This is a genomic window from Phaeovibrio sulfidiphilus (assembly GCF_014861485.1).
Lineage (GTDB): Bacteria > Pseudomonadota > Alphaproteobacteria > Rhodospirillales > Rhodospirillaceae > Phaeovibrio > Phaeovibrio sulfidiphilus.
This window is the reverse complement of record NZ_JACZHT010000005.1, coordinates 1-57519: the sequence shown is the minus strand read 5'-3', so window position 1 is coordinate 57519 and position 57519 is coordinate 1. Positions and strand designations below refer to the sequence as shown.

Below are 57519 nucleotides of genomic sequence, written 5' to 3'. Positions count from 1 at the left end.
CCGACGGGGAGGACAGGCCATCCCCCGCGCGGGAACGACGTCCCAGAAGCACGCTCGTCTCCGGCGACACCACCAGCTTCAGGGGGGTGGTCTCGTCCACGTGTCCGCCCGAGTTCCGGGCAATGCGCGAGAACAGGGTGGTCAGATCCTCGTAGATCGCCTGGGCATCCTTCCCGTTCCAGCGGGTGACCGGGGTCGCGGACCCGGGAGGGGTCCAGGGGCGCGGGGACACCGAGGGCGCATGGTCCGGGTGGTTCAAGATCCCGTAGACCGGCATCCCGTCCACACCGAACAGGTAGAAACGGTTCTCGTCGTGGGACAGGATCTCGGCCGCCGCCCGTTGCTTGTCGGAGGCGAGGTCGACCCCCGCCTGAAGGCTCATGGCCCGCTCGCGCTCGCCGAAGGCGATGAACGTCTGGTAGACGTAGTTCGCCACCGGCATCCAGGTGTAGTTCACCGACGAGGGCGCCGTGTCGGAGCGGTCGTCATAGGGCTCGGACGTCCCCACCAGCTCCCGCACCGGGTTCAGGGCCCGGGTGAGGCTCCAGTCCCCCAGGCGGCGCTCGGGAAACAGCTCCCGGGCCTTTCGGGGGGCGGTGCGGATCTCGATCACCTCCGGATCCACAAGGGTGAACAGGGACGCGGGGAAGCCCCCTCCCGCACCGGACACAGGAGCCCCGTCAAGGGCCAGCGGCCGGCGGGTGTCCCGGGCAAGACGCCGTGCCGTGGCGCCGTGGTCCCGGCGGTCGATCCAGTGGCGGGCCCCCGCAAAGGTGAAGCCCCAGGGCCGGATCTGGTTGAATGACGGAGTTCGCATGGTTACACCCACCCCCAGTTGCTGATCACAATGACATCACCGGCGTTGCCCCCCACGGACACCCGCCATCCGGTTTCAACGGCCCCCTCGACTGGGGTTCCCGGATCCGCCGTGGACAGGCCGGAGCCGTCCGTGTGGGCAAACACCGCCTGGGACACCGTCGCCGCCGTCTGGGACAGGGCGAACACGTCCCCGTTCACAAGGACGCGGACCGATGTTCCCTCGGGGACGCACAGGGCGGCCTCCGGGTCCGAGGTCATGGCGAGGTCGTCCGCCGGATGAGTCAGGGAGCGGGACACGATCCCCAGGGGAACTCCGCCGGAGCGGCCGGCGGTCGCCCCCACCAGGGGTGCCCCGGATCCCGCCGTTCCCCGGAGCCACACAAACCGGCCCACGGTGACCGGACCGCCCCAGGCGACCGGATTTCCCACCGCGTAAACCTCGGGATTGCGGCTTGCGCTGTCTCCCGGAATGCCCCGGGCGGGGGCCGTGCTGACAAAAGACTGACGTATGGTCATCTCGTTTCCTTTTTGGTCCTCGAGGGTCGGAGCGCCTCAGCGGCGGATGTTGCCAAGGTGGGCGAAGGGGCCCTCGAAGCTGGAGGGATCCGGCGCCGGCGTGAACACGTCCGACAGGCTCCGCCCCGCCCCCGCACTGAGAAGGACATCCACCATGCCCGCATACGCGGTCCGGGGATGGGCCCGGGGATCGATGCCCGAAGCCTCGAGGGCGCGCCGGTAAAGGGTGCTGGCATCGTCCAGGGCCAGAGGGTTCTCGATGTCCCCCAGGATGGGGCGGACCTTGCGGGCCGCCTCGATCAGACGGGCCGCGTGGCGAAGGGTGGCCCGGCGCAGGCGGCGGGCGTCCTGGGCCAGGGACGGCACCCCCGCAGGCGCGAGGTCCGGCCCCGCCCCCGCAGTGCCCGCCGCGGCCGCGCCCGTGTCCGGATCCGCCTCGCCCAGCAGAATTCTCAGGCAGTCGTGCAGGGCGTCGGCCATCTCGGGATCGCTCTCCTCGAGAGCCTCCAGAAGAAGCGCGAGCTTCTCCCGGGCCTCGGCCCGGTCGGGCCCGTCGGGCGGGGAAAGGGAGGCGGAGTCCGGATCCGTTTCCGGAACCGCTGCGCCGGGATCAGGGATGTGCGGCTCGTCTGAAAGAGCCCGGGTGGGAAAGGTCGTCACGTGGGAGCCTCCGGAAGCTGGAGAAGAGGAAGGCGCGCACGACCGGGGTGCGCACCGGTTCACGACAGAAAACGGCGATCCGTCACGGACATGGACATCCGGACCCGCACGCCCCTCGGCGACGAGGGCCACGTGATTGCCCCGGATGTTGGTCATGACGATCTCGTAGGGCTCCCCCCGGAAGGTGCCTCCGCGCAGGACCGGATCGAAGGCGTAGGCGCAGGAAAGCTCCCGTGCCGCGCCGGTTTCGATGGCCCGGATGGCGGTGGCATCCGTCACGATCAGGGTCGCCAGAAGGTAGGGGGCCCGAAAGCGCACCGATCCGGACACGGAGCCGATGCGGTGCTCCTTCTGCGGATGGCGGGCACTGTCCGGGTGGTGGTCCAGAAGAAGGGGCAGTCCCTCGAACGAGGCCGCCGCCGCCGCCAGTTCCCGGCCCGGGCGGTAGACCCGGTACACCCGGCCCGGATCCAGTCCGAGATCCTCCCAACCCGGGATTTCCTCCCCCAGGTAGGGATTGACGGCCTCCTTGCTGATGGGACAGTCCCGGATCCGCAGAAAACCGTTTTCATCAATGCTCCGTGCCGTGTGTGCACCACCGGACCCGGACCGGGCGCCGCCAGAGGCGGGGACGGCCCTGTCCAGTGCCAGGGAAAAACGCTCCATGGGCGGTCTCCATACCAGTGCCGCGCCCCCACCCCGACCCGGGGAGGAGTGCAGCCTTTTGAACGAAAAGGAGGGAGCGGCGTGCGGGCACCCGGGTGCGCCCGAGCGTCCCGCAGATACGGGGCCGGGGTCAGGCCGGGCGAAAGGCAACCCGGCGGAACGGGCGCCGGCGGAGGGGGCCCCGACGAAAGACGCCCCGAACCACGACCCGGGCAGACGCCCGGGTGCGCCCGGCAGGCGACCGTGAGCGGGCCGCCGAACGTCCCGGCCAGACGCGGGCCGCCTAGAGGGCGCTGTCCAGCCGCAGGGACGGCATTTTCATCAGGGCCGCGCGCATTTCCTGGGCCGTAATCGCCCCGGCCTCGACGCCCAGCGCCAGGGTCCGGGCCGCGAGCTCGTCAATGCGGGCCAGCTCTGCCTCGTTCTGCTCCTCGAGAGGGCGCCACTCAAAGGTCAGGGCCGGATCGATTTCCCCGAACAGATGAAGCTGAAGGACATCCAGCGCCTTTTCCAGGGGCGCATTCAGCTGCTTTTCCTGAAGATGCCCCACGTTCTCGTGAAAGTTCCTCAGGTCCGCATCCCCGGTGGCGTTCAGCCCGGAGGGGGAAATACCCAGCAGTTTCATCACCGGAACCCGGAAGATGGCGGCCACCATCTCCAGGCTCTGGCGGACGATCTCGGTCACGCCCCCGAGAGTGCTCTCGACCTTGATGACGTCCTCATCCTCCTTGTCGATGATGAAAAGGTCGTCGTTGGTCCAGTGGTCGATGGCGTACTGGATCCGGCGCTCCATGTCCGTGCCCAGACCGCCCGAGAGAACATCGTTCATGTTGGTCTTGAAGATCAGGCGCGAGAACTTGGTCAGAAGACGGGCCGCCGCCGCCCGGGTCTCGGTGAAATGGGCCACATAGTCCAGGGCCACCTCCGCCATGGGCACCCCGAAGAAGTTGTACGAGGGGCGGATCCGGGCCGGCAGATCCCCGGCACTGAAATACAGAAAGCGCGAGCGGTGAACCTCCAGCGTTCCGGCAATCTTCCAGGTCACGGGACGATAGTAATCCTCGGACAGGGGGTTGCGGGTGTCGCAGACCCCGGGGCTGACGGTTCCGGGCTCGATCAGGGTGAAGCGCTGCAAAGCCCCCTTCGGAAAGCTGAGGGGATGGTGGTCAAGGGGAAGCCTGAGCACATCCGGATCGCTGGTCCCCGTATCGATGAACACGAGGCAGCCGCCGAAATAGCCGATCATGCGGGCGGCCTCGGCGAAAACGTCCTGGAGCCCGAACGCACCCAGGGCGGTTTCCAGGGACGCGAGCTTGGCCCTCTGGGTCTCGTCCGGGTGACCGCCCAGGCATGTGAGCCGGATCCACTCGCTGGTCATGGCGTGAGCCACCGTGTCGATGCCCGCCCGGATCAGGCCATTGCGGCAGAGCCCGGCCAGAAGGGGGTAGTTCACGCTGCCTCCGATCCCCTCGACGAGGGACTCGGTTGCCGCGCAGGACAGACCGGCAGCACCGGAGCGGGCGTCGCCCAGAAGCGCCCGGTCCTCGGCCAGGCGGCGGATCAGGGCCGGCGAGACGCTCAACGGGCGCCGCTCCGGACAGTCACAGGCGGAAGGGGGCGAGGTCATGGGCAACACTCTCCTGACGGTAGGAAACACCGGACGGCGGGAACACAGCCCACCGAACGAGGGGGCGCTCGGGGACGAAGGGGCGGCGGCGCGAACAGGGCCCCGGACGGAAACGCATCCCGGGATGCAGCCGGGCCCCGGAGGCGCGCGCTCGCCGGGAGCGGACACGCCTAGCGCCGGCCATCAGACCGGGCGGCGGGCCGCGGGCCCGACACCAGCGCGGGATTGATCCGGATGGCCGTCCGGTTCCGGATGGTCTCGTCCAGGGCGTAGCGCAGGGCATCAATACAGTGGTCGTTCTGGTCGGCCAGGACCGGCAGAACGGCGCCGCTGACCCGGTCCACCTTGTAGGAATAAAGGCGCATCTCATCCGCCGTGTGAACGCACCGGGGATGGACAACGACCGTCTCGAACCCCCTGAGCACGGCCAGCCCGTCCTCCACCGAGCCGGGCCACTTTTTGGCCGGGGAAATATTGAAGCCCCGCCGCTTCATGTGGGCGATGGTCTCCGGACGCGCACTGTCCGCCCGGATCGGCCAGTGGCGGGCGGTGTCGATGGTGTCGAACAGGTCCGGCAGGCGATCAAGCTCAACGCCGATCCCCCAGGCCTCCCGGTCCACGTACAGGCGTTTCTCGTGGGTGAAGGCCCGCACCAGAACCGTGGGATCCCGGGCAAAGCCCCAGTCGGCGCCGTGAAGGAAACGGGCCACGGGCGGGGTCTCGAAGGCCTCGACGACGTACCGGTCCCGAAAGACCTGGGCGTCGGAAATCCGCTTGGGCTCCCCCTCCCAGATGTGGGCAAACGCGTCCGGATCCGTGCGGCGGCAGGTCTCCATCTCCGCCCTGAGGGTCTCGGGAAACCAGGGATTGTCCCGCCAGGTGACCTTGACGACGATGGCGTTTTCCGGCGGATGGCGGACAAAACGGCGGTAGGTGTCGTCATCCGGGTTTTCCGGATTGAACGAGACCCAGATCTCCGAGCCCTCCTTGCGGATGGTCGGCACAAGAAGATCCCAGCTGTTTTTTGACACGCTCTGGGCCTCCTCGACCCAGCAGATGTCCACGCCCTCCAGAGACTTGATTTCCGAGGCGTTGTGCCGCAGCCCCTTGAAGATGAACTCCCCCCCGGCGCGGGAGCGGATCTCGGACTTCTTGCGCTCAAAAAGCTCCCCGTAGCCGAGTTCGTCAATCTGGTCGCACAAGAGCCGGTGGACCGATTCCCGAATGGACACCTGAAGCTCGCGCGCGCACAGGACGCGGCACGGCGTGCGGGCGCTCAGGGCCACAAGGGCCCGGGCGAACGCCCAGGACTTGGCCGCCCCCCGACCGCCGTAGAACACCTTGTAACGGGCGGGGCGAAACAGGGGACGGAACGCCGGCGGAACAGGCGGGTCCTGGACGGGAGCCGAACTCGCGGCCTCCAAACGGGCACCGGATGCAACCGCGTCCCGGATCCGGTCTGTATCGGGAGGGACATGTTTTTCCATTATCCTTCCTTAACGGGCGGCCCGACGCTCACCGGACCGAAGGACGGAGCGCAAAGCCCCGCCTCTGGCCGACACGCCGACACGCTGGCAGATCGGCAGGTCAACTGGTCGTCAGGCCCGGATCCTCGGAACCGGTGCGCATCCGGCCAGCGCCGGAGCGAACCCGGCCTTCCCGGGAGACACGGCCTGCCGCGGTCAGCCGCGGTCAGCCGCGGTCAGCCCCCGGTCAGAAACCCGGCCGGACCCCGAACCCGGGAGGAACCGCCAGAGGACCGAACCGTGACCCCGGACGAGAGCACGGACCCGGCACAAAAAAAGGCCCCGGCCCGAAGGGCACAGAGACCTGCGCAGGGGGATCGGGGCCCGACGCCCTTTTCCAGCGATAGAAAAAGGATAGCCTGTTTTCCGTACCACCACAAGAGAAAAATGTACAAATTAGGAACAAAATAAAAACCAAGCACGCCGGGGCGCCGCCAGGACGAAACGCAGGGGCGCCGTTTCAGCGGACATCCCGAAGCAAACGTGGCCCTCCACCGGGCACACGAAGCCGGCGGGGCATCCGGACACCGGGCGCCGTCGCCCGGTCACCCCTCTCCCGGAATCAAACATCCGACACCCGCCATGCAGCACGGATCACCGGTCTGGGCACCCGCCTCCGCACCCTTCTGCCAAAGTGCAACAGGGCCCCCTTTCCGCCCGAACCCGCCCACGCCGAAGCAGGCACGCGCGCCCGGTTCACAGAAACGAAGACCCGAAGCAACGCGCAAAAAAAGAGCGCCCCCGTGTGGACGCTCTCCGGGCGGATCATGACCGGACCGCCCCACACTGACCGGGCGAAAAAGGGAGCAGAAAAAGACCGCTCAAAACGTGTGAAGGATTAAATTATCGCCTCCGACAATGAAAATGAGTTGCACGGTCGGGCTGTCTATAATATCACCAAACCACTCTTTATTGTCGACTATCGCGGTTTCCAGCCATGGATGCGTCTTTCGGCAGGTGCCAGGACACGGACGAAACGGAGCGGAGCACGCGTGAGTGTCTCTCAAAAATGCCAATACGCCCTGAGGGCCGTCTTTGAACTCGGGCAACGCTGGGGACAGGGCCTGGTCCCGGTATCCGAGATTGCCAGAGCCCAGGCCATACCGCCCCGCTTCCTTGAGAACATTCTGAACCAGATGCGCCAGGCGGGGTATGTGGACTCCCGACGGGGCAAGGGCGGTGGCGTCCAGCTGCGGCGCCCGCCGTCGGATATCACCGTGGCGGACGTGATCCGGACCATCGATGGCGAAATCTACTCCATCAGCTGTTCGGGGACGCCGCCCGTCCAGCCGTGCAGCATCAGGGGGACGTGCGTTTTCCTGCCCATCTGGGTCGAGGCCCGGAGTGCCCTGGAAGACGTCTACAGCAGCCGGACCATTCAGGATCTGATCGAGGAGCACGCACCGCTCCTGGAGCCCGAATACCACATCTGACCCCAAGCCTCCGGGCGTGCTGCCCCCGGAGTCAGAGGACTGAGCCCCGCTCGCGTCCCGTCTCCACACCAGCCAGGCGCCCCCAGGGCGGCCCAAGGCCCCTCCAACGCCATTCACACCCAAGTCCCCGGCGAGCAGGGAGCCGACACCCGCAGGCGTCCTGTCCTCCTCGATCCGCGTGCGCCTCCGTCCGCCCCGACACGCCCCACCGGCCCGCCTGGCTTCCGCCCGGCCGGACACGCACCACCTGCCCGCCTGGCTTCCGCCCGGCCGGACACGCCCCACGCCCCCGCAGCCACGGCGCGCGCCCACGGAAACGGCCTTGGTCCCAACCGGATCCGTCCCTCCCCGCACGCGGGGCTCAGGCCCCGTAGCGCTCCAGCGTCCGCTCGATGGACCCCACATACCGGCCGCCATACAGGCAGGCGTGCACCAGAAGCGGATACAGGTTGTAGAGATCCTTGCGTTCCTCGAAGAACCCGGGCTGGATGGGCATGAAGGTCTCGTAGGACTGGAAAAAGGCATCACCGAGAGTGCTGAACAGTGTCCCGAATGCCAGTTCGATCTCCGGGTGACCGTAGGACACCGCCGGATCGATCAGGGCCGCGACCCGCCCGTCCCGGACCAGGATGTTGCCGCCCCAGAGATCCCCGTGAAGCAGCGCCGGAAAGGCGGGCTCCAGAAGCCAGCGGTCCAGCCGGGACGCCAGCTTCTCGACCCGGGCCACCATCCGCCCCCCCAACTGCCCGGCTGTGTGGGCCAGAGCCGCCATATGCACCAGGCGGTGCTCGGCGAAGAACGGCAGCCAGCGGTCGGCGGGAACATTGGACTGGGGAAGACCGGCAATGGGCGTGGTCTCCTCGTAGCCGAAATACGGCCGGGGAACACAGTGGAGCTGACCGATCACGCGCCCCAGATCCTCCTGGGCCTGGGGACACAGCCGGGACACCCCGTCGATATGAGCCATGGCGAGGCAGGTCTCTGTGGCCAGATGAACGTCAGGAACCGGAGCCCCCTCGGCGCGCAGCCTCCGGAGCATGCGAGCCTCGACCGCCAGCTGGTGCCGGGGCTCGCCCTCCTTCATGACCAGACGACGGCCATCCTCCAGCGTCACGTCCAGGACCCTCAGCCCGTCACGCCCCCCAAGGGATGCGCACGCGGTGATCCTGCTTCCGCAGAGATGGTCTCTGCCCGTCATCGGTTCTGCCTCCAGCATGTCTCGTCCAGTTGGTGAGAAAAACAGTGGAACAAGCCCGGGCGTTTCCGGGATCTCCGCGAAGTCACGTGCCGGACCACTCGTCCGACCGACGTCGCAAAGGGGGCCCGAAGCCCTCCGCCGGATAAACAGCCGCCGCTGCCAAAGGATTGCACGCTGTCCAGTATACCACAAGCGGCCGTGGGCAGACACTCCCCATTTCCCGAAGGCCCGGGAGTCCGGGATGCGCCGCCAAAACCCGGCGCGCCTCTCGAGCGCGAAACGGATCACGGACCGCGACAGCCGCCCCCCCCTTCCGCACGAGCGGACGCCAGGAGAGCGGATCCCCGTCGGCCAGGAAACACCACGCCCGGCACCGGCGTCGGGCGTCGGGGGGCACGCATCGGCTCAGGACTGCCGGTGGGGCGGCGGGACGGCTAGTCGTCCTTGACGACGATGGAGTCCACCCGCGTGCCCCCGCGAACGTCGTCAATTCCCAGAGCCATCAGACGGTCGCGCTGACGGTCCATCAGGATCGGCAGAACCTCCAGCTGGGCCGGGGTCAGGGGCGAGCTTGTGTCCCCCCTGGCACGCAGGGACTCCCTGCGAACATCACAGACGGATCCGGGGCGCACCTTGTGCAGAACGGTCGCCTCGGGGATCCGCTCCCACAGGAAAACCCCCTGAACCATCTCGCAATAGAAGCTGCTCTCCAGACGGAGTACTCGCAGTTCCGGATCCTCGGGGAACCCGCCCACCGCATCATGGCACTCCCGGCGGATGGCGGTGTTAAACACCACACGCTCGGTCACCTGGGCCAGCCAGGTCAGGTCCACGTCCGCCGCCGTCGCAATGCCGGTCTTGACCAGGCCGAACTCGGGCTTGTCCGAAAGAACGTCGAGGCAGCGGTCCACGTGGGGCGGGAAAAACGCATCGCCCACATCCAGGAAAAAGAGGATCTCCCCGCTCGAGGCCTGAATGGCCGTGTTGCGGGCGGCTCCGGCCCCCCGGTTCACCGGATGGGCAACAACCCGGACCTGCGGATCGTCCCGGACGGCCTCCTTGATCTGCTGGAGGGAGCCGTCGGTGGAGGCGTCGTCACACAGGATGATCTCGAAGGCCTCGGGCGGCACATCCGGACGCCGCCCGGCGGCATGGGCAATGGCCTCCCTTGCCGACTGGAGGCTCGGAAGCAGGAACCCGGCCCCATTGAAAACCGGGATGATCACCGAGACGAGTTTCTCGAAGGGGGCACCGCTCATGGACTGACTCTCGAAAAAAAACAAGAAAGGCCCCCGCCCGAACAAGGGGCGAGGGCCTGTACGCGTGTGGTCAAACCGTGCAGGACTTAGGCCGCGGCCGCGTCCTGTGCACCGATGCCAATCTCTTTCCAGACATCGACCAGAGACGAGATCAGGTGATCCATGTGCTCGTCGGTGTGGAGCGGCGTCGCGGTGAGACGCAGGCGGGCAAGCCCCCGGCCAACCGTGGGGTACACGATGGGCTGGACATAGATGTTGTGCTTGCGCAGAAGCAGATCGGAAGCCTGCTTGCACTGGACCTCGTCGCCCACCAGCACCGGAACGATGTGGCTGACGGAGGGCATCGGCGGGATGCCGACCTCGCGCAGGCGACGCTTCAGGGTGTCGGCCCGCTCCGCATGACGCTGACGGAGCTCGTTGTGCTCGCGCAGGTAACGGATGCTCTCCAGCGCACCGGCGGCCACCGCCGGCGGCAGCGAGGTGGTGAAGATGAAGCCCGCGCCGAAGCTGCGGATGAAGTCCACGAGATTGTGGGAGCCCACAATGTAGCCGCCGACCACGCCGACAGCCTTGCCCAGGGTCGCCTGGATCAGGGTCAGGCGCTCGCGCACACCGTCGCGTTCCGCCACGCCGGAGCCACCCTCGCCATACATGCCCACCGCATGGACCTCGTCCAGGTAGGTCATGGCGTTGTACTTTTCGGCGAGGTCGCAAATCTCAGCAATCGGAGCGATGTCGCCATCCATGGAATAAACAGATTCGAATGCAATAAGCTTGGGGTGTTCTTTCGGATATTTCGCCAGGAGTTCTTCCAGGTGATCCAGATCGTTGTGGCGGAAGACCTCACGGTGAGCCCGGGAGTGACGGATGCCCTCGATCATGGAGTTGTGGTTCTCGGAATCCGAGAAAATAACCAGATCCGGGATGCGCGCCCCAAGGGTCATCAGCGTCGTCATGTTGGCGACGTAGCCGCTGGTAAACAGGAGGGCCGCGTCCTTGTTGTGCCAGGAGCAGAGCTCCTGCTCAAGAAGGACGTGGTAGTGGTGGGTTCCGCTGATATTGCGGGTTCCGCCAGCACCGGCACCGTTGTTACGGATCGCGCCAGACATGGCGTCCAGGACAACGGGATGCATGCCCATGCCCAGATAGTCGTTGGAACACCAGATCGTGATGTCATGGGACTCCCCGTCGCGAAAATTTTTCGCAGCCGGGAACTGGCCAACATGGCGTTCGAGATCGGCGAAGACGCGATAGCATCCTTCGTTCCTCAGATCGGACAGCTTGTCGGCGAAAAAGCCTTCGTAATCCATTGCCGAAATTCTCCTGATCTCAATCCTGATAAGCGTCGTGGCGGCCTTCCGCCTGACGCTCGCCTGGACCGGAACGGCGGGTGCCGCATATGCCGGACAGGCAAGTTGGGAATGGTTCGGTTGAGCGACGTCGTCCACCAGTTTGGGTTTTTTCAGCTGTCCCGGACTGTCCGGAGCACCCCTTTCCCGCCCTGAAAACCGCAGACTCCCTCGGCACGGAAGGAAAGGATAAACCGGAAAACGCCATTGTCCAGCGCAATGCGCCTTTTTTTCCCCGCTTTATTTTCGCCACAATTCAGCCCATTAAACACCCTAAAAAAAGCGAAAAAAAGACCCCGCACATGAGTCCCAACTCTATGTTTTAAAAAGATAAATAGAGGAAATTTCATCATTCTGCCATTACAACCTTATATTCCCGACTATTCTTCTACGGTATATCAACAGTAGCGACTCGAAACAAAAGCGGGCACAGCAAACGCCGATTCTTTCCTCCGTGATTCGTTTTGAGCCGCAACAAATGACTGGTTTTCAGGCAAAAAAAGAGGGGGCGGATCCCGATCCGCCCCCGTCGTTCCCATGCCGGGAGATCATATAAACTTATACCTCAGACGTACATCCGGGCCGCCCTCAGGCTGACGTCCGCCCCAGAAGGGCCCGCACCCGAGATGCCACATTCTCCGCCGTAAAGCCAAAATGGCGGAACAGCTCACCGGCCGGCGCAGACTCACCAAAGGTTGTCATGCCGATCACGTCGCCCTCAAGCCCGACGACCTTCCACCAGGGGTCGGGATGGAGCGCCTCGACCGCCAGACGGGGCAGGCCCGCAGGCAGGACGTCCGCACGCCAGGCCGCATCCTGGGACAGGAAAAGCTCCAGGTTCGGCATGGAGACAACGCGCACGGCGATGCCCTCCGTCGCCAGAAGCGCCTGGGCCTCCATCACAAGGGCGACCTCCGAACCGGAGGCAATCAGGACCGCGCGGGCGCGCGGCGCGTCACAGAGCACATAGCCACCGCGGAACGCCGCGGTCTTGCGTGCCGCGTCACGGGGCTGGGCCGGAAGGTTCTGCCGCGACAGCAGCAGGGCGCTGGGCCCGGTCTCCTTGCGCAGCGCCGAGGTCCAGGCCACCGCCGTCTCGAAACCGTCCGCCGGACGCCAGACCGACAGGTTCGGGATCAGCCGCAGGGAGGCCGCGTGCTCCACCGGCTGGTGGGTGGGGCCGTCCTCGCCAAGCCCGATGGAGTCATGGGTCAGGACGTGGATGACGCGGCGGTTCATCAGGGCGGCCATGCGGATGGCACTGCGCTCATAGTCCGAGAACATGAGGAAGGTGCCGGCAAACGGAATGAAGCCACCGTGCAGGGCCACACCGTTGAAAATGGCGGCGAGACCGAACTCGCGCACACCGGCGGACAGGTAGCGTCCGTCCGGGCCGTCATTGATGCGGGCCGCGCCCTTCCAGTCCGTCAGGTTCGAGCCGGTCAGGTCGGCGGAACCGCCCAGCATCTCGGGCAGGCTCAGGGCGAACTGCTCCAGAGCGAGTTGGCTGGCCTTGCGGGTCGCCACGGTGCCCGCGGCCTCGACCGCGTCCAGGGTCCGGGCCGCGAGGGCCTCGAAGTCCTCCGGAAGCGCGCCGGACATGCGGCGCTCGAACTCGGCGGCCAGGTCCGGGTAGGCCTTGCGGTAGGCGTCAAGACGGGCGTTCCAGGCCGTCTCGCAGGCGGCGCCGGCCTTGCGGGCATCGAACACGGCCCGGGCCGCGTCCGGAACCTCGAACGGACCCCAGGACCAGCCCAGGGCCTCGCGCATGGCGGCAATCTCGTCGGGCCCCAGGGGCGCGCCGTGGATGCCGGCGGTGCCCGCCTTCGAGGGCGAACCCTGGCCGATCACCGTGCGGGCACAGATCAGGGACGGCCGGTCCGTGACCGCCTGGGCCTGCTCCAGCGCCCGGGACAGGGCCTCGACATCGTGGCCGTCCACGTTCTCGACCACATGCCAGCCGTAGGCCCGGAAGCGCGCGGGCACGTCCTCGCCCAGCCAGCCGCTGACCTCGCCGTCAATGGAAATGCCGTTGTCGTCATAAAGGGCCGTCAGCTTGCCCAGCTTCAGCAGACCCGCAAGGGAGGCGGCCTCGTGACTGATGCCCTCCATGATGCAGCCGTCGCCCAGAAGGACAAACGTGTTGTGGTCCACAACCGGGTGGCCCGGGCGGTTGAAGTGCTCGGCCAGGAGCTTTTCCGCAAGGGCCATACCGACCGCGTTGGCAAAGCCCTGCCCCAGCGGTCCGGTCGTGGTCTCCACACCGGGGGTGATGTCCACCTCCGGGTGGCCCGGCGTGCGCGAGCCGTACTGACGGAAGCGGGAGAGCTCCTCCGCCGGAAGATCATAGCCGGCCAGGTGCAGCACAGAGTAGAGAAGCATGGAGCCGTGCCCGTTGGACACGACCACACGGTCGCGATTCGGCCAGCGGGGGTTGGCCGGATTGTGGCGGACAAAGCCATTGTCAACGCCCCAGAGAGCAACCGCGATTTCCGCCATACCCATGGGCATGCCCGGATGGCCGGAGGCGGCCTTTTGCACCGCATCGGCCGAGAGGAACCGAATGGCGTGTGCCGCCAGCTGCCGTGCGCTATTATCGACAGTCATGAGGGAGTCCTTTGCTCGCAGACAGACTACAACCGATATCTGAAAAACCGATCTGCGTGAGATACACCAAAGCGCCCGGGCAGGAAAGAGGAAACCCCGAATCGCGGGCACGAAAAAGGGGGGCCGGATTTGCCCCCCCTGGACTGGTGCCGCCGGCGCGGGCCTATTCGGCGGCGAAGGCCGCGAGGCGCCGGGGAATAAATTTTTTCGATTCCTGACGGATCAGGGCCCGGAGATGCTCGGCCCCCGCACAGTCGGGAACCGAGGCGGCCGCCTCCTCCACCAGGGACTGGAGACGGCGCACCGCCCCCTCGACCCCGAACTGGGCCACCGCGTTGGGGCGGTTGTTCGCCGCGTCCTGCCCCACGGGCTTGCCCAGGGTCTCGGCGTCCTCGGCCACGTCCCGAAGATCGTCCGCCACCTGATAGGCCTCGCCGATCCGGGCGCCGGGGGTCCACCAGGCGCTCACATCCTCCACACCGGCCGCCGCCGCACCGGCCATGGTGGCCGCCGCGAACAGGGATCCGGTCTTGGCCGCCTGATAGCCGTTGATCTCGATTTCCGGCTCGCTCTCCCAGGCCTGGCCCGCGGTGATGCCGTTGGGCACACCGACCGCGTCCGACACAATCCGGACCAGCGGAGCCAGGCGCTGCGGCACCGTGACCGAGGCCACGTCACACAGGACCTGGAAGGACAGAACAATAAGGCCGTCCCCGGACAGAACCGCCAGAGGCTCACCATACACCTTGTGAACACTCGGCTGGCCGCGGCGCAGGTCCGCATCGTCAAAACAGGGAAGGTCATCGTGGACCAGGGAGGCGCAGTGCATCATCTCGATGGCACAGGCCGCAGCGTCCGTCAGTGCGGGAGCGTCCTCCCGGCAGGCCATGGCCACCCCGACCGTCAGGCGCGGGCGGAACCGGCCTCCCCCGGGGAACACCGCGTGGTGCATGGCCTTGGCAAGAAGCGGAGGCGAGCCCAGTGCGTGCGTGCGTTCAAGGGCTTTTTCCAAAGCCAGGTCAATGCGGGCGCGAGGATCCATAAAAACCTCCGTTTGAGAGATATCAGGCACTGGAGGCGCCTTCTATAGTCGATTTCGACGACCGAGCCTAGGATGAAAGCGCGCAAGACACCAGAAGGGAATTGGCCGGTTCCCATTCCCGGACAGGGCCTTATAATACCGCCGTCGCGCCTGGCCCTCGGGCCCGCCCTGGTTCCGGGAACCGGGCAAACAGGCTTTCCTGCAACGTTTTCCTGATTTTCCTGGAGCTAGACCCTCATGACCTCGCACCCTCCCCCGTTGAAATCCGGCGGAGAGGCCGCGTCCACATCCGGGCGGCCGGACACGCACATGATGCCTCTTTTTTGCCCCGAAGCGACCACTTTTACCGACTCGGCGCCGGATTTCACCCTGCCGGTCCCCCCGGAGGGGTATGCCTGGTGGTACATGGATGCCGTTTCGGACGACGGGCGCCATGCCCTGACCGTCATTGCCTTCGTGGGCAGCGTGTTTTCCCCCTATTACGCGGTCACGGGGCGGCGGAACCCGGCAAACCACTGCGCCATGAACGTGGCCCTTTACGGGGACCACTCGGGCTGGGCCATGACCGAGCGCGGCAGCCGGGAGCTCGAGCGCTCGCCGGAGCGCATCGTCATCGGCCCCAGTTCCATGACCCTGGACGCCACGGGCCTGACCATCCACCTCGATGAGCGCACCTTCCCGCTTCCGGGGCGCATCCGCGGGCGCATCCGTCTGGAGGCCACCCACATCAGCCCGAACGCCTACCCCATCGACGAGGCGGGCCGGCACATCTGGCGCCCGGTCATTCTGAACGGCCGGGTCTCGGTCGAGCTGGACCACCCCAGACCCATCCGCTGGGAGGGAACGGGCTATATGGACTCCAACCGCGGGGACGAGCCCCTGTTCCGGGCCTTCCGGCGCTGGGACTGGTACCGGGCGGACCTGCCGGACGGCTCGGTGGGCCTGGTCTACGACGTGGAAGCCCGGGAAGGCCGGGGCAAGGATATCCTGCTGGCCCTGAAGGCGCCTCCGGGCGGCGGGCTGGAGAACGCGTGCGTGTCTGAGCGCATCCCCCTGAAAAACGGGCGCCACTGGCGGATCCGCCGGGCAATCCGGACCGACGGGGGCGCGGTGCCGTCCGTGGACCGCTTCCTCGAGGACACGCCGTTCTACACCCGGTCAGAGGTTCACGCCCCCCTGTTCGGGCAGGAGGCCCGCATCGTGCACGAAAGCATGGACCTGGACCGCCTGGCCTCCCGGTGGGTTCCGTTCCTGCTGCCCTTCCGCATGCCCCGGCGCCCCTGATCCGGCGCCCCTGAGCCTGCCCCTGATCCCGGGCCAACGCCGGCCAGGGAGCCGACCGAACACAGCCCCCGTCACGGCCCATCCGCCGTGGCGGGTGCGGGCCTCTGGCATTGATCGGGCCGCGTCCCTGCGGGGGCCCGGGAGAAACCCAAAGCGGACCCCGCGCCCCCGGGCAGACGGCCCCCCCCCCGCACCGGACACCGGCGCGCGGCCCCAAAAAGCGCACCGCTCTCCGACTGGGGCAGCCCGGCACGCCGGGTGCCGGACACCACAAAAACCGGCACAGAACAAAGGGTTCGCGGCCACGCATGCGCGGCGACGCCCGGAAACCGCAGACACGACAGGGGCACCCCCGTCCCGACAGGGACAGGGCCGGACAGGCGGCAGAGGCAGGGGAGGATGTGGTAGGCCCGGCAGGACTTGAACCTGCAACCGGACGGTTATGAGCCGTCTGCTCTAACCAGTTGAGCTACAGGCCCCCGACGCCCCTTCGTACCCGAAGGCGGGGGGCGACGCAAGAGCCTGGACAGGAATCCGTCTATGGAATCAGAGCCTGTAACCCCGTTTTTTGTCTTAACAATTGCTCATGTCAACGGTGATGGATTGCCGGGAAGGGCGCGGGCGTGTAACTTCCTTTCGTGAACGGCCCCGACGGCCGTTCTTTTTTCGTCCCTCCATGGAACCTCCCCCTATGACGAGCCAGCGCGTCAAACTTGACAGCATTGACCGAAAAATACTTGCAGACCTTCAGGACGACGGCCGAATTACAAACGTTGAGCTGGCCCGGCGGGCCGGGATCTCCGCCCCACCCTGTCTGCGGCGGGTGCGTGCGCTGGAAGAGGCGGGCTTCATCCGGGGCTATCACGCCGAACTGGACGGCGTCTCTCTTGGCTTTCATGTGACGGTCTTCGCCCAGGTCGGCCTGACCTCCCAGGCGGACGCCGATCTCAGGGGGTTCGAGTCCCTTGTGGCCACCTGGCCCGAGGTCCGGGAGTGCCACATGCTCGCCGGTGAAACGGACTTCCTCCTGAAGATCGTCGCCGAGGACTGGGACTCCTACCAGAAATTCCTGACCTCCCGGCTGACCCCGGCTCCGAACGTGGCCCAGATCAAGTCGGCCCTTGCGATCCGGACCGCGAAGCTCTGCCCCGGCGTGCCGATCCTGCCACCGGACGACGAGGAACTGGCCCGGGATCTGGAAGCCTCCGGCAGCTGAGGGCTGTTCAGGCGGCGCCGGGCGGAACCGCGGGCCGAAACGGGGCGGATCCCGTCCGGGCTCCCTGTGTGGCCCCGCCCCTGCGCACCACGAGCCCGCGCCCCCGGGCATGCGGGCGCAACACGGCCCCGGAGCCGACCGAAACCAGAGCCGCCCGAACCGGGCGCCTTGAGTGAAACACCTGCCCGGCCCCTGCCTCCGCGGAGAGCCCCTTGACGACTGTCACCCGTTTTGCCCCCAGCCCCACGGGCCTGCTTCACCTGGGGCACGCCTACAGCGCCCTTCTGGCCCAGGACGAGGCCCGCCGGACCGGGGGCCGGTTCCTGCTGCGCATTGAGGATATCGACCCGACCCGCTGCCGACCCGAGTTCGAGACCGCTCTTTACGAGGATCTGGCCTGGCTTGGGCTCAACTGGGAGACCCCCGTGCGCCGGCAGTCGGAGCATCTGGCGTTCTACCGGGAGGCCCTGTCCGGACTGGCGGCCCGGGGGCTGCTCTATCCCTGCTTCTGCACCCGCCGGGATATCGAGGCGGCCGCCGGCCCCGACGGGCCCCGGGGACCGGACGGGCTCCTCTACCCCGGCACCTGCCGAAGCGAAAGCCAGGCCCGCACACAGGCCCGGATCGCGGCTGGAGAGCCGTTTGCCCTCCGGCTGGATTTGCGCAGGGCTCTGGCCTGCGTGGACACCCCGCTTCTGTGGACGGACCTCGACGCGGGCGAACAGCAGGCCCGCCCGGAACAATTCGGCGATGTGATCCTGGCGCGCAAGGAAACCCCCACCAGCTATCACCTGTCGGTCACTCTGGATGATGCTCTCCAGGGAGTCACCCGGGTGGTCCGGGGGCAGGATCTCTTCGAGGCCACCCACGTGCACCGGCTGCTCCAGGCGCTTCTGGGCCTGCCGACACCCCTCTACCGGCACCACCGCCTTCTTGCGGGGCCCGACGGACGCCGGTACGCGAAAAGCGCCGGCTCCCTGTCTCTGCGGGCCCTGCGCGAGGCGGGAGAAACACCGGACTCCATCCGTGCCCGGATCGGCCTTCCGCCGGAGAGGGTGTAGGCCCGGAGCGCACGGAGGCACCCCGCCTCCTTACGGCCTGCGGCGATGGTTCCTGCGCCGTCCCGCCCCCACGGCCCGCGGCAGCGGTTGCCACGCCTTGGCTCCTCCCCTGGCGAACGGACTCCACCGGACACACGGACCCACGCAGGCGGAGCGGCACCGCCCCACGTGCCCAGTCGCACTCGGTGAGCCCTCAGGGCTGGAAGGGGAACACGACCGGCACCAGGAATACGGTCAGGACCATCACGGCCACGGTAAAGGGCACCCCGATCTTCACGAAGTCCATGAAGGTGTACTGCCCGGGACCGGCCACAAGGGTGTTCACCGGCGAGGACACAGGCGTCATGAAAGCCGCCGAGGCCGCCAGCGCCACCGCCATGCAGTACGGCAGGGGCGAGACCCCCATTTCCGTCGCCACCGCAATGGCAATGGGCGCCATGAGCACCGCCGTGGCCGTATTGGATATAAAGAGGCCGAACACCGCCGTGACCACAAACAGGGCCGCCACCATCACCTGGGGTCCGGCGTCCCCCACCGCCGTCCGCATGGCGTTGGCCGCAAGGTCGATCCCCCCGGTTTTCTGGAGCGCCAGGGAAAAGGGCAGCATGCCCACAATCAGGACCAGGCTCTGCCAGTGAATGGAGCGGTAGGCACTGGCCATGTCCACACACCGGAACAGGCCCAGAAGCAGGCAGCCGATCAGGGCCGCATGAACGTTGGGCACAACCCCGGTGACCATCATCGCCACCACCAGCCCCAGGACCACAAGCGCATACGGCGCCCGCGAGGGGGCGGGAACCAGGTCGTCCATCTCGGCGGGCATGTTGAGGACGATCAGCTCCTGCCGGTCCCCCTGGGAGATCTTCCGGATCGCGGACCAGGGCCCCACCACCAGAAGCGTGTCACCGATGTTCAGCTTCTCGGTGGCAACCATGCGCTCCATGGGCTTCTTGCCCCGCTTGATGCCCAGCACAATCAGCCCCCAGGTGGAGCGGAACGCCGCGTCCACCACGGTTTTCCCCACCAGATCGGAGTCCGCGGGGATCATCAGCTCGGCCATCCCGATCAGCTTGGACTGGTCGGTGAAAATCGTTCCCGTCAGGGGCATGCGCCGCAGACCGTGGCGACGGCAGAAGTCATCGATATCGAAATCCTTGGTGCCCACGTCCATGAACAGGACGTCGCCGGCCTGGATCTCGGTCTCCGGGTGGGGCTTGATGATCTCGGTGGTGAAGCGCTTCTTGCGCTCGATCGAGATGATGTTCACCCCCGAGCGGCTGCGCAGGTCCAGCATGCTGATCTTGCGCCCGGCAAACAGGGACGACGAGCTCACGGCCAGGCGGTACTCCCTCCCCAGAAGGTCATACTCCTTGGCCCAGGTGGCGAACCGGGGGCGCGAGGCCCGGGCCCGGGTCCGCTCGTCCCGCGAGACCAGCCAGCGCCGCGCGAACAGCATGTAGAGGATGGCCATGATCAGGATCGGCACGCCGAACGGGGTGAAGTCGAAAAAGCTGAACCCCTCGAACCCCCGGCGGTGAAGCTCGGAGTTGACCACAAGGTTCGGAGGCGTCGCCACCAGCGTCATCATGCCACTGATCAGAGCGGCAACAGACAGGGGCATCATCAGGCGCCCCACCGCCAGCCCCAGGTTTCCGGCAATGCGCAAAACGACTGGGATGAAGATGGCCACAACGCCGGTGGAGCTCATGAAGGCGCCCACACCGCCCACAATGGACATGAGAAGAACCGTCAGGCGGGTCTCGCTGCCTCCGGCCCGGCGGGCCAGAAGATCGCCCATGCGCTGGGCAACACCCGTGCGCACCAGCCCCTCGCCCACAACAAACATGGCCGCAATCAGAATAACGCTGGGGTCGGAGAAACCGGCCAGGGCCTCGTTGATGGAAATGATGCCTGTAAAGGGAAGCACCGTCATCATGATCAGTGCGACCGCGTCCATGCGGGGCTTGTTCAGGGCAAACATGATAATGGTCGCTCCCAGAAGCGAGAGAACCCAAATCAGCTCCATACTCATGTGTTCCCGGACCCTCCGTGCAATGGACGGGGCATTCTACATCAGAGCCCCTTCAATGTCCCCCTGACTTGCCGGAGGATTGATGAAAATCCGGAAAGCATCTGGAAAGGGCATCCGGGCCGGGGCGGTGATTTCCGGCCGCGTCCGGACGAAGCCGGGAAGCGGCGAAAAAGGCGGTCAGGAGGGGAAAACGGGCGCCGGGGCTCAGATCGCGGTGAGATCAAGCCGGGCCAGAAACTCGGGAACAACCCGGGTCGCCGGACCGTAGAACGCCTCGTCAAAGAGGGACGCGCCGTTGCCGGGCTCGAGGTTGATCTCCACCGTCCGGGCCCCCGCCTGCCCCGCGGTCCAGACAAAGCCCGCCGCCGGATAGACGGTGCCCGACGTGCCGATGGACACGAACAGGCGGCAGTGCTCCAGAGCCGTCTGGATCCGGTCCATCTCGAGGGGCACCTCCCCGAACCACACGATGTGGGGGCGCAACTGGCCAAGCCGCCGGCAGCGGTCACACGGGCTGTCGGGCGTCAGGTCTCCGGGCCAGGACAGGACCGCGCCGCAGTTCAGGCAGCGGGCCTTTTTCAGCTCGCCGTGCATGTGGATCAGCGCCCGGGAGCCCGCCCGCTCGTGCAGATCGTCCACGTTCTGGGTCACCAGGAGAACCTCACCCGGGAAACGGCGCTCGAGTTCCGCAAGAGCGATGTGCGCGGCGTTGGGGTGAACATCCGCAAGCTGGGCGCGCCGGGCGTTGTAGAAGCTCTGGACCATGAGGGGATCGGTCTCGAAGGCCTCCGGCGTGGCGACGTCCTCGATGCGAACCCGGTTCCAGGTGCCGTCCGCGTCCCGGAAGGTGGCCAGCCCGCTTTCCTTTGAAATCCCGGCGCCCGTAAGAACCACAATGGCCGGCCGCTCGGGAAGGATACCCGGCCCGCCGGTCGACCCCACAGGGCTTTGGGCATTGGATTTTACGGGCATCGGCGGTATCCTCCGGACAACAGAAAACAGGCGCCGCAGCATAGCATAAACGCCCGAAGGAGAGAGACCGTGAAACGCATCTTGTTCGTCTGCACTGGCAACATCTGCCGCTCTCCCACGGCCGAGGCGGTCTTCCGGAAAATGGCGGACGCCGCCGGCCTGGCTGTGGAGGCGGACAGCGCCGGCCTTGCGGACTACCACGTGGGGCACCCGCCGGATCCGCGCTCGCGCGAGGCCGCCCGGGAGCGGGGCTACGACCTGAGCAGCCTCAGGGCCCGGACGGTCAGCCTCCGGGACTTCACTGACTTTGACCTGATCGTGGCCATGGACCGGGGGCACTTCAACACCCTCATGCACCTGGCTCCGGATGACGCGTCGGAGCGCATCTGCATGATGACGGACTACGCGTCCCGGCCTCCGAAAAGCGAGGACGTGCCCGACCCGTATTACGGCGGCGCCCAGGGCTTCGAGGATGTGCTGGACCTGCTGGAGGACAGCTGCGCCGGCCTGGTCGCCTCGCTGAAGGCCGCTGTACCGGAGCCCCGCTGACCCCCAACGCCCCCCGCGGATCCCTTGCGGACCCACACACGTCCCGCAGACACCACGCGCCCCGCAGACCCCACGCGCGGCCCTGCGCCGCCCCTCTCGGAGCCAACGCCATGTCCCAGCGCGCGCCCTCCCGCCCCGGAATGCTGCTGCGTCTCGGGCTTGTGCTGGCCGCCGTGGCCGGGGCCGGATACGGCGTCCTGACCTACAGCAACGTGAACCCCTCACACAAGCGGGGGGAGGAGATCGACCGCCTGAACGGCGTCGCGGTCCACTACAACGGAGGGATCAACCAGGCCTCCGGACGGAACCTGTCCCCCGACGGCTACAACTACGGTCTGCGCTGGCAGTGCACCGAATTTGTCAGGCGCTATTACGACCAGGCCCTGGGACACCGGATGCCCGACACCTGGGGCGACGCCCGGAGCCTCTTCGACCCGGCCCTGGAGAGCGGGGCCCTGAATCCGGCCCGGGGCCTGATCCAGTACACCAATGGCACAAGCGGCCCGCCGGCCGTAAACGACCTTGTGATCTTCGCCCCCCGCCTTCTCAGGCCCTGGGGTCACGCAGCCATTGTGAGCGCGGCAGCGGGAGACGCGGTGGAAATCGTCCAGCAGAACCCGGGGCCCTTCTCCCCCTCCCGGGAGGTGCTTGCGCTTGACTGCACCGCGGGCGCCTGCGCCCTGCCGGACGGCATCCTGGGCTGGCTGCGCCTGCCGCCAACACCACCGGAGACCGACGCCGCAAGATAAGGATCGCTGATTCTTTCCGGCTTATTTCTGGACACTGGATTATTTTTGGTGATAGCGTGGTTCAAAAGGCCGGACCAACCGGCCTGCAGTCAAGGGAGACCGACCATGCTGGACGCTGAGTTCCCGCCACCCGTTTATCCCCATGCTGTCCCGCGAACCAGCGGGCGGGCTCTTCAGGCCCGGCTGAGTGCGTGCCGGAAACCGGACCCCGCCCGAGGGCTCCGGCCTTGCGTGAGCACCTCGCGCTCCCCCCGGCGGAACGGGCTTTCCCCTCGATAGCACGCCCCGAATGCACCCCGGCCCGGGCCCCGCCCGGCGCGGGCCCACTGTGCGTTCACCCCGCCCACCCGCGGGGCCCCGACACCGACCCCGCCCCCACCACGCAAGACCCGACACACGGGACGGCCCCTGTCGCCGCCCCCTGACGGCTCCGAAACATCCCTCGTGCCCGCATGCGAAACGGCCCGGACCTCCCGGGCGCCGCTTCACCCTGTTGTATCCACTCTGTTTCCTGGGAGTAACACCATGCATTCCCCCCCGGATCACACCTTGCAGGACACGATTGTACCGGCCCCCGGTGAACCCTCCATTGTCACGACCCCCCTGGGCAGGCCCCTTCCGGACGTCACCGTCACCGAGTTTATGGAAGCGGCCGTCAGGGGCTTCGAGGACCGGCCCGCCATGGATTTTCTGGGACGCAAGACCAGCTACGGCGAGTTGCTGTCCCAGATTGACCGGGCGTGCCGGGGCCTCCAGGACCTGGGGGTTGGGCCGGGGAGCCAGGTGGGGCTCTGCCTGCCCAACTGCCCCTATTATGTGGTCGCGTACTACGCGGCCCTGAAGGCGGGAGCGACGGTGGTCAACTTCAACCCCCTCTACGTGGAGCGGGAGATGCTGGCCCTGGCCCAGGACTCGGGCATCAGCATCATGATCACCCTGGACAACGCGGAGATCTTCGCAAAGGTCTCCACGCTCCCCGGCCGGACGGCCCTCGAGAAGGTGATCGTCTGCCCCCTGTCCGGCGCGCTGCCGATGATCAAGGGCTTTCTCCACGACATCCTGAAGTCCTCGAACGTTGCCAGGGTTCCGGACAGCCCCGTCTACATGACCTGGCAGTGCCTTCTGGAGAACGATGGCGCCCCGGACCCGGTCAAGCTGGATCCGAAAACCGCCGTTGCCGTGTTCCAGTACACGGGCGGAACCACCGGACTGCCCAAGGCCGCCATGCTGAGCCACTTCAACCTGGTCTCCAACGTGATCCAGTCCCAGGACTGGTTCCCGGAGATCCGGCGGGGGGAGGAGCGCATGCTGGCGGTCATCCCCTTCTTCCACGTGTTTGCCATGACGTCGGCCATGAACTACGGCGTGTCCATCGGGGCCGAGCTGGTCCTTGTGCCCCGCTTCGACGCGGAGCTTGTGGTGCGCACCATCATCCGCACGCGCCCCACCCTGTTTCCGGCGGTTCCCACGGTCTACTCGGCCATCCTGGATGTCCACGAACGGCTGAAGGGGGACATGTCCTCGCTGCGCTTTGGCATGTCGGGGGGCGCGCCGCTCCCGGTGGAGCTGAAAGAGACCTTCGAGCAGAAAACCGGCTGCCGGCTGATGGAGGGCTACGGACTGTCGGAAACCTCGCCCGTGGCCTGCTGCAACCCCTTCGACGGACGTCCGGTCAAGGCCGGATCCGTGGGGCTGCCTGTCCCCGGAACCACGATCGAGGTGCGCTCGCCCCACGACCCGGAGGTCATCATGCCGGCGGGCGAGAAAGGAGAGATCTGCATCCGGGGCCCCCAGGTCATGTCCGGCTACTGGAACCGGCCGGAGGAAACCCATGACAGCTTCGTCCAGGGAGCCCTGCGCACCGGCGACGTGGGCTACATCGACTCCGAGGGCTACCTGTTCCTGGTGGACCGGATCAAGGATGTGATCCTGTGCGGGGGCTACAACGTCTACCCGCGGGTGATCGAGGAGGCTCTCTACCGGCACCCGGCGGTGGCGGAGGCCATCGTCATCGGCCTGCCGGACGACTACCGCGGCGAGGCCCCCAAGGCCTTCGTGCGCCTTCTGCCGGGGACCGAGGCCTCGGGCGAGGACATCCTCGAGTTCCTGAAGGACCATCTGAACCGGATCGAGATCCCCCGGGAGGTGGAGATCCGCGACGACCTTCCCCGTACCGCCGTGGGAAAGCTCTCGAAACGGGCCCTGCGCGAGGAGGAGGCCGCCCTGGCCCGGGAGGAGGAGCGGCGCCGGCAGAAAAACGCGTAGGCATCTGCGGGGAAATCCGGACTTGACGGGTCTTTTGTCTTCGTGTTTACGTATACGTCATGCCGTTACCGGTCACGTCAATCCGATAGCGGAATCCTTTTTCCAGAAAGCCCGGAACCCCGCACATGTCTGAGGAGACCCTCTACACTGTCAGCCAGCTGGCCGCCCTTCTCGGGATCACGGCCAGAACGCTCCGTTTCTACGAGGACAAAAGCCTGATCTCGCCCCGGCGGGTCGGCAACGCGCGGGTCTACACGGACAAGGACCGGGCCCGCATGATCCTGATCCTGAGGGGAAAACAGCTGGGGTTTTCCCTTCGGGACATTCGGGAGTACCTGGACCTCTACCGGGCGGACCCGTCCCAGAGAGCCCAGACCCAGCTTCTCCTGGATCGCGCCCGGGAGCGGATCCAGACTCTGGAGGCCCAGAAACTGGCTCTGGAGACAACGCTCCGGGAACTCCGGGACATGGAAACCCAGTGCCTCGAGGTGCTGGAGGGGAAAAAGAGGAGGGTTGAAGCCCGCACCGCCTGACTCCCCGGACGGCGCCCCACCGGGCGCACGATCCGAACGCCTGCCAACAAAAAAACAAAACCGTCGAACAGGGAACTCAAACCATGACCGATGTTGTCATCGCCGGCTATGCCCGCTCAGCCTTCACCCCCGCCCACCGGGGCGCGTTCGCCAAAGTCCGTCCGGACGATATCGCGGCGAGCGTTGTGCGCTCCCTGGTGAAACGCTCGGGCATCGACCCGACCACCCTCGAGGATCTGATCATGGGATGCGCCTTCCCCGAAGGCGAGCAGGGAAACAACGTGGCCCGGCTGGTGGTCCTCCAGGCCGGACTGCCCCTCTCGGTGGGCGGCGTGACCGTCAACCGTTTCTGCGGCTCGTCCATGCAGGCGGTCCACATGGCGGCCGGAGCCATCCGGATGGGGGCCGGAGACGCCTTCATCTGCGCGGGCATGGAAAGCATGAGCCGCGTCCCCATGGGGGGCTTCAACCCCATGCCGAACCCCACGCTCCGCGAAAACCTGCCCGGAGCCTACATGGGCATGGGGCTGACCGCGGAAAACGTGGCGGAGCGCTGGTCCATCGACCGCCCCACGCAGGAGGCCTTCGCCCTTGAGTCCCAGAGGAAGGCCGCACAGGCCATGGCCGAGGGGCGCCTGAGTGACGAGATCGTCCCGGTGACCGATCCGAAAACCGGCGCCGTGGTGGACACGGACGGCTGCCCCAGACCCGACAGCACCGCCGAGGGACTGGCCGCGCTGAAGCCCGCGTTCCTGGAAACCGGAACGGTCACGGCGGGAACGTCCTCGCCCCTGACGGACGGCGTGGCGGCGGTTCTGGTCTGCTCGGCGACCTACGCCCGGGACCACGGCCTGACGCCCATGGCCGTTGTCCGCAGTTTTGCCATCAGCGGGTGTGACCCGGAGATCATGGGCATCGGGCCGGTCGAGTCCAGCCGCAAGGCCCTGAAGCGCGCCGGGCTGAACACGGGCGACATCGATATCGTGGAACTGAACGAGGCCTTCGCGTCCCAGTCCCTGGCCTGTATCCGGGATCTTGGGCTGGATCCGGCCCGCATCAACCTGGACGGCGGCGCCATTGCCCTTGGGCACCCCCTGGGCGCGACAGGCGCCCGCATTGTGGGCAAGGCGGCCTCGCTTCTGGTCCGCGAGGGCCGGCGTTACGCGCTTGCGACCCAGTGCATCGGCGGCGGTCAGGGCATCGCCACCGTCCTCGAACGCGCCTGACAGGGAGCCGGATCATGACCGATATCAAAAAGGCCGCGGTGATCGGCGCCGGGGTCATGGGGGCTGGCATTGCCGCCCACATGGCCAACGCCGGGATCCCCGTTCTCCTGCTCGACATCGTTCCCGAGAACGCCACCGACCGGAGCGTTATCGCCCGGGAGGCCATCGAGCGCCTGAAGAAGACCCGCCCCGCCCCGCTGATGAGCGCCGCGGGTGCCCGGCTGATGACCCCGGGGAACATCGAGGACGACCTGAACCAGCTCGCCGACTGCGACTGGATCGTGGAGGCCATCTCCGAGCACCCCGGGCGCAAGCAGGCCCTGTACGAGAAAATCGAGGCGGTGCGCCGGGATGGCTCCATCGTGTCCTCGAACACGTCCACCATTCCCCTGTCCGTGCTGACCGCCGGCCTCGGGGAGCGCTTCCGGCGTGACTTCCTGATCACCCACTTCTTCAACCCGCCGCGCTACATGCGCCTGCTGGAACTGGTCACCGGACCGGACACGAACCCCGCAAAGGTCGAGGTGGTCCGCGCCTTCTGTGACCGCTTCCTGGGCAAGGGCGTGGTGGACTGCCGGGACCGCCCGGGCTTTCTGGCCAACCGGCTGGGCGCGTTCTGGATGCAGGTCGCCGTGGTGGAGGCTCTGGAGCGGGGCATCGACGTGGAAACCGCCGACGCCGTTCTGGGCCGCCCGTTCGGCGTGCCCAAAACCGCCGTGTTCGGCCTTCTGGACCTTGTGGGCCTGGACCTGATCCCTGCGGTCAACGCCAGCCTGGCCGGCGCCCTGGAGCCGGACGACCCCTTCCGGGCCTACGCACGGCCCATCCCCCTGATCGAGACCCTGATCGCCCAGGGCTTCACGGGGCGCAAGGGGCGCGGCGGCTTCTACCGGCTGGAGCGCGACGGCGCGACCCGGACCCGTCTGGTCCTGAACCTGAAAACCGGAGACTGGGAGGCCGAGCGCAAGCCCCGCCCCGCCGTCCTGAAACAGGCCGGGAAAGACCTGCGCGTCCTTCTGGAGTCCCCGACCCCGGAAGGGGAGTACGCCCGGGCGGTCATGGCCCGCACCCTGGCCTATGCGGCCCATATGGTGGGGGACGCGACCGACGATCCCCACGCCATCGACCTGGCCATGACCCTGGGCTACGGCTGGAAGCACGGCCCCTTCGAGCTTCTGGACCGGATCGGGCCGTCCCTCGTGATTGGCCTTCTGGAACAGCTGGGCGAGGCAATCCCGCCGTTCCTGAAGACCCTGAACGGCCGCACGGTGTACACGGTCCAGGACGGCCGGCGCCAGGTGCTCCAGGGCACAGGGGCGGACGTGCCCGTCTCCCGTGCCGCGGGCGTGCTTCGCCTGTCGGATATCAAGCTGGCCGGAAAGCCCGTGTTCCGGGGTCCGGGCGGGAGCCTCTGGGATCTGGGCGACGGAGTGGCCTGCTTCGAGCTGACCTCAAAAATGGGCACCTTCGATGCCGGCGTCCTGAAGAGCCTGGCCACCTCCCTCGAGCGGGTGGGGCAGAGCTTCGGAGCCCTGGTGCTCTACAATGACAACGAGCGGGCCTTCTCCGCCGGAGCCAACCTGGGCATGGCCCTGTTTGCCGCCAACATGGCGGCCTGGCCCATGATCGCAAACCTGGTCGAGGCCGGACAGAAAACCTTCATGGCCATGCGCTCGGCACCGTTCCCCGTGGTGGGCGCCCCCTCGGGCCTGGCCCTGGGCGGGGGCTGCGAGATCCTCCTGCACTGCGACGCCGTCCAGGCCCACGCGGAAACCTACATGGGTCTGGTGGAAACCGGGGTCGGCTTTGTCCCGGCCTGGGGAGGGTGCGCGGAAATGCTCCACCGCTGGCAGACGGCTCCGGGCTACCCCAAAGGCCCCATGCCCGCCGTCGCCCGGACGTTCGAGATCCTGTCCATGGCCACAGTTTCGGAATCCGCACAGCACGCCAAGGAGCTTCTGTACCTCCGGAAAACGGACGGCATCACCATGAACCGGGACCGGCTTCTTGCGGACGCGAAAGCCCGGGCCCTGTCCATGATCGAGGGCTACGAGCCCACCGGACCCCGGGAGTATGTCCTGCCCGGTCCGGCCGGACGCACAGCCCTGGACCTGGCGGTATCCGCCTTCCTCAAGCAGGGCCGGGCCACCCCCCATGACGTGGTGGTTGCCGGAGCCCTGGCGGACGTGCTGACCGGCGGGCCGGAGGCCGACCCGAAAACGCCGCTGCCCGAGTCCGCTCTTCTGGAGCTGGAGGGCGAGGCCTTCCTGCGCCTCGCACGGACCCCGGCCACGCTGGCCCGGGTGGAGCACATGCTGGCTACCGGCAAGCCGCTTCGGAACTGATGTCTCACTCCGGGGCCGGAACGCCGGACCCCGGAGCCCTTCTCAAACACGAAAAACCACAACCCGGATTCCCGAACCGGGACTTCACCAGGAAGGAACAGGAAATGGCTGCGTACAAGGCCCCGCTGCGCGACATGCGCTATCTTCTTCACGACGTCTTCCAGGGGGCGAACCTTGCATCCCTGCCCGGGTTCGAGGAGTTCACCCCGGACCTTCTGGACGCGGTTCTGGACGAGGCGGCGAAGATCACCGAAAACGTTCTGCACCCCCTGAACCGCTCGGGGGACGAGGAAGGCTGCCGCATCGAGAACGGCCAGGTCCGGACGCCGAAAGGCTTCCCCGAGGCCTACCAGGCCTTCCGCGAGGGGGGCTGGACCTCCGTGTCCTCGGATCCGGCCTGGGGCGGACAGGGGCTGCCCCGCGCCCTCAACACCCTGATCGAGGAAATGATCTGCTCCGCGAACGTGTCGTTCAGCCTGTACCCGGGCCTGACCCACGGCGCGTGCATCACCCTGGGGCGCTACGCCTCGCCCGAGCTCCAGGAAACCTACCTGCCGAAGATGGTCGAGGGCGTCTGGTCCGGCACCATGTGCCTGACCGAACCCCACGCGGGAACGGACCTGGGCCTGCTGCGCACCACGGCCCGCCCGCTCCCGGACGGCTCGTACTCGGTGACCGGCACCAAGATCTTCATCACCGCCGGTGACCACGACCTGACCGAGAACATCATCCACCTGGTCCTGGCCCGCCTTCCGGACGCGCCGAAAGGCGTGGGGGGCATCAGCCTTTTCCTGGTGCCGAAGTATGTCCCCGACGCCAGCGGCAAGCCGGGAGAGCCGAACAACGTGGTCGCCAGCGCGCTTGAGCACAAGATGGGCATCAAGGCCTCCGCCACCTGCGTCATGAACTTCGATGACTCCCGGGGCTGGATGGTGGGCGAGCCCAACAAGGGCCTGCGGGCGCTGTTCACCATGATGAACACCGAGCGCCTTGGGGTGGGTCTTCAGGGCCTGGCCCTGGCCGAGGCCTCGTACCAGGGGGCGGCGACCTACGCTCTCGAGCGCCTCCAGGGCCGCTCGGTGGCCGGCCCCCGCTTCCCGGACCTGCCCGCCGACCCCATCATCGTGCATCCGGACGTGCGCCGCATGCTCCTGACCCAGCGCGCCTACGCCGAGGGCTGCCGCGCCCTGGCGGTCTGGGTGGCCATGGCCCTCGACAATGAGAGCCGCAACCCGGATCCCGAGGAGCGGGCCGCGGCCTCCGACCTGGTGGCCCTGATGACCCCCGTGGTCAAGGCCCTGCTGACGGACCTGGGCAGTGAGGCCGCCAACCTGGGCATGCAGGTTCTGGGCGGGCACGGCTACATCCGGGAGCACGGCATGGAGCAATACGTGCGCGACTGCCGCATCGCCCAGATCTACGAGGGCACCAACGGCATCCAGGCCCTGGACCTGGTGGGGCGCAAGCTCCCCGAGGGTCAGGGGCGCCTGCTGCGCCAGTTCTTCCATCCGGTGGAGGCCTTCATCGCTGAGCACTCCGGCAACGAGGCCCTGGCGCCGTTCATCGGTCCCCTCCAGAAGGTGTTCGGACGCCTCCAGCAGGCCACCGGCTTCATCGCCGAGCGGGGCATGGCCGATCCCGAGGAGGCCGGCGCCGCCTCAAGCGACTACCTGCGCCTGTTCGGCTTCACCGCCCTCGCCTGGCTGTGGGCCCGCATGGTGGTGGTCTCGATGCCGAAGGTCGGAACCCACGAAGACCCCACCGGCTTCCACGTGGCCAAGATCGCAACAGCCCGGTTCTTCATGGAGCGCGTCCTGCCCCAGACCTCGGGCCTGTTCGCCGCCATCATGGCCGGCGGCGGCTCCATGAGCACCTTCCCGGACGAGGCCTTCGGCGACCGGAACTGACCGGAGCCGAAGCCGGCCCGCCCGGCCTGACCACCCCCTGCGGGCGCCCGTTCCCGGTCCATCCGGCGCGGACGCCCGCAGCGCCGTTTCATCCGCATGGGAGGCCCCGGCCCGCCGCCGCCCTGTCCCATGCCCAGTTTCGGGGAGACCCCCATGAATCTTCTGTTTCGCCTGATGCGGGTTTTTCTCGTGTCGCGCTTTGTCCGAAAGCGAACCTTTCTCGAGACCGCCATCCTGTCCTTCCGGGTCTGGCCAACGGATCTGGACATCAACGCCCACATGACCAACTCGCGCTACTACTCCTTCATGGACCTGGGGCGGATTGATCATGTCCTGCGCACACAGGTGGGGGACTACGTCCTGAAACACCGCCTGAACTTCATTGTCGGCGGCGGCATGACCCGGCACCGCCACGCCATGAACCCGTTCCAGAAGTTCACCCTCCACAGCCAGATTCTGGGCTGGGACGCCCGGTGGTTCTACATGGAGCACCGCATGAAGTCCGAGGACGGAAAGGAGCTGTGCGTCTCGTTCTTCCGCAGCGCCTTTCTGCGCAAGGGGCGGATCGTTCCGCCCGCCGAGCTTCTGGAGCTGTCGGGCCTTGACCTGTCCTCGCCTGCCCTGCCCGACTGGATCGCCGAGTGGAACGATGTGGACCGCAAGGCGGCCGAGTACGTGCCCCCGTCGCCCGCCACACCGGCTGTGCGCGAGGCCGCCTGATCCCCGACCGGAACACGCGCGGCCCGGCACCGCTCGCGGCCCGGGCCCCCATAAAAAAACGGACCGCACCGCGCTGTCATGGCGGGTGAACGGTCCGTTTTCCGTTGGGCCCCCGTGGTGGGGGGCCCCGGACAGAAAACCGGCCCCGCGCGGCGGGGCCGGTGTGCCTGCACTCAGCGATCCTGACCGATCAGCTGCATCAGGTTCTGCAAGATCGCAACAAAGGCAATGTAGAGGGTCAGCGCGCTCCACACGGCGATCTTGTTCAGGTAGGCCGTGCCCTGGGCCTCGTAGTACTCGAAGCGCATGTCCTGGGTCTTCCAGGCCACAATGCCGCCGAACAGCAGGATCGAGACAAAGGACAGCGCCGCCACGAAGAAGCTGGAGCCCCAGCCCAGCACCCAGGCCATGATCATGTAGGCGATGGACACAAGCACCAGACCCCAGATGGCCATGAACAGGAACTTGCCCAGACCCGAGAGATCACGCTTGGTCGTGTAGCCGTAGATCGACAGACCCGCGAACGCGGCCGCGGTCAGGAAGAACGCCAGAACCGCGCTCTCGGTCGTGTAGCGCAGGAGCAAAATGGCGAGCCCCGCTCCGTCCACCGCCACAAAGAGCCAGTAGAAGATCTGGGTGGCCGAGACACTCCAGCGGTTCACCATGAAGTTGGCGAGCAGGATCATGCCCAGCGGCGCGAACACAAGAACCATGCCCGGAGGGGTGATCCCCACGAGCCGTCCGTTCATGACGATAAAGAACAGGTCACGAAGCGCCGGCGTGTACGCCACAAGAACCGCCATGATCCCCGACAGCGCAAGCCCCGAGGCCATGTAGTTGTACACACTCAACATATAGGAACGAAGACCCGCGTCGTAACGGGCCTCCACGCCTGTCCGCGTCCGGTACGCGGTTCCCTGATCATGGATTGCCATTCTTTTCCCTCTGACGTTTTTTCAAGGACTGGAGAAAATTCACACACCCTAGGATATGCGATCCGTACAAGAGCACGCAATAATCCGGACACATTAATAATTTGAAGGATCAGACCACAACAAGGGGACGTTCCCCGCGGTATTCCGGCTCGAACAGGCGCAGCCTGGGCTCGGGATCCACAAGGGAGACAATCATCTGGAGATGGGGAACACCCCGGGCCAGCTCCCGGTCCTCCAGGGAGGGGACCGCATCCGTGTGCGGGTGGCTGTGGTAGATGGCCACCAGGTCCAGCCCCCGCGCCCGCAGGAGGCGGGCGCTGTCGAACTGCTCCCGGGGGTCCAGACGGAACCGGTCCGGCGAGGCAAGGGCGTTGGTCAGGGGAAGGACAAGGCACACATCACCACCGGCCGCTCCCAGAAGACCGCAGGCCTCCTGGGGAGCCCGGGCCCGGACATCCGCAAGAAGGGTCCGGATCACAGAGGAGCGGAAGGTGATGCTCACATGCGGTAGACCTCGGCCTCGAGGGATGTGATGGTCGGGGTGCAGCCGCACACCGGACAGGCCGGATTGCGCTGGAGGCGGATCTTCCGGGTGGTCATGTCGAGGGCATCGATCACAAGCAGGGCATCGGTCAGCGGCTGGCCCACCCCGGTGATCCACTTCACGGCCTCGATGGCCTGGACCGTCCCCAGCATCCCCGCAAGCGGACCCAGAACGCCGGAGCGCAGGGCCGTGTCCACCACGCCCGGAGGGGGAAGGCTCTCGAACACACAGCGGTAGCACGTCGTGGACCGGGGCTTCACCACCATGGCCTGGCCGGTGTAGGCCACCACGCCCGCATGGGCCAGGGGACGCCCGCCCAGGACACAGGCGTCGTTGACCAGGAACTTGGCCTCGACGCTGTCGGTGGCATCAATCACGAAATCATATTCGCTGATAATGTCGAAGATGGTGTCCGGCGTGACAAAGGCCGGATGGATGTTGACCCTCACCCCGGGGTTCAGGGCTTTCAGCCGGTCGAGGGCGGACCCGGTCTTCGGCCGTCCGATATCCGCCGTGGTGTGCAGGATCTGGCGCTGGAGGTTGGAGACATCCACCACATCGCCATCCGCGATGCCCAAAGTCCCCACGCCGGACGCCGCCAGGTAGAAGGCGGCCGGTCCGCCCAGCCCCCCGGCCCCGATAATCAGAACCCGGGCGCGGGACAGGCGCTCCTGTCCCTCGGACCCGATACCGGCCAGGCGCAGCTGACGGTCATACCGTGCCAGGGGATCGCCTTCGCCGGTGCCCCCGTCAGACGGTGCCATGGGATGAGCCCTTCTGAGCCCAGCGCGCCGGATCGGGACGCATGGTCCCGGTTTGCGGGTTGAAGCGGGAGATGTCCGGATTGATGACCGCGGCTCCCGGGACCACAGCCCCCTTCATGATGACCTTCTCCCCCACCACCTGGACGCGGCCCTCGGAGACAAGGGCCAGGGCCTCGGAGTACAGCTGGTGCTCCAGCTGCAGCACCCGGCTTCCCAGGGTCTCGGGAGTGTCGGTGGGGCGCACGGGCACCACCGCCTGCATCAGGATCGGCCCCCCGTCCACCACGGGGCGCACCAGATGGACCGTGCAGCCGTGGAAGAGAACGCCGGCCTCGATCGCGCGCTTGTGGGTGTCGAGCCCGGGGAACGAGGGCAGAAGCGAGGGGTGAATGTTCAAAAGCCGGTTGTGCCAGCGATTGACGAACTCGGCGCTCAGGATCCGCATGAAGCCCGCGAGACAGACGATCTCGGTCTCCGCCTCCTCCAGACACGCCTGCAGCGTGTTCTCGAACGAGGTCTTCGTGGGATGGAGGCGGTGGTCCACCACCGCCGTCTGGATCCCGAGGGAACTGGCGATCTCCAGCCCCGGAGCCTCGGGATCGTTGGACACGACAAGGACGATCCGGGCCGGATAGCCCGGATCCATGGCCGCATTCGCCAGAGCCTCCATATTCGAGCCCCGGCCACTTATCAGGATGGCCACCCGTTTTTTTTGTGGGTTCGTCATGGCTTGGTTCCTTTTTTTTCCTAAACGAACAGAGTGCCGAGCGCGTCGACGACAACCGGCTCGTCGCCGGCCTCCCTCGGCGCGATGTGACCCAGATCGAAAACGGTCTCGCCCTCGTTTTCGAGCAGGCTCCGGGCCTCGGCAACCCGATCCTCAGGAACAACAACAATCATGCCGGCCCCGCAGTTGAAGGTGCGGAGCATTTCGGTCGCGGCAATTCCGCCTTCCTGCGCCAGCCAGCGGAACACCGGGGGCATCGGCCAGGAGGGGGCCGTAATGTGCGCGGAGCAGGTGTCCGGAAGGACACGCGGGATGTTCTCCCAGAAACCGCCGCCCGTGATGTGGGCGAAGGCGCGGGCCAGTCCGGCCCGGTGCAGGGCAAGGCACGAGCGCACATAGATGCGGGTGGGCTCGAGCAGGGCGGCCGCCAGGGTCTTTTCGGGCTCGAACGGGGCCGGGTCGCTCCAGGCGAGGCCCGTGCGCTCGACCACCTTGCGCACCAGGGAGAACCCGTTGGAGTGCACGCCGGAGCTGGCCAGTCCCAGAATGCGGTCCCCCGGGCTCACCTGCCTGCCGGACAGAAGCGCGTCACGCTCCACCGCGCCAACGGAAAAGCCCGCGAGGTCATAGTCACCCTCGGCGTACAGGCCGGGCATCTCGGCGGTCTCGCCGCCCACCAGCGCGCAGCCGGCAAGGGTGCAGCCCCGGGCAATGCCCTCGACCACCGAACGGGCCGTCGCCACATCAAGGCGACCGGTCGCGTAGTAGTCCAGGAAGAACAGGGGCTCGGCTCCCTGAACCACCAGATCGTTCACACACATCGCCACCAGGTCCACGCCCACGCCACCGTGGATCCCCGACTCGAGGGCGATTTTCAGCTTGGTTCCCACCCCGTCGGTGGAGCTGACCAGAAGCGGGTCGCGGTAGCCCGCGGCCTTGAGATCGAACACGGCCCCAAAGCCCCCCAGGGACGCATCGGCACCGCTTCGGGCTGTCGCTGCGGTCAGGGGCTTGATGGCCTGAACCAGCGCATTGCCGCTGTCGATATCGACACCGGCGTCCTTGTAGGTCAGACCCGAGGAGCCCGACCCGGAAAAATAACCTGAATTAGAAATGACAGCCTCACTTGTGACGGTGTAAACCTCAGGGGATGTGCCGGACCGGCTGGCAGGGCGCCACCCTGTTCCTTCTACCGACTGACAATAGCGCACCTCTCGTTTTTTTAAAATCCCGTCTGTCCGGATTGGCGGGGGATTTTCACGCAAGCCAGGAAACGACCGATGCTGAGTTCACCACGTTGCCGCCTGACGGCCCTTTTTGCGGGGCTCGCGGTGCTGCTCCTGTCCGGGCTCCTGCCCGGGAGCGGGGCACTCGCGCAGAGCAGCGGGGTCTACACCTCGCCGCCCGTACCGATCGAGGCCAAGTCCGACAGCCCCGCCCGGGCCCGGCAGGCCGCCCTCGACCAGGGACAGGCGAAGGCGCTTCAGGCGCTTCTTGAGTCCCTCACGGCCCCGCAGGACCATGCCCGCCTGCCCCGCATTGACGCCGCCCGCGCCGGTGCCCTGATCCGGGACTTCTCCATCGCGGACGAGCGCACCACGGCCAACAGCTATATGGCGACCCTGACGGCGCGCTTCGACACCGCCACGGTGAACACCATCTTGAATGCGGCGGGCGTCCCCTACTCCCTCCCCAGGACCGAGCCGGTTCTTGTGGTCCCGGTCTACAGCCCCTCGCAGGGGAGTTCCTCGGTTCTCCTGTGGGAGGACACGAACCCCTGGGCCCAGGAGTGGACCAAACGCACCGCGCAGCCGGGAGGCCAGGTGCCGGTGGTCCTGGCGCTGGGAGACGTGGAGGATCTGGACCTTCTGAGTGCCCGCACGGCCGCCGATGCGGTCCGCACCCGCACGGCGCCTCAGGACGCGGTGCGGGAACTGGCGCTTCGCAACGGGGCTCCGGACGCGGTGGTGGTCCTGGCCGAGGGCACGCCCGAGACCGGCCTTGAGGTCACTCCGATGGGCGTGGGCGTGTTCGAGCGCCTTGCGCCGTTTTCCGTTCCCCCGCGCCCGGACGCGTTTGACTACGCGATCAGCCGCGTTCGCTCCGAGCTCGACGACAGCTGGAAATCCCAGGGGCGCCCGGCGGACGGCGGCTACGGCTCCCCCGGCAGCGCCGGGAGCTGGACGGGCGCCAGCGCCGGTGCCGGTGCGGGAGCGCCCGGCGGATCCGGAGCGTATCCCGCCGAGGCGGGAGCGGACCCCTCCACCCTTCCCCCGGGCTGGATGAGAAGCGGACCCGAGGGCGCCCAGGGCGGCTACGGGACCGTTGATCCGGCCACGGGACAGCCCGGCGCCTGGGACCAGGCCGGTGACACCGCCCCCTGGGCGGGCGCCCCCCTGACCGTGATAGCCCGGTTCGACACGCTCAACGACTGGGTCAGCATCCGCAAGCGCCTCCAGGGGCTGCCCGGGGTCTCGGAGATGACCCTCCAGGCCGTCTCCCGCAACCAGGCCCAGATGAGCCTGCGGTTCGGCGGCGATCCGGACCGCTTGCGGGCCATCCTGGCCACCCGGGGACTGGATCTCTCCCGGGGCGACGATGTCTGGTACGTGGACTCCACAGGCCCGGGCAGGCCGCCCGACATGGACGGCTTCGGAACGCCGCCGGCAGCGGGCTACCCGGGCGCACCGGCCAACCCGGGACTGGACACGGGCCCCAGCAGCGAGGCGGCCCGTCCGGGCCAGCCGTTCCTGCCCTAGGGCAACCAAACACCTGCACCCAATAAAGTGGGGGGGCGCCAGACAGCGCCCCCTTTTCTTTCGCCCGGCCCCCTGCGGCACAGGACGGGGCGCACCCGGGCATCACGACGGGCCCGGGCCTGACGCTCCGACACCCGGGGGCCAGCCGGGCGGGTGCGTCACCCGTTTCCGGATCCCCCTTTCCGGGAGGCCGCGGAAAGAAACCCGGTTCCCGCGGGCGGCCACCTGCGGGCCAGCCGCAGGGCAACACTCACCAGCAAGACCAGGACCGGCACCTCGACCAGGGGCCCGATCACCGTCGTGAAGGCAACCGGCGAGGCCAGCCCGAACGAGGCCACGGCCACAGCAATGGCCAGCTCGAAATTGTTCCCCGCGGCGGTGAACGCGATGGCCGTGGTGCGCGGACAGTCAACTCCGCCAAGCCGCCCCAGAAAAAAGCTGACAAAAAACTGGATGACAAAATACAGGGCAAGAGGGACCGCGATCCTCAGCGCGTCCAGGGGCAGGCGAACCACGTCGGCGCCCTTGAGGCTGAACATGGCCACGATGGTGAACAGGAGCGCCACAAGCGTGATCCGGCTGATCCGCGGCAGGAACGCCGTCTCGTACCAGACCTCGCCCTTGCGGCGGATCAGGATCCTGCGGGTCAGGAAGCCCGCCAGAAACGGAATTCCCAGGTAGATCAGAACCGCTTCCGTAATCGTCCAGAAGCCCACGTCAATCACCTGGCCGTGCAGCCCGAACACCGGCGGCAGGACCGAAAGGAAAAACCAGGCGTAGGTCGAGAAGAACAGGATCTGGAAGAGCGAGTTCAGGGCCACAAGCCCCGCCACATACTGGTTGTCGCCCCGCGCCAGCTGGTTCCAGACCAGGACCATGGCGATGCAGCGGGCAAGACCGATCAGAATCAGGCCCGTCATGTACTCCGGCTGGTCCCTCAGGAACAAAACAGCAAGGCCGAACATCAGCACCGGCCCCACAATCCAGTTCTGCACCAAAGAGAGCGCCAGAACCCGCCGGTCGGCGAACACCTCGGGGAGGGTCTCGTAGCGCACCCGGGCCAGCGGAGGGTACATCATCAAAATCAGGCCGATGGCGATGGGAATGTTGGTCGTGCCAACGGAAAAGGAATTGAGCGCATCGGGCAGGCCATGAAAAACCGTGCCCAGCGTGACGCCCAGCGCCATGGCCGCGAAAATCCAGACCGTGAGAAAGCGGTCCAGAAACGACAGGCGGGCGGGAGGATCCGTCACGGCGGATGGGGTTGGGGAAATCGTCCGGGTCATCGGAATGTCCAGTTCAGCACAGCGCGCGGGCGCCTGACACCCGCGAGGGATTCCGCCCCACCCGGCTGCCGGATGCCGGAACACACGGCCGGGCGCGGGGCCTGCCAATCCTGTTGCCCGCCAGGGTGCACGCCGGAAGGAACGCGGCGTTGCAGGCCGGAGGACAGAGGATGTCCCCTCATCACGGTGATGGACCAGAGCACCGGAGGCCTCTCCGGGCCAAACGCATGGGGGACAGGAAAAAACGCGCCGCCGTCCGTTGCGGGGAAGAGCACCGCAGGGGAGCGGGGGCTTCGGCTTTTTCGTCACTTCAATAATACAACGTTCGTTGAAGCGTTTGTCAAGGGAGGGGCGGAAAATTCCTGACCGTCGGGGATGGGCACGCCTGCACAAAGGCCGGCCCGTGCCGGACAGGGCGCGGAAGACAGCAAGCGGGTGCCCGGGAGCGGCAGACCTCCCGGCCGCCCGCGATTCACCGCCGGTCAGGGTTCCGTTGTTTATCGACCCCCGCACCCATCCGCGATGGCTTCGTGACTGGCCCCAAGGTCTGGAACAGAATGGCCAGGCGAGTTACGAGGATGGCCAGCATGAAGTAGCCTGCCATCAGGTTCAGAGAGACCACTGCCATGCCCCAGCCGCTGGGCTCCCCCTCAGGACTGACGGCCACATTGATGTTGCTGAAACCCAGCGTGACCATGGTGGACGCTGCGAAGGACAGCATCTGCCAGAAATTGGCGACCTCCAGATCGAACCCGGCCCCGCCGAACAGCCTGCTAAAGTGAAAGAGCCAGTCAACCCGATCCGTGGGCAGCGGCTTGCTGCCAATCATCAGCCACTCGGGGAACAGGGTGTACAGCCCGGCAAACGTAACGATCAGCAGGGCAAAAACCCCGAGCACACGCCTTGTTGAATACCCGTAATCCGACAGCCACCAGAACAGGCGCACGGGTGACGTGGTCAGTTTCCGTTGCCATGTATCTCCATACCACTCGATCCAGGAGAGCCGGCGGATATTGCGCTCCAGAAACGCCCGGATCCCGGGCTCAACATTCACAGACACCAACGATGTGTTCGAAAAATTCGTCCGCTCATCGACTGCGCACTTGAACATACGTGTCTCATGGCTCAACCACGCAGTCGAAAAATCAGCACCCTGCAGCATCGACTTCTTAAAAGCTGCCGTTTCGCAACGGGTGCCTCTAAAAACCGAATCCCGGCAATCGGACACATAAAATTCAACAAAACTGCATGATGCGTTATGTAAATTAATAAACCTTAAATTGCATGAAAAGAAAACGGAATAATCACATTCTGACCATTTAAATCCAGATTTAAATAACGAACAAAAAGTAAATTTAGCATATTCTATATTAGAAAAATTAAAACAGGCATCCTCTAAAACTGTGTTGTAAAAATATGCCCCCTCACAATAGGCACTGTCGAAATTCGCTTCCTTCATGAAAAACCCTGTAAATTTTGCCCCCTGGAGCCGCACCTCCTCGTTCGGATTGGCGCGGCGCCACTCGTTCCACTCCGTCATATCTTGCCTGGCCGAGCACCGCTGGAGCATCCGGTACTGCTCGATGTTGCACCAGTGCCCTATGATCTTTTCCGGAATGTCCGCCATGGTTCCCCCTGCACCCTCTGCCCAGTATCCGGACGCTCCCCGCCGGGAAACGCTGCACGAAACTCCAGTGAACCCGGCACCCGAACACCACTCCGGCAACCATAATCCATAGGACACCCACCCCGCACCCCTAGAGTGCCAGAACCAACACACCTCACCCCCACCCCGCCCCCTCCACCCGGTTTCGGAGCCGCCCGTTTTCCCCCTTTTTCCGGCGGTTTTGAAAAAAAAGACGAAAACGAAAAAAAGGCCTTGCACCCGACCGCGTCAGGGGCTAAAAACCGCCTCGACCGGGCGCGTAGCTCAGCGGGAGAGCACTACGTTGACATCGTAGGGGTCACTGGTTCAATCCCAGTCGCGCCCACCATCGGGGTCTCAAGGCTAAACCTTGAGACCCCGTTTTCTTTTCCGGCCCGGACCGGGAAAATGCCCCTGCAGCCCTACCGGCTGTTGCGGGGGCTTGCATGATCCAGCCCATCTCTGGTCTTATGGATTTCCGGACGGGCAGGACACGGAACACCCCCCTGACATCACCGGCGACCCCCGCACAGACGGGAGCGCGGCGCCCCGTCCCGGAACCGGGAGTCCTGGACAGGGAGAGATCGACCATGCCTCATTTGCGCGCGCTGCGGCCCGGAAGGGCCCCGCTGCTGTGGTCGGCCGCACCGGCGTTCACACGGGCGCTGACAGTCGCGCTGGCAGTGGCGCTGACGGCAGCCTTGGCGCTGGCCCCGTCACCGGCCCGGGCGGCGGCTCCGGAGCAGACCCTTCTCAACGTCTCCTACGACCCGACCCGGGAGTTCTACCGCCAGATCAACGCGGCCTTTGCCGCCGCCTGGAGCCAGAAAACCGGGCAGAAAGTGACAATCCGCCAGTCCCACGGGGGCTCGGGCGCCCAGGCCCGCGCCGTGATCGAGGGCCTGAAGGCCGATGTGGTCACCCTGGCCCTGGCCGCCGATATCGACACCATCGCCACCCATGCCGGGCTGCTGCCCGAAACCTGGCAGTCCCTGCTGCCGGACAACTCGGCGCCCTACACCTCGACCATTGTCTTTCTGGTCCGCTCCGGGAACCCGAAGGGCATCCGCTCCTGGGGCGACCTGGCCCGGGAGGGACTCGAGGTCATCACCCCGAATCCCAAGACCTCGGGAGCCGCGCGCTGGAGCTACCTGGCCGCCTGGGCCTGGGCCTCGAGGGCCCACCCGGACACCCCGGAAGCCGTTCTCGACTACATGAGGGCCCTGTTTCGCAACGTCCCTGTCCTGGCGTCGGGCGCTCGCGGCGCCACGACCACCTTCACCCGCCAGGGCATCGGCGACGTGCTCCTGACCTGGGAGAACGAGGCCTTCCTTGCCCTGAACGAGCTGGGCCGCGGGCAGTTCGAGATCGTGGTGCCGGACCTGAGCATCCTGGCCGAGCCGCCGGTAGCCGTGGTCGAGGCCAACGCACAGGCAAGGGGCACCGGGGCCCTGGCCCGCGCCTACCTGGAGTTTCTGTATTCCCCCGAGGGCCAGGCCCTGGCCGCACGCCACGGCTACCGCCCCCGGCACATGGAGTTCGCCGCCCCCGAGGACCGCGCCCGGTTCCGGGACCTGGAGCTGGTCACCATCGCGGATCCCGTGTTCGGCGGCTGGCCCCGGGCCCAGAAAGAGCACTTCGCAACCGGGGGCGTTTTCGACCGCATTTACGAACCGGGGCCCCGCTGACCCATGGCACACCTTTTTTCGGCTGGGAAACGGTTTCGTGTGCTTCCGGGCTTCGGCCTGACCCTGGGGCTGTCCCTGTCGTACCTCGGGTTTCTGGTGCTGGTTCCGCTGGCGGCCGTGTTCCTGAAGGCCTCCGGGCTGGGCCTGTCGGGCATCTGGGACCTGGCCACGGCGCCGCGGACCCTGGCGGCCCTGAAGGTGTCGTTCGGAACCTCTCTGTGCGCCGCGTTCGTGAACACCGTCGCCGGGACGACCACCGCCTGGGTGCTGGTCCGCTACCCCTTCCCCGGACGCCGCTTTCTGGACGCCATGGTGGACCTGCCCTTCGCCCTGCCCACGGCGGTGGCGGGGCTGGCGCTGGCGACTCTGTACGCGCCGAGCGGATTCCCGGGCTCCCTGTTTGCCTCGGGCAGCACCCTGGGGAGCCTGTTCCCGGGCGGAGAGCTGAAGATCGCCTACGCCTGGCCGGGAATTGTGGTGGCCCTTGTGTTTATCGGCCTGCCCTTTGTGGTGCGCACCGTGCAGCCCGTCCTGGAGGATCTGGACCGGGAGCAGGAGGAAGCCGCCGCCACTCTGGGCGCCGGTCGCCTGCGGGTTTTCACCCGGGTGATCCTGCCCGTGCTGCTGCCCGCCATGCTGACGGGCTTTGCGCTCGCCTTCGCCCGGGCGCTGGGAGAGTACGGCTCGGTGATCTTCATCGCCGGGAACCGCCCGTTCCAGACGGAAATCGCCCCCCTTCTGATCGTGACCCATCTGGAGCAGCCGGACTACCCGGCCGCCACCGCCCTGGCTGTGGTGATGCTGGTGATGGCCTTTGCCATGATGCTCGCGATCAACCTTCTCCAGGCGTGGACGCGCAAGCGTCTCGGTCACCCGTGAGGCCCGCATGATGGCGCACCGTGTCTCCAGGCCTCCCCCGAGAGGCTGGCGCCCCCCCACATCCGAGGGCGCGCTCACCCGCCGGGTGCTGATCGGGATGACCCTGTTCTTCCTGGCGGGGCTCCTGCTTCTGCCGCTCTTCGTGGTCTTCTCCGAGGCGTTCTCCCGGGGGTTCGACGTGTTCCGGGCCTCGGTCACCGAACCCGAGGCCCTGGCCGCCATCCGGCTCACGCTCCTTGTGGCGGCCATTGCGGTGCCGGTGAACGTGGTGTTCGGGCTCGCCGCCGCCTGGGCAGCCGCCAAGTTCGAGTTCCGCGGCAAGAGCCTGTTCCTGACCCTGATCGACCTGCCGTTCTCCGTATCGCCGGTGATTGCGGGACTGATGTATGTGCTGCTGTACGGGGCGCCGGGCCTGCTGTGGCCCACGCTCCAGGCGCACGATATCCAGATCATCTGGGCGGTGCCGGGCATCGTCCTGGCCACCATGTTCGTCACGGTGCCCTTTGTGGCCCGGGAGCTGATCCCCCTGATGCAGGAGCAGGGAACCGCCGACGAGGAGGCCGCCCTGTCCCTGGGGGCCAGCGGCTGGAAAACGTTCTGGAGCGTGACCGTCCCCAACGTCCGCTGGGCTCTTGTGTACGGCGTCCTTTTGTGCAATGCACGCGCTATGGGGGAATTCGGGGCGGTTGCGGTCGTGTCCGGGCGGATCCGGGAGGAAACCATGACCATGCCCCTGATCATCGAGGCCCTTTACAACGAGTTCAACGGAGTGGCCGCCTTCGGCGTGGCGTCGCTTCTGGCGCTTCTGGCGCTGGTGACCCTGGCGCTCCGCACCCTTCTGGAATGGCGCTACGGAGCCGATCTCGCCGGCCGCCGGGCCACCCGCTAGGAAACCGCCATGCGCATCGAAGTCGAGGACCTGCACAAGAGCTTCAGCGACTACCCGGCCCTGCGCGGAGTGAACCTGTGCGTGGAGGACGGGGAGCTTCTGGCTCTCCTTGGCCCCTCGGGTTCGGGAAAGACGACGCTGCTGCGGGTGATCGCGGGGCTCGACTACCCGGAGCGGGGGCGCATCCTGTTCAACGGGCGGGACGTGGCCGGCGTCCCGGTCCAAAAACGCGGCGTGGGCTTTGTCTTCCAGCACTACGCCCTGTTCCGGCACATGCGGGTCTGGAAGAACGTGGCCTTCGGACTGGAAGCCCGGCCCCTGTTCCAGCGCCCCTCCCGGGCGGAGCGTCACGCGCGGGCCATGGAGCTTCTGGACCTGGTCCAGCTGGGCGGGCTTGGGAACCGCTTCCCCGGACAGCTGTCCGGCGGCCAGCGCCAGAGAGTGGCCCTCGCCCGCGCCCTGGCCATTGATCCGGCGGCCCTGTTCCTGGACGAGCCCTTCGGCGCCCTGGACGCCAAGGTCCGCCGGGAGTTGCGCCGGTGGCTGCGCGATCTCCACGACCGCACCGGGCACACGACCCTTTTTGTGACCCACGACCAGGAGGAGGCCCTGGAGCTGGCCGACCGGGTCGTGGTCATGCGCGACGGGCAGATCGAGCAGATCGGAACCCCGGAGGAAATTTTCCTCAGGCCCGCCACCGGATTTGTCTACGGCTTCCTGGGCGAGACCAACGCCCTCGATGTGCAGGTTTCGGGCGGGCGGGTTTTTCATGACGGGCTGGAGGCCCCCCTTCTTGAGGGCGCCGCGCGCCCGGATGGCCCGGCCCGCCTTTTTGTACGACCGGCGGAGGTTCTTCTCGAGCCGGTGCGCGAGACCGGAGCCCCGGCCAGCGGGCCCGTTGCGCGCGTGACCCAAGTGAGACGACGCCTTGAGAGCCTCCACCTGGACCTGGTCCTGGAGGCCACCGGCGCCAGCCTCGAAGCCACGATCGGCGGGGCGGACCCTGCCGGCCAGCCGACCCCCGGAGACCGGATGACCGTCCGGATCGGGGAGTGCCGGCTTTACGATCCGGAAACCGGATCCCCCCCTCGAGTGGAGAAAAAATAATGGACGGGAGTTTTCTTTTACCGCTTGCACTCTATCTGGCCTGCGGAGCCCTGGCCGGATTTCTCGGCGGTCTGCTGGGAATCGGAGGCGGTGTTTTTATTGTGGCTCTGCTGATCACGCTTCTGCCGAGCCAGGGTGTCCCCCCGGAACACATCTACACGGTGGCCATTGCCACGTCCCTTGCCTCGATTGTTGTGACGTCCCTGTCCAGCTCGATCACCCATTACCGCAAGGGCGCCGTGCGCCTTGATATTCTGAAGTCCCTTGCCCCCGGCATGTTCTTTGGCACCCTTCTTGGCGCCGGTGTCGCCAGCTATGCGCCGTCCCTTTTCCTTCAGACCTTTATTGTGCTGTTTCTGTTTTTTGTCGGCTCCAACATGCTATTCAACTTCCTCAAGCCCAAGGCCGAGCGCCCCCTGCCGGGACCGGTGGGCACAGCGCTCATGGGGGGCGGGATCGGAGCCGTGTCCTCGTGGGTGGGCGTTGCGGGCGGCGCGCTTACGGTTCCCTTCCTGACGTTCTGTTCGGTGCCCCTGCACACGGCCATCGGAACCGCGGCGGCGGGGGGCTTCCCCATCGCGCTGGGAGGAACCATCGGCTACCTGATCGGGGGCTGGAACGAGCCGAACCTGCCGCCGTTCATGTTCGGCTATATCCACCTGATCGCCTTTGCGGGAATTTCGTTCACCAGCTTCCTTCTGGCTCCCCTCGGAGCCCGCACGGCCCACCGCATGCCGGTGAAGACGCTGCGACGGATCTTTGCCGTGTTCCTGCTGGCGGTGGCGACCCGGCTTCTGTGGAAGCTGGTCGAGACCCTTGTGGACATGGGCAGCCAGACGACCGCAAGCCTGCCGGTCTGAGCCGGGAGCCCCGAACCGTGACGGAGCCCCGGCCACCCGGCCGGCGGCTCCGCCTTCCCTGTATCAACGGCTCCGCCTCCCGGATATCAACGGCTGCGCCTTCCCGGATATCACGTATACCGGGGTACCGGGCGCGCCCGGTAGGACAGCGCCTCGGCGATGTGGGGCGCACACACGCAAGCCTCCCCTTCCAGATCCGCAATGGTCCGCGCGACCCGCAGCACCCGGTGGTAGGTCCGGGCGGACAGGCGGAACTCCTCGGTCGCCCGGTTCAGAAGCCGCTGCCCCGCGTCATCCGGGGTGGCAAACCGCAGCAGGGCATCGCCATCCAGACCGTCGTTGGTGGAAAAGGGCTCCCCCGAAAGGCGGGCCGCCTGAACCGCACGGGCGCGGGCGACCCGGTCCCGGACGGCGGCACTGGGCTCCCCGGGCGCAAGGCGCTTCAGGTCCAGCGGGTTGACGGCGGGAACCTCGACATGCATGTCGATCCGGTCCAGAAGGGGGCCGGACAGGCGCCCCTGATACTCCTCGGCGCAGCGCGGAGCCCGGGAGCAGGCCCGGTCCGGATCCTCCAGATAGCCGCACCGGCAGGGGTTCATGGCCGCCACAAGCTGGAACCGGGCGGGATAGGTCACGGACAGGCGCGCCCGGGCGACCACAACGGTTGCGGTTTCCAGCGGCTGGCGCAGGGCCTCCAGCACCGAGCGCTGGAACTCGGGAAGCTCGTCCAAAAACAGGACGCCGTGGTGGGCAAGACTGATCTCGCCGGGCCGGGCCCTCGCCCCGCCCCCCACCAGTGCGGCCATGGTGGCGCTGTGATGGGGCGCACGAAACGGCCGGGCCCGAAGAAGCCGCCCCTCCTCGAGCAATCCGGCCACCGAGTGGATCAGGCTCGTCTCCAGCGCCTCCCGCGGATCCAGAGGGGGAAGGATCCCCGGAAGCCGACGGGCGAGCATGGATTTCCCGGCACCCGGAGGACCGGCCATAAGAAGATTGTGTCCGCCGGCCGCCGCCACCTCCAGCGCCCGCCGCGCGCTCTCCTGACCGCGCACATCCGCGAGATCCGCCAGAGGCGCACCCTCCCGGGCCACCTCGGGCTCGGGAGGCCCCAGCACCAGCGTCCCCCGGAAATGGGCCAGAAGCTCCCGCAGACCGGGGGTGGCCAGGATCTCGTTGGGCCCCGCCCAGGCGGCCTCGCCCCCCTGCCCCGCCGGACAGATCAGGCCCCGCTCCAGGGCCACAGCGGCCAGAGCGGCCGCGAGCACACCGGATACGGGGGCCAGCGTCCCGTCCAGCCCCAGCTCTCCCAGGGCCAGATAGCGCTCGGTCAGGTCGGGCTCCACCACGCCCATGACCGCGAGAACCCCCAGGGCAATGGGAAGGTCGAAGTGCGACCCCTCTTTCAGGACGTCGGCGGGCGCCAGGTTCACGGTCAGGCGCCGGGCGGGAAGGGCCAGCCCCATGCTCTCGAGGGCGCTGCGGATGCGCTCACGGCTCTCGGCCACCGCCTTGTCCGGCAAACCGACGATCGTGAAACAGGGAAGCCCCGAGCTCATGGACACCTGAACCTCGACCGGTTGCGTGTCGATTCCATGAAACGCGGTCGTCATAACCCGCGCTACCATCGTCCGGAGGCCTCCCTTCCTACATTTTACTCTTTCCAAGAGTGCTTCAGGGGCCCTCATCAGGCAAGAGAAAACCTGACGGAAAATTCAGCATCCGAACGTCGAGTCTTTTTTTGGCCTTCGCGTTTCCAATGTGCTAGCGTTCCCCCCCGCGATCTGCGGCCAGCCCCATGGACGGGCCGGGAGCGCCCTGGAAAAGCCCTTTCAGCAGAGGATCCGCCCATGCGTCTTTTCCCCTGTGCCCTTGCCCTGGCCGTGAGCGTGACAGCGGTTCCCGCGGCGGCCCAGACCGATTGCGATGCCCGCTCGGCCACACAGCTGTCCGCCATGGCCATTGTCGAGCACCGGCAGTGGATCACGGAAGCAAAGCCGTCGGATACGGATATTGCCGCCGCACAAAATGAGGTGGAGCGCCTCCGCAAGGAGACCCACACCAAATTCGAGGCCGGCGACACCGAAGCTCCTTGCGACTTTTACAGGCAAATTACCCGTTTCTATCGCGAAAAGCCGCGGTAAGCGTAACAAGTGTTTCGTCTTGCGCCGCCACCGCTGGCGTGCAAAAAAGACGCTGCTGAAAACTGCGGGACGCGCAAGCGTTCCGCACCGTCGATACATCTGGGTTTGAGGAGGACGTCGTGTCCCAGTCCGATTATCTGTTTACAAGCGAGTCCGTTTCCGAAGGTCACCCCGACAAGGTTTGCGACCGTATCTCCGATGCGATCGTCGATGCGTTTCTGGCTGGCGACCCGCTTTCGCGCGTGGCCCTCGAAACTCTGGCGACGACCAACTTTGTGGTTCTGGCCGGTGAGGTCCGGGGCCCGGAGAGCCTGACCCACGAACGCCTCGAGCAGATTGCCCGCGACGCCATCAAGGACATCGGATACGACCAGGAAGGCTTCTCCTGGAAGGACGCCCAGGTGATTTCCCGGGTGCACGCCCAGTCCGCCGACATCGCCATGGGCGTTGACGCCGGCGCGGAAAAGGACGAGGGCGCCGGTGACCAGGGCATCATGTTCGGCTACGCCTGCACGGAAACCGAGCACCTCATGCCCGCTCCGCTGGCCTTCTCCCACGCGATCCTGAAGTCCATGGCCGACGCCCGCCACGCCGGCGAGAGCGCCTTCGGACCGGACTCCAAGTCCCAGGTGACCCTGCGCTACGTGAACGGCCGCCCCGTCGGCGCCACCTCCATCGTGGTCTCGACCCAGCATGCCGAGGGCGTCTCCCAGGAGGAAATCCGCGAGAAGGTGCGCCCCCACGTCCTGAAGGCCCTCCCCGAAGGCTGGATGTGCCCGGAAGCCGAGTTCTACGTGAACCCGACCGGACGCTTTGTCATCGGCGGACCCGACGGCGACACCGGCCTGACGGGCCGCAAGATCATCGTGGACACCTACGGCGGTGCAGCCCCCCACGGCGGCGGCGCGTTCTCCGGCAAGGATCCCACCAAGGTTGACCGCTCGGCCGCCTACGCCGCCCGCTACCTCGCGAAGAACGTGGTGGCCGCCGGCCTTGCGGAAAAGTGCGTGATCCAGCTGTCCTACGCTATCGGCGTGTCCAAGCCCCTGTCGATCTACGTGGACACCTCCGGAACCGGCAAGGTGGACGAGACCCATCTCGCCAACGTCCTGATGGAAGTCATGGACCTCAGCCCGCGGGGCATCCGCGAGCACCTTCAGCTCGCCCGCCCGATCTACGCCCGCACGGCGGCTTACGGCCACTTCGGCCGCGCGCCCGAGGCGGACGGCGGGTTCTCGTGGGAAAAGACCGACCTGGTCCCCTCGCTGAAGTCTGCCTTCGGTGCCTGAGGCCACGGAAGACACGCGTTTCTACGGGCGGCGCAAAGGGAAACCCCTTCGTGCCGCCCGTCGGCATTTGTACGAAACGCGCCTGCCCGAGCTCGCGCTCCCGGACGGTGAGGCCCCGCTTGATCCCTCGACCTTTTTCGACACCCCGAAAAAGGCCCTCTGGCTGGAAATCGGCTTCGGGGGCGGAGAGCACCTGGTCACCCAGGCCCGCACCCGCCCGGACGTGGGGTTCATCGGCGCCGAGGTCTTTGAATACGGCGTCGGCAAGGCCCTGTCCGCCATCGAGGAGCACGGCGTCACCAATATCCGGCTCTGGCCCGAGGACGTCCGCCCCCTGCTGGAGCGGCTCCCGGACGGCTGCCTGGAGCGTCTGTTTGTCCTGTTCCCCGACCCCTGGCCCAAGACCCGCCACGCCAAGCGGCGCATGATCCAGCCCCACAGGCTGGACGAGTTCGCCCGCCTTCTGGTGGAGGGCGGGGAGCTCCGCGTGGCGTCGGATGACCCGGGGTATGTCCGCTGGACCCTGATGCACGCCACCGTGCACCCGTCCTTCCGCTGGGAGGCCCGCGGTCCCGCAGACTGGCGCACACCCCCTGCGGACTGGGTTCGGACCCGCTACGAGCAGAAGGCCCTGGAGGCGGGGCGCGCCCCTGCCTACATGATCTTCCGCCGGATCCGGCCCGGAGCCCCGGCGGACGGACCGCAGGACACCTGACGGACCCGGCCCCGATCCCATCCGGACCGGACCAAAGGGGACCGAACCCATCCGGTCCGGAACAAACCGGACGTGACACAACAAAAAAAGCCGGGACCGCAGGCACCTGCGATCCCGGCTTTTCCGATTCTGCCCCATCGTGACGGTGTCAGGCTCTGGCCGACTCTTTCGACCCGGCTCTGCATCCTCCCCGCGCGCCCTCCGCACGTGCCCGCCCCCCCCCCGAATGCAATCCGCCCGCCACCGACATGCCAACCGGCACGCGGATCGGCACAGCCTCATGCGGGCCGAAAGGCGCAAGCCACACCGCACCCCGCCCCAGCCCTTACCGCACAGCCTATCCCGCCGGTGTCCCGGTGGAGCCCCCCTTGCACCCGGGGTGAACGTGGGTCTCGAGGGTCACCCCGTTGCTGGACAGGCGCCCGCCCGTGTTCTTCACCCCACCCCGGAATGTGGCCCCGGAGCCCCGCGCACCGGTCTGAATGATCTCGCCCGCGATGCGGACCACCGGGGTGTCCAGCACCACCCCCTCCCCCGCAGACAGCCGGACCGTCTTCGGCGTGTGAACCGTCACCGCGCCGGAGGCGGTCATCTCCATCCAGATATCCGGCTCACCCCTCTTGCCCCCGCTGCCGCCTTCGCCCCCATCTGCCCCGTCCCCGCCAGTCTCCAGGCGCACCCGGGCCGGGCCACGGACGGTGACCTCGCCCTCGCCCGTCATCTCGACCCAGACGGTGGGAGCCCGGTTCACAATGCCGCCGATGTACATGGCGTCCGCCTCGCTGAACATGCGGAAGGATCCCGCCTGGACCGGGCGTTCAGCTCCGGTCCTCAGCACCGAGATGTCCCGCTTGGCGAAAACGGCAATCCCGATATCCCCGGGCTGGGGATCCACAATCAGGGCGCACGCGCCGCCCTGCACCCGGGCATAGGGGACGTGATGGATGGTTTTGGGCTCCAGCGCGTTGGCGTACGCGTCGGCCTGGCTGACCAGCGGCGTGACGGACACATAGCCCACGGGCCCCCGGCCTCCCGGCTCCACCGCGTCCACCCGGACCGGCAGGGCGGTGTTGACCTTCCGCTTCACCAGCGCCTCCATCATGAAGCTGAGAGCGTTGGTCGGACTGCCGGTCGCCGTCAGGGGCGCGGCTCCACGAACCTTAAGGGGTCTCGACATGGTGTTCTCCCGGGGCATAGCACGCCTCCACCTCAGAAAACCAGGCGCCCGAGCCCGGGCCGGATGTCTCCAGCCGGTGGGTCAGGCGCGTGATCTGCCACAGCCCGCTGGCGCGGGGCACGATACTCTTGAGCTGAACCAGCCCCGCATGAGCGAGGTTCGGATTGAACAGGCAGCGGAACGACACGCCCTCGCTGGTGAAGGTCGGATAGCCCACAAGGCCGCTGCGCGCGTCCAGAGCAACCGGCGCGCCCCGGCGGGCCCGGCCTGCGGGCAGCACGATCATCCGGTCGTCCTCCACAAGGAGGGTCTCCCCCACCTGGGCCGCCGCCTCCATGGCCTTCTCGAGGGGGGAGCCGTTCAGGACCGGATTGCGCAACAGCGCGGTGGAGCCATGATTTTCAAAGCTGTAGCCAATCCGGGCGGCAATTTCTCCCAGAAGGTCCGCAAGGGAAACGGAGCCCTCCCGGGACAGGGGTTCCTCGGCGATCAGGGACGGGAAAAAGCCCGACAGGGCCTCGATGCGCAGGACCGGATCGGGCGCCGTGTTGAAGTCGGCCCAGGACCGGACAATCTCCCCCATGAAGATGGACGAGAGGGGCGCCCCCTCCTGCCCCGCAAGAAGGGCAATCCGGTTGCGGTAGGGCTCGCCAGGCAGGAACCCCAGAGTGGTGAGCCGGGCCATGGTCTCATAGGACAGGCCCGAAATCGTGACCGAGGCACTTTCCTTGTCCGGAAGGCCGGGCCGCGTCACCGTGGCCGATGTCCCGAACGACCGCAGGACCATCGGCGGGGTGGCCGCCCCGAATGCCCCCTCCATCAGGGTGATGCGCGTCTCGATCACCTTGCGGGTGAAGCTGGTGCCGTGCTCCCCGTGCGCGCTCATGCCCGCCCTCCCCGCGCCAGCCCCTGAAGGGAACGGAACGCGGCCGGGGACGACAGCCCCTCACCGTCAGCGGGCGGGATCCAGTAGAGCCGCCACCTGTGGCCCAGCCCCTCGGGGCGCGGGGGAGCGCACGCGCCCTCCAGCGTGTCGATGAAGACCAGCCGCCCCTGGAACAGGTGGGTGCGCCGCCGCGGAAGCCCCACCCCGTGCAGACAGGGGTTGCCGCTGGCAATCCGGGTCTCGGCCACGTCCAGATCCAGATACAGGGTCTCGCCCGCCAGATACAGGCGGACGCGGCAATGCTGCCCCCCCAGGAGAACATGAAACTGCTGGGAGGGGACTGCGGCCAGGGTGATCTCCACCGCTCCGCGCCCGGGCTCCCCGGCCACCGGGGCCCCGGCCACCGCCGCCTCACCGCCAAGGGCGTGCTCGGGGGTCTCGGGGCCATGGAATGTGTTGATAATGAACGGATGTCTTGCAGAACTCACCATCTCGGTCCTTTCAGTCAGGGGACGGAGTGCCTCCGGGTCAGGCCGACGCCCCCGGCGCCCGAACGGGCCGGTGGCGAAAACGAAGACCCGGATTCGCAGGGGTAACGGGGGGAACTGGGGGGGGGGGGAACTGAGTGGAATCGGGGGGCTCGCCGGAACCCGGAGCAGACCCCTCCGGCGCCAAAAGAACGCACAGGGCCGGGACGCCAGCGGGGCGCGGACACGGGACGCCCGTGAAAGCCAGACCGCACAGCCCCAGGTCGTTGACTTGGAATTTTTTACATTTAATCTAATGTTGTATTCGGCAGATTGGTTTCAGTTGAAACCGGCCGCCCCGATTGCGGGGCCCATGGGCCCGCTCCCCGAGAGAGGATCCGACCATGTGGCGCAGTTTTACAGCGCTCGTTCTTGCGACGGCGCTGGTATCGGCCCTGATTGCAGGCCATCGTGCGCAGACCGACACGGCCCCGCCCCGGAAGCCGCCGGGGGAGCGGTGCCAAACGGACCGGGAGGTGCCGCCCGGCGGATTCTTCATTCGCCACACAGAAAACTTCCCGTTCATGATCAACGTGGTGCATGAAACGGATACCCAGGTCATGGCCCTTGTGAGCGGGAAATTCGGAGAGCTCTCGATGCTTCCCGAACCGGAAAACTGGCCCATCATCCCCCTGGTGCATGACAGGCTTGCGGCAAACGGCTTCGCGAGATGCAAGACGCTCAACCTGCTTTTTCATAATTGGGATGGAGTATCGAGCCAAAATTCATTCTTTCTTTCAGTTATCCTCGACGGCGATGACTACGGGGAGCCGGCTCACAGAGGCAGCATCCGATCGGCCACCCTTTCTCCTTTTCTACGCTGCACCCCGCCCGCCTGCCAGTTCCGCCCGCCGGGCTTCGGCCCTGTCCGGGTAAGCGAATTGGCCGAGATCTTGCGCACGACGACCGCTAACCAAAAACCCACTCTCTGGGCACTGCCCTTTGTACTTTCGTCTGTTATTCTTCACCAAGAACTGAAAACGGACACATGCCATCCCCATGTCATGCTGAAAGACTTCGAGGACAATTCAGCAACTGTCATTTTATACCTCACAGACATGCTGCACGTACCCGTAACAGAACAACATATGGATGGAAATGGACAGGCTGCGATTGTGAAAGCCTCACTAGGGATTATTTCCAAAGGGGAATACTACTACGAAGGTGAGATTGTAAAGACGTGCGGCACCCGTCAGGACTACCTCACACTCCGGTCAGAAAACCGGAAAAACCCCTGCCTGCCCCCCTGACCCCTCTCAGGCTGCGGAGAAAGGATCCCACCATGTGGCGCAGTTTCAAAGGGCTCGTTCTCGCGACGGCACTGGTGTCGGCCCCGATTGCGGGCCACCTTGCGTGGGCCGACACGTCCCCGCCCCGGAAGCCGCCCGGGGAGCGGTGCAAAACGGACCGGGAGGTGCCGCCCGACGGATTTATCATTGATGACACGCCTGACTTTCCCTTCTGGATTGAGGTGGTGCTCGAAACGGATACCCACCTCATGGCCGTTGTGAACGGGAAATTCGGAGACTTCTCCCTGCTTCCCGAACCGGAAAACTGGCCCGTCATCCCCCTGGTGCATGACAGGCTTGCGGCAAACGGCTTCGCGAAGTGCAAAACACCCAACCTGCTGTTCCGGAATTTGGGCGGAACAGGAGCACACAATTATTACTTCCTTTCGGTCACCCTTGGCGGCGATGACCAGGGGGTGCCGGCTCGCAGAGGCAGCATCCGTTCGGCCGCCCTTTACCCTTCGGTGCGGTGCACCCCGCCCGCCTGCCAGTTCCGCCCGCCGGGCTTCGGCCCATTCCGGGTGAGCGAGCTGGCCGAGCTCATGAACCCGACGCCCCCGACACGAAACAACCTTATCTTTTCACTGCCCCTTGTTCTTTCGGCCGTTATTATTGAAGAAAAACTGAAAACGGACACACAGCATCCCTATGTCATCCTGAAAGACTTCGAGGACGATTCGGCCATTATTCGACTCTACACAACAAGCATGCTGAATGTGCCCGTAACAGGGCATCCTCCCGATGGAAAAGGGCAGGCTGCGGTTTTTGAGGCCTCACTGATGTATTATGGACCGGGGGAGCTCCAATATGAGGGGGAAATCGCAAAGCTGTGCGGCACCCGTCAGGACTACCTCACACTCCGGTCAGAAAACCGGAAAAACCCCTGCCTGTCCCCCTGACCGCTGAGCGGAACCTGAAGAGACGCGCGCGTCTCCTAGGCTATCCGCAACGGGGTGTTGCTGACATCCAGAAGATGGGTGTAGTCACTTTTCAGGGTTTCGGCGATATCCCGGCCAATCCGGCGCCCGTCAGCGGCATCCGGTGTGTTGACCGTAACGTTGATCACCACATCGGTGGTGTGAGCGTGCATTTCCGATCCCGCCGACCTCTCAGTGGGGCAGCTCCAGCGCTCCGTCCCCGGGAGGCTGAGAGCGTAGAGCGGCAAAGCCGCTGCGGGCAGGGCACCCGGCGCCCGATGGTCCGGACCAGGCCCGCCAGGCACCAGAAAGCCGCTCTCCTCCCCTTTGGGCACAATAGCCCCGTCCCCGTTTTCCGGGGCGGACGCGGGCTCCGGAGTCTCCAGGACGCCGCCGGAAGGACGTGATTCTTCCGGACCCGAGTAGGGAGAGCATGCCCCCAATCCATTGGTCCTCATAAGAGTCGACAACGGTTTCATTTTTGCTGCGTGGGGCTTGGTTTGACCACGCCACCTGTTGTGGGGTCCCCTTGCTTTTGCAGCCTCCGTGGCTTCAGCAAGACTCTCCAGAAGTCCCCGCAATTCATCGGGGCTCCACCCTTCTAAATAATATTGCAGATCATCTTTTGTGATAAGATTGAATTTACCAATTCTCAAGTTTTCATATTCGAAGGCAGCAGTTGCAACGGAGGCGACCAGATCCGGGTCATAGTCGCTGCTTCGTGTTACGGAACACGACCGGCGATTGCGCTGATATCTGTCCCTGAGCTCCTTCTTTACACCTCCATCGACCATACCCCGCCCAATGGCGGCAGCGTCTCTGCGAGATTTTGGGACCATTGTCTCAAGCAAGTACCGGGCATCATCCGAATCTGTGCCGATAAGGTGTTCAATATCGCGCTGTCTGGAAGGCTCCGATCCTGCGGTACGGTAGACCCTGGAGAGATTTTCAACCGTCTGGAGAGGGCTCCACTTCCTGCCCTCTTGTGCCAAAAATTTGTAGCGTCCTCCCTCAAACGATGAGAGTTCGCCCGTTTTACCGAGAATACTGAGCTGAATGATCCTGGACAGAACCTTCCCGCGCTGGTCTGGTGAAATCCCTCCTTCCCCCAGAATCCCATCCACCCCCAGGACCTCATCGACAGCCTCGATTCCAAACCCGGCTTTCACCAGACGGTCTACAAGTCTTTCATAATAAAACAGGGTTTCCGAATCGACTGTTTCCGAAGAAGTCATGGTTTTCGAAAGTACGGCGGACGCATGAACCCCAGAACTTCCGGCATTCAACGAAGTGCCGACACCCGCGGAAACCACCGCTGAACGCTCCGACTTAATCGTCTGGACCGGACCGCCCGCCCGCTCCGACCCCTCTTCCCGGGACACTCCCATACGGCTCCGGATCCTGTCAGCAAACGCCTGCGTGGGCAGAAAGGCCTCCTCGATCCGGGCCTGAATCCGGCTCACCAGATCGTCATCAAACACAAACACAGACTCCAGCGCGCCCGCATCCACAGCCAGACCCCTCGCCGCCTGGGCAAGGGCCTCGGCATGGAGGCGGAACGTGTCCTCGAGGGAGCCAAGAGCAGCATCAAGAGTTTCAAAACGGGGCTCGATCCCCGCGCCCTGGTCCCTGGTGTGTGCGACCGACGGGCGGGAGATCTCACGGGCGTTGTCAGCGTCCTGCATGGCGACGGGCCTCCTGGCGGGCGAGGGCAGCGTTGTGCGTGGTGACGATCAGGATTTCGTAAAGGTTCAGGGCATCCTCCAAAGAGAGGGCGGACCCCAGGGCCTCAAGGGTGGCCAGACGGTGCGTCACGAGCACCGCCGTCACCGGGCCCACATTGGCGCAGACGGCCGTCCGCTGCCGGTTTACGCGCGGCTCCACGCCGGAGAGCGGCGGGAGATCCAGCGGACGGCGTCGCCAAAAAAACCGAAGTTGAGGGCCAGAACCTCCCGGCGCAACCGAAACAGGGTGGTCACCTCGGCGATGCGGCTGTCGACAAGGTCGGGCGTGAGGGGGGTCCAGCCCCCGTCGTCCCCGGCGATCTCCACGCCCTCCCACATGGCATCAAGGATCGGGCGCAGGTCGTCGTAGTCGATCCCGGACAGTGCGGCAACGCCCCGGGCCGTACACAGGTAACCCACGATCGCGAAGGGGCTGGCCGGATTTCCCGGAGCGCCCTCCAGGTCGGCTCCGGAGCGCACGAGAAGGTGGGCCAGGCGGCACACCAGATCCTCGGCCCGGGACGCCGGCATCTGGGTCATGCGGAAGCGGAGCGTACGCCCTCCGCTGTCTTCCGTAAGCGCCAGTTCTGTGGTTTTCAGGGGCATGGATGCAGATCCTCCGAAAGGGTGAGGGGAACCGTGGGCCTCAGGACGCCTCCCCGACCGGAAGGGCGTCCAGAAGGTGGCCGAAATTCAGCCGCAGAACCTCGCGGCGCAGGGCCAGAAGCGTGCGCACATCGGTCACAACCCCGTCGATGGTCTCGGGCTTCAACTGGACCGCCACGCCGCTGTCCAGCACCCTAAAGACGTTCTCCCACATCTCGTCCAGCAGGGGCTCGAGGCGATCGAAGGGAACGTCCGAGAGGGACGCCAGCCCCCCCGCCGTAAAAAGATGCGCGGGCAGGTGCAGCGCGGGGGTGCCGGCCGGCATCGCGCGCCCGGCGCGGGCCAGAACCAGAGCCAGGCGGGCAAGCCAGCGCTCCTGTTTGCGGGCGCCCATGGGGCGGATCCGGAAACGCAGCGTCCGGCCGCCATCGGTCAGGTCAATGTCGGTGTCCATTGAGGCCATAGGGAACGGTCTCCTTCCAGGGGAGGAAAAAGCGGTCACGGTATCGGAACGGCATGGGACGGGAGGGGAAGCCGCCGGGCGGGACGGCACGGGACCACGGGACCACGGGACCACGGGACCACGGGACCACGGGACCACGGG

50 protein-coding genes and 2 tRNA genes (1 of these 52 only partly in view) are annotated in these 57519 nt (G+C 66.5%); 24 read left to right on the top strand and 28 right to left on the bottom strand.

The features are described from left to right. The 5 genes from IHV25_RS07485 to IHV25_RS07465 all read right to left on the bottom strand — a co-directional run. A protein-coding gene (locus IHV25_RS07485; protein ID WP_192534497.1) for a major capsid family protein crosses the window boundary here: on the bottom strand, positions 1-817 show its 5' portion. It extends 263 nt beyond the left edge of the window; 817 of the gene's 1080 nt are visible here — the first part of the coding sequence; its start codon is at positions 815-817; the stop codon falls past the left edge of the window. A 2-nt stretch (positions 818-819) separates the two neighbouring features. Next, positions 820-1335: a structural cement protein Gp24 gene (locus tag IHV25_RS07480; protein ID WP_192534496.1), complete on the bottom strand. Its 516-nt coding sequence runs from the start codon at positions 1333-1335 to the stop codon at positions 820-822. A 36-nt stretch (positions 1336-1371) separates the two neighbouring features. Then, entirely contained in the window at positions 1372-2661 is a 1290-nt protein-coding gene (locus IHV25_RS07475) for a DUF2213 domain-containing protein (protein WP_192534495.1), read from the bottom strand. A gap of 283 nt (positions 2662-2944) precedes the next feature. Beyond that, a complete protein-coding gene (locus IHV25_RS07470; protein WP_192534494.1) occupies positions 2945-4288 on the bottom strand; it encodes a phage portal protein in 1344 nt (447 codons plus the stop codon). A 170-nt stretch (positions 4289-4458) separates the two neighbouring features. Further along, entirely contained in the window at positions 4459-5775 is a 1317-nt protein-coding gene (locus tag IHV25_RS07465) for a PBSX family phage terminase large subunit (protein ID WP_192534493.1), read from the bottom strand. A gap of 1031 nt (positions 5776-6806) precedes the next feature. Here IHV25_RS07465 and IHV25_RS07460 point away from each other — a divergent pair. Then, on the top strand, positions 6807-7247 hold the full coding sequence (locus tag IHV25_RS07460; RefSeq protein WP_192534492.1) for an Rrf2 family transcriptional regulator: 441 nt from the start codon (positions 6807-6809) through the stop codon (positions 7245-7247). Between the two features lie 361 nt (positions 7248-7608). On the opposite strand, the gene IHV25_RS07455 is transcribed toward IHV25_RS07460, so the two are convergent. The 5 genes from IHV25_RS07455 to IHV25_RS07435 form a co-directional block, all read right to left on the bottom strand. Beyond that, a complete protein-coding gene (locus IHV25_RS07455; protein WP_192534491.1) occupies positions 7609-8445 on the bottom strand; it encodes a fructosamine kinase family protein in 837 nt (278 codons plus the stop codon). A gap of 434 nt (positions 8446-8879) precedes the next feature. Beyond that, complete coding sequence (locus IHV25_RS07450) at positions 8880-9704, bottom strand: glycosyltransferase family 2 protein (RefSeq protein WP_192534490.1); 825 nt, start codon at positions 9702-9704, stop codon at positions 8880-8882. A gap of 86 nt (positions 9705-9790) precedes the next feature. Then, the gene (hemA, locus tag IHV25_RS07445; protein ID WP_192534489.1) at positions 9791-11014 is read right to left on the bottom strand and encodes a 5-aminolevulinate synthase; all 1224 of its coding nucleotides are present in this window, start codon (positions 11012-11014) and stop codon (positions 9791-9793) included. 627 nt (positions 11015-11641) lie between these two features. After that, positions 11642-13660 carry a transketolase gene (gene tkt, locus IHV25_RS07440; RefSeq protein ID WP_192534488.1) on the bottom strand — a complete coding sequence of 673 codons (2019 nt, stop codon included), beginning with the start codon at positions 13658-13660 and terminating at the stop codon, positions 11642-11644. Positions 13661-13823: 163 nt separating this feature from the next. Then, a complete protein-coding gene (locus IHV25_RS07435; protein WP_192534487.1) occupies positions 13824-14702 on the bottom strand; it encodes a polyprenyl synthetase family protein in 879 nt (292 codons plus the stop codon). 309 nt (positions 14703-15011) lie between these two features. Here IHV25_RS07435 and IHV25_RS07430 point away from each other — a divergent pair, with 309 nt between their 5' ends. Continuing rightward, positions 15012-15986 (top strand): carotenoid 1,2-hydratase, encoded by a 975-nt coding sequence (locus IHV25_RS07430; RefSeq protein ID WP_242018875.1) that lies wholly within the window; start codon positions 15012-15014, stop codon positions 15984-15986. A 402-nt stretch (positions 15987-16388) separates the two neighbouring features. On the opposite strand, the gene IHV25_RS07425 is transcribed toward IHV25_RS07430, so the two are convergent. Beyond that, positions 16389-16465, bottom strand: a tRNA-Ile gene (locus IHV25_RS07425). 212 nt (positions 16466-16677) lie between these two features. On the opposite strand from IHV25_RS07425, the gene IHV25_RS07420 reads away from it, so the two are divergent. Together IHV25_RS07420 and gluQRS are read left to right on the top strand one after the other, a co-directional pair. Continuing rightward, a complete protein-coding gene (locus IHV25_RS07420; RefSeq protein WP_192534486.1) occupies positions 16678-17202 on the top strand; it encodes an Lrp/AsnC family transcriptional regulator in 525 nt (174 codons plus the stop codon). Positions 17203-17414: 212 nt separating this feature from the next. Next, the gene (gluQRS, locus tag IHV25_RS07415; protein WP_192534485.1) at positions 17415-18263 is read left to right on the top strand and encodes a tRNA glutamyl-Q(34) synthetase GluQRS; all 849 of its coding nucleotides are present in this window, start codon (positions 17415-17417) and stop codon (positions 18261-18263) included. Between the two features lie 193 nt (positions 18264-18456). Here the strand turns inward: gluQRS and IHV25_RS07410 are convergent, their stop codons facing one another. Next, positions 18457-20289 carry an SLC13 family permease gene (locus IHV25_RS07410; RefSeq protein ID WP_242018874.1) on the bottom strand — a complete coding sequence of 611 codons (1833 nt, stop codon included), beginning with the start codon at positions 20287-20289 and terminating at the stop codon, positions 18457-18459. Between the two features lie 210 nt (positions 20290-20499). Beyond that, on the bottom strand, positions 20500-21267 hold the full coding sequence (gene cobB / locus IHV25_RS07405) for a Sir2 family NAD+-dependent deacetylase (RefSeq protein WP_192534483.1): 768 nt from the start codon (positions 21265-21267) through the stop codon (positions 20500-20502). Between the two features lie 69 nt (positions 21268-21336). On the opposite strand from cobB, the gene IHV25_RS07400 reads away from it, so the two are divergent. From IHV25_RS07400 to IHV25_RS07365, 8 genes are all read left to right on the top strand, one after another. After that, positions 21337-21816, top strand: coding sequence for a low molecular weight phosphotyrosine protein phosphatase (locus IHV25_RS07400; protein ID WP_192534482.1), 480 nt, complete (start codon positions 21337-21339; stop codon positions 21814-21816). A gap of 110 nt (positions 21817-21926) precedes the next feature. After that, a complete protein-coding gene (locus tag IHV25_RS07395) occupies positions 21927-22565 on the top strand; it encodes a CHAP domain-containing protein (RefSeq protein WP_197974996.1) in 639 nt (212 codons plus the stop codon). A gap of 525 nt (positions 22566-23090) precedes the next feature. Beyond that, positions 23091-24830, top strand: coding sequence for a long-chain-fatty-acid--CoA ligase (locus IHV25_RS07390; RefSeq protein ID WP_242018873.1), 1740 nt, complete (start codon positions 23091-23093; stop codon positions 24828-24830). 125 nt (positions 24831-24955) lie between these two features. After that, on the top strand, positions 24956-25363 hold the full coding sequence (locus tag IHV25_RS07385; RefSeq protein WP_192534481.1) for a MerR family transcriptional regulator: 408 nt from the start codon (positions 24956-24958) through the stop codon (positions 25361-25363). 83 nt (positions 25364-25446) lie between these two features. Continuing rightward, entirely contained in the window at positions 25447-26589 is a 1143-nt protein-coding gene (locus IHV25_RS07380) for a thiolase family protein (protein ID WP_192534480.1), read from the top strand. A gap of 14 nt (positions 26590-26603) precedes the next feature. Continuing rightward, entirely contained in the window at positions 26604-28934 is a 2331-nt protein-coding gene (locus tag IHV25_RS07375) for a 3-hydroxyacyl-CoA dehydrogenase/enoyl-CoA hydratase family protein (RefSeq protein ID WP_192534479.1), read from the top strand. A gap of 104 nt (positions 28935-29038) precedes the next feature. Then, positions 29039-30841 carry an acyl-CoA dehydrogenase C-terminal domain-containing protein gene (locus tag IHV25_RS07370; RefSeq protein WP_192534478.1) on the top strand — a complete coding sequence of 601 codons (1803 nt, stop codon included), beginning with the start codon at positions 29039-29041 and terminating at the stop codon, positions 30839-30841. Between the two features lie 153 nt (positions 30842-30994). Continuing rightward, positions 30995-31561 carry a thioesterase family protein gene (locus IHV25_RS07365; protein ID WP_192534477.1) on the top strand — a complete coding sequence of 189 codons (567 nt, stop codon included), beginning with the start codon at positions 30995-30997 and terminating at the stop codon, positions 31559-31561. Between the two features lie 173 nt (positions 31562-31734). On the opposite strand, the gene IHV25_RS07360 is transcribed toward IHV25_RS07365, so the two are convergent. From IHV25_RS07360 to purM, 5 genes are all read right to left on the bottom strand, one after another. Continuing rightward, on the bottom strand, positions 31735-32496 hold the full coding sequence (locus tag IHV25_RS07360; protein WP_192534476.1) for a Bax inhibitor-1/YccA family protein: 762 nt from the start codon (positions 32494-32496) through the stop codon (positions 31735-31737). Positions 32497-32605: 109 nt separating this feature from the next. Next, complete coding sequence (locus tag IHV25_RS07355; RefSeq protein ID WP_192534475.1) at positions 32606-32998, bottom strand: Mov34/MPN/PAD-1 family protein; 393 nt, start codon at positions 32996-32998, stop codon at positions 32606-32608. Beyond that, positions 32995-33804, bottom strand: a complete 810-nt coding sequence (locus tag IHV25_RS07350; RefSeq protein ID WP_192534474.1) for a HesA/MoeB/ThiF family protein — start codon at positions 33802-33804, stop codon at positions 32995-32997. Before IHV25_RS07350 ends, IHV25_RS07355 begins: the two co-directional genes overlap by 4 nt. Further along, entirely contained in the window at positions 33791-34531 is a 741-nt protein-coding gene (purN, locus tag IHV25_RS07345; RefSeq protein ID WP_192534473.1) for a phosphoribosylglycinamide formyltransferase, read from the bottom strand. The genes IHV25_RS07350 and purN overlap by 14 nt, the downstream gene beginning before the upstream one ends. Before the next feature lie 20 nt (positions 34532-34551). Beyond that, positions 34552-35646, bottom strand: coding sequence for a phosphoribosylformylglycinamidine cyclo-ligase (gene purM / locus IHV25_RS07340; RefSeq protein ID WP_338048608.1), 1095 nt, complete (start codon positions 35644-35646; stop codon positions 34552-34554). Positions 35647-35811: 165 nt separating this feature from the next. On the opposite strand from purM, the gene IHV25_RS07335 reads away from it, so the two are divergent. Then, on the top strand, positions 35812-37290 hold the full coding sequence (locus tag IHV25_RS07335) for a DUF2066 domain-containing protein (RefSeq protein WP_192534472.1): 1479 nt from the start codon (positions 35812-35814) through the stop codon (positions 37288-37290). Between the two features lie 158 nt (positions 37291-37448). On the opposite strand, the gene arsB is transcribed toward IHV25_RS07335, so the two are convergent. Beyond that, positions 37449-38576, bottom strand: a complete 1128-nt coding sequence (gene arsB / locus IHV25_RS07330; protein WP_192534471.1) for an ACR3 family arsenite efflux transporter — start codon at positions 38574-38576, stop codon at positions 37449-37451. Between the two features lie 472 nt (positions 38577-39048). Continuing rightward, positions 39049-40203, bottom strand: a complete 1155-nt coding sequence (locus IHV25_RS07325) for a pentapeptide repeat-containing protein (protein WP_192534470.1) — start codon at positions 40201-40203, stop codon at positions 39049-39051. Positions 40204-40495: 292 nt separating this feature from the next. Between IHV25_RS07325 and IHV25_RS07320 the strand changes: the two genes are divergently transcribed. From IHV25_RS07320 to IHV25_RS07295, 6 genes are all read left to right on the top strand, one after another. Next, positions 40496-40570 (top strand) — tRNA-Val (locus IHV25_RS07320). Between the two features lie 241 nt (positions 40571-40811). After that, the gene (locus IHV25_RS07315; protein WP_192534469.1) at positions 40812-41909 is read left to right on the top strand and encodes a sulfate ABC transporter substrate-binding protein; all 1098 of its coding nucleotides are present in this window, start codon (positions 40812-40814) and stop codon (positions 41907-41909) included. A gap of 3 nt (positions 41910-41912) precedes the next feature. After that, positions 41913-42788 carry a sulfate ABC transporter permease subunit CysT gene (gene cysT / locus IHV25_RS07310; protein WP_192534468.1) on the top strand — a complete coding sequence of 292 codons (876 nt, stop codon included), beginning with the start codon at positions 41913-41915 and terminating at the stop codon, positions 42786-42788. Positions 42789-42798: 10 nt separating this feature from the next. Then, positions 42799-43677, top strand: coding sequence for a sulfate ABC transporter permease subunit CysW (gene cysW, locus IHV25_RS07305; RefSeq protein WP_192534601.1), 879 nt, complete (start codon positions 42799-42801; stop codon positions 43675-43677). Between the two features lie 9 nt (positions 43678-43686). Beyond that, positions 43687-44784, top strand: coding sequence for a sulfate/molybdate ABC transporter ATP-binding protein (locus IHV25_RS07300; protein WP_192534467.1), 1098 nt, complete (start codon positions 43687-43689; stop codon positions 44782-44784). Further along, complete coding sequence (locus IHV25_RS07295) at positions 44784-45644, top strand: sulfite exporter TauE/SafE family protein (protein WP_192534466.1); 861 nt, start codon at positions 44784-44786, stop codon at positions 45642-45644. The genes IHV25_RS07300 and IHV25_RS07295 overlap by 1 nt, the downstream gene beginning before the upstream one ends. A gap of 110 nt (positions 45645-45754) precedes the next feature. Here the strand turns inward: IHV25_RS07295 and IHV25_RS07290 are convergent, their stop codons facing one another. Continuing rightward, positions 45755-47269, bottom strand: a complete 1515-nt coding sequence (locus IHV25_RS07290) for a YifB family Mg chelatase-like AAA ATPase (protein WP_192534465.1) — start codon at positions 47267-47269, stop codon at positions 45755-45757. A 222-nt stretch (positions 47270-47491) separates the two neighbouring features. On the opposite strand from IHV25_RS07290, the gene IHV25_RS07285 reads away from it, so the two are divergent. The 3 genes from IHV25_RS07285 (at position 47492) to trmB (ending at position 49789) form a co-directional block, all read left to right on the top strand. Then, the gene (locus IHV25_RS07285) at positions 47492-47785 is read left to right on the top strand and encodes a hypothetical protein (protein WP_192534464.1); all 294 of its coding nucleotides are present in this window, start codon (positions 47492-47494) and stop codon (positions 47783-47785) included. A gap of 119 nt (positions 47786-47904) precedes the next feature. Further along, positions 47905-49074 carry a methionine adenosyltransferase gene (gene metK, locus IHV25_RS07280; protein WP_192534463.1) on the top strand — a complete coding sequence of 390 codons (1170 nt, stop codon included), beginning with the start codon at positions 47905-47907 and terminating at the stop codon, positions 49072-49074. Next, positions 49067-49789 (top strand): tRNA (guanosine(46)-N7)-methyltransferase TrmB, encoded by a 723-nt coding sequence (gene trmB / locus IHV25_RS07275; protein WP_192534462.1) that lies wholly within the window; start codon positions 49067-49069, stop codon positions 49787-49789. Before metK ends, trmB begins: the two co-directional genes overlap by 8 nt. 337 nt (positions 49790-50126) lie before the next feature. Here the strand turns inward: trmB and IHV25_RS07270 are convergent, their stop codons facing one another. The 3 genes from IHV25_RS07270 to IHV25_RS07260 are packed head-to-tail and all read right to left on the bottom strand — an operon-like array spanning position 50127 to position 52343. Beyond that, a complete protein-coding gene (locus tag IHV25_RS07270) occupies positions 50127-50966 on the bottom strand; it encodes a hypothetical protein (protein ID WP_192534461.1) in 840 nt (279 codons plus the stop codon). Beyond that, positions 50950-51852, bottom strand: coding sequence for a baseplate hub protein (locus IHV25_RS07265; RefSeq protein ID WP_192534460.1), 903 nt, complete (start codon positions 51850-51852; stop codon positions 50950-50952). The genes IHV25_RS07270 and IHV25_RS07265 overlap by 17 nt, the downstream gene beginning before the upstream one ends. Further along, positions 51849-52343: a phage baseplate plug family protein gene (locus IHV25_RS07260; protein ID WP_192534459.1), complete on the bottom strand. Its 495-nt coding sequence runs from the start codon at positions 52341-52343 to the stop codon at positions 51849-51851. Before IHV25_RS07260 ends, IHV25_RS07265 begins: the two co-directional genes overlap by 4 nt. Before the next feature lie 380 nt (positions 52344-52723). Here IHV25_RS07260 and IHV25_RS07255 point away from each other — a divergent pair, with 380 nt between their 5' ends. Together IHV25_RS07255 and IHV25_RS07250 are read left to right on the top strand one after the other, a co-directional pair. Continuing rightward, positions 52724-53629, top strand: a complete 906-nt coding sequence (locus tag IHV25_RS07255) for a hypothetical protein (protein WP_192534458.1) — start codon at positions 52724-52726, stop codon at positions 53627-53629. Between the two features lie 164 nt (positions 53630-53793). Continuing rightward, on the top strand, positions 53794-54567 hold the full coding sequence (locus tag IHV25_RS07250; RefSeq protein WP_192534457.1) for a hypothetical protein: 774 nt from the start codon (positions 53794-53796) through the stop codon (positions 54565-54567). Between the two features lie 35 nt (positions 54568-54602). Here the strand turns inward: IHV25_RS07250 and IHV25_RS07245 are convergent, their stop codons facing one another. The 4 genes from IHV25_RS07245 to IHV25_RS07230 are packed head-to-tail and all read right to left on the bottom strand — an operon-like array spanning position 54603 to position 57378. Next, positions 54603-56270 carry a hypothetical protein gene (locus IHV25_RS07245; RefSeq protein WP_192534456.1) on the bottom strand — a complete coding sequence of 556 codons (1668 nt, stop codon included), beginning with the start codon at positions 56268-56270 and terminating at the stop codon, positions 54603-54605. Beyond that, positions 56257-56400: a hypothetical protein gene (locus IHV25_RS07240; RefSeq protein WP_192534617.1), complete on the bottom strand. Its 144-nt coding sequence runs from the start codon at positions 56398-56400 to the stop codon at positions 56257-56259. The genes IHV25_RS07245 and IHV25_RS07240 overlap by 14 nt, the downstream gene beginning before the upstream one ends. 53 nt (positions 56401-56453) lie before the next feature. Beyond that, positions 56454-56915: a phage tail assembly chaperone gene (locus IHV25_RS07235; RefSeq protein WP_192534455.1), complete on the bottom strand. Its 462-nt coding sequence runs from the start codon at positions 56913-56915 to the stop codon at positions 56454-56456. Between the two features lie 40 nt (positions 56916-56955). Continuing rightward, positions 56956-57378 (bottom strand): hypothetical protein, encoded by a 423-nt coding sequence (locus IHV25_RS07230; protein ID WP_192534454.1) that lies wholly within the window; start codon positions 57376-57378, stop codon positions 56956-56958. Between the last annotated feature and the right edge of the window lie 141 nt (positions 57379-57519).

Excerpts from the sequence above, each read along its gene's own strand:
- IHV25_RS07480 (WP_192534496.1), bottom strand. The coding sequence starts at position 1,335 with ATGACCATACGTCAGTCTTTTGTCAGCACGGCCCCCGCCCGGGGCATT.
- IHV25_RS07475 (WP_192534495.1), bottom strand. The coding sequence starts at position 2,661 with ATGGAGCGTTTTTCCCTGGCACTGGACAGGGCCGTCCCCGCCTCTGGC.
- IHV25_RS07470 (WP_192534494.1), bottom strand. The coding sequence starts at position 4,288 with ATGACCTCGCCCCCTTCCGCCTGTGACTGTCCGGAGCGGCGCCCGTTG.
- IHV25_RS07465 (WP_192534493.1), bottom strand. The coding sequence starts at position 5,775 with ATGGAAAAACATGTCCCTCCCGATACAGACCGGATCCGGGACGCGGTT.
- IHV25_RS07455 (WP_192534491.1), bottom strand. The coding sequence starts at position 8,445 with ATGACGGGCAGAGACCATCTCTGCGGAAGCAGGATCACCGCGTGCGCA.
- IHV25_RS07450 (WP_192534490.1), bottom strand. The coding sequence starts at position 9,704 with ATGAGCGGTGCCCCCTTCGAGAAACTCGTCTCGGTGATCATCCCGGTT.
- hemA (WP_192534489.1), bottom strand. The coding sequence starts at position 11,014 with ATGGATTACGAAGGCTTTTTCGCCGACAAGCTGTCCGATCTGAGGAAC.
- tkt (WP_192534488.1), bottom strand. The coding sequence starts at position 13,660 with ATGACTGTCGATAATAGCGCACGGCAGCTGGCGGCACACGCCATTCGG.
- IHV25_RS07435 (WP_192534487.1), bottom strand. The coding sequence starts at position 14,702 with ATGGATCCTCGCGCCCGCATTGACCTGGCTTTGGAAAAAGCCCTTGAA.
- IHV25_RS07430 (WP_242018875.1), top strand. The coding sequence starts at position 15,012 with ATGATGCCTCTTTTTTGCCCCGAAGCGACCACTTTTACCGACTCGGCG.
- IHV25_RS07420 (WP_192534486.1), top strand. The coding sequence starts at position 16,678 with ATGACGAGCCAGCGCGTCAAACTTGACAGCATTGACCGAAAAATACTT.
- IHV25_RS07410 (WP_242018874.1), bottom strand. The coding sequence starts at position 20,289 with ATGGAGCTGATTTGGGTTCTCTCGCTTCTGGGAGCGACCATTATCATG.
- cobB (WP_192534483.1), bottom strand. The coding sequence starts at position 21,267 with ATGCCCGTAAAATCCAATGCCCAAAGCCCTGTGGGGTCGACCGGCGGG.
- IHV25_RS07395 (WP_197974996.1), top strand. The coding sequence starts at position 21,927 with ATGTCCCAGCGCGCGCCCTCCCGCCCCGGAATGCTGCTGCGTCTCGGG.
- IHV25_RS07390 (WP_242018873.1), top strand. The coding sequence starts at position 23,091 with ATGCATTCCCCCCCGGATCACACCTTGCAGGACACGATTGTACCGGCC.
- IHV25_RS07385 (WP_192534481.1), top strand. The coding sequence starts at position 24,956 with ATGTCTGAGGAGACCCTCTACACTGTCAGCCAGCTGGCCGCCCTTCTC.
- IHV25_RS07380 (WP_192534480.1), top strand. The coding sequence starts at position 25,447 with ATGACCGATGTTGTCATCGCCGGCTATGCCCGCTCAGCCTTCACCCCC.
- IHV25_RS07375 (WP_192534479.1), top strand. The coding sequence starts at position 26,604 with ATGACCGATATCAAAAAGGCCGCGGTGATCGGCGCCGGGGTCATGGGG.
- IHV25_RS07370 (WP_192534478.1), top strand. The coding sequence starts at position 29,039 with ATGGCTGCGTACAAGGCCCCGCTGCGCGACATGCGCTATCTTCTTCAC.
- IHV25_RS07365 (WP_192534477.1), top strand. The coding sequence starts at position 30,995 with ATGAATCTTCTGTTTCGCCTGATGCGGGTTTTTCTCGTGTCGCGCTTT.
- IHV25_RS07360 (WP_192534476.1), bottom strand. The coding sequence starts at position 32,496 with ATGGCAATCCATGATCAGGGAACCGCGTACCGGACGCGGACAGGCGTG.
- IHV25_RS07350 (WP_192534474.1), bottom strand. The coding sequence starts at position 33,804 with ATGGCACCGTCTGACGGGGGCACCGGCGAAGGCGATCCCCTGGCACGG.
- purN (WP_192534473.1), bottom strand. The coding sequence starts at position 34,531 with ATGACGAACCCACAAAAAAAACGGGTGGCCATCCTGATAAGTGGCCGG.
- IHV25_RS07335 (WP_192534472.1), top strand. The coding sequence starts at position 35,812 with ATGCTGAGTTCACCACGTTGCCGCCTGACGGCCCTTTTTGCGGGGCTC.
- arsB (WP_192534471.1), bottom strand. The coding sequence starts at position 38,576 with ATGACCCGGACGATTTCCCCAACCCCATCCGCCGTGACGGATCCTCCC.
- IHV25_RS07325 (WP_192534470.1), bottom strand. The coding sequence starts at position 40,203 with ATGGCGGACATTCCGGAAAAGATCATAGGGCACTGGTGCAACATCGAG.
- IHV25_RS07315 (WP_192534469.1), top strand. The coding sequence starts at position 40,812 with ATGCCTCATTTGCGCGCGCTGCGGCCCGGAAGGGCCCCGCTGCTGTGG.
- cysT (WP_192534468.1), top strand. The coding sequence starts at position 41,913 with ATGGCACACCTTTTTTCGGCTGGGAAACGGTTTCGTGTGCTTCCGGGC.
- cysW (WP_192534601.1), top strand. The coding sequence starts at position 42,799 with ATGGCGCACCGTGTCTCCAGGCCTCCCCCGAGAGGCTGGCGCCCCCCC.
- IHV25_RS07300 (WP_192534467.1), top strand. The coding sequence starts at position 43,687 with ATGCGCATCGAAGTCGAGGACCTGCACAAGAGCTTCAGCGACTACCCG.
- IHV25_RS07295 (WP_192534466.1), top strand. The coding sequence starts at position 44,784 with ATGGACGGGAGTTTTCTTTTACCGCTTGCACTCTATCTGGCCTGCGGA.
- IHV25_RS07290 (WP_192534465.1), bottom strand. The coding sequence starts at position 47,269 with ATGGTAGCGCGGGTTATGACGACCGCGTTTCATGGAATCGACACGCAA.
- IHV25_RS07285 (WP_192534464.1), top strand. The coding sequence starts at position 47,492 with ATGCGTCTTTTCCCCTGTGCCCTTGCCCTGGCCGTGAGCGTGACAGCG.
- IHV25_RS07270 (WP_192534461.1), bottom strand. The coding sequence starts at position 50,966 with ATGTCGAGACCCCTTAAGGTTCGTGGAGCCGCGCCCCTGACGGCGACC.
- IHV25_RS07265 (WP_192534460.1), bottom strand. The coding sequence starts at position 51,852 with ATGAGCGCGCACGGGGAGCACGGCACCAGCTTCACCCGCAAGGTGATC.
- IHV25_RS07260 (WP_192534459.1), bottom strand. The coding sequence starts at position 52,343 with ATGGTGAGTTCTGCAAGACATCCGTTCATTATCAACACATTCCATGGC.
- IHV25_RS07255 (WP_192534458.1), top strand. The coding sequence starts at position 52,724 with ATGTGGCGCAGTTTTACAGCGCTCGTTCTTGCGACGGCGCTGGTATCG.
- IHV25_RS07245 (WP_192534456.1), bottom strand. The coding sequence starts at position 56,270 with ATGCAGGACGCTGACAACGCCCGTGAGATCTCCCGCCCGTCGGTCGCA.
- IHV25_RS07235 (WP_192534455.1), bottom strand. The coding sequence starts at position 56,915 with ATGCCCCTGAAAACCACAGAACTGGCGCTTACGGAAGACAGCGGAGGG.
- IHV25_RS07230 (WP_192534454.1), bottom strand. The coding sequence starts at position 57,378 with ATGGCCTCAATGGACACCGACATTGACCTGACCGATGGCGGCCGGACG.